We start from the raw sequence: 57,124 nt of genomic DNA, 5'->3' as shown, positions 1-57,124 counted from the left end.
CCGCGACGGCGAAGGCCACGGCGGCCGGGGCGTCCTGCGTGCCCGAGCGCACCTGCCGCTGCTGCCCGCCGCCGTGGATGAGGGGCACGACCGTCGCCGACCGCGACAGCACGAGGGCTCCGATGCCGATGGGCCCGCCGATCTTGTGCGCGCTGACGCTGAGCGCCGCGAGCCCGGACGACGCGAAGTCGATCGGCACCTGGCCGTACGCCGCCACGGCGTCGGAGTGCACGGGCACGCCGTGGGCCGCGGCGAGCGCGACGACCTCGTCGACCGGCTGCAGGGTGCCGACCTCGTTGTTGGCCCAGAGCAGGCTGACGAGGGCGACGTCGTCGTGCTCGTCGAGGGCCGCGGCGAGCGCGTCGACGCGCAGGCGGCCCCGCTCGTCGAGCGGCAGCCAGGTGACGACGGCGCCCTCGTACCGTTCGAGCCACTCGACGGTGTCGACGGTCGCGTGGTGCTCGCCGGCCGGGACGAGGAGGCGCGGGCGCGGTCGGTCGGACTGCCTCGCCCACCAGAGTCCCTTGATCGCGAGGTTGACCGCCTCAGTGCCGCCCGAGGTGAAGACGACCTCGATGGGGTCGCAGCCGAGGGTCGCGGCGACGCGTTCGCGTGCCTCTTCGAGGACCCGCTTGGCGTTCTGCCCGGCCGAGTGGATCGACGACGGGTTGCCGACGGTGCCGAGCGCCTCGGCGTAGGCGGCGATGGCCGCCGGGTGCATCGGGGTGGTGGCCGCGTGGTCGAGGTAGACGCTCATGGAAGGGTCCTCAGGCTGGGGTGGGGCGGGTGCGCCGGTGACGTCAGGTGATTTCGGGGCCGACACGCGCCTCCTCTACTGTAAGTGCCGTGACCGACCTCGACCCCCTGCGCGACCTCGGCGTCCGCACCGGCCCCGACGGGCCGACGCTGCGGGTCTGGTCGTCGGCCGCGACGAGGGTCGACCTGGTGATCGACGACGCGCCCCACGACCGCGTCGTGCCGATGGTGCGCGACGAGCACGACGTCTGGAGCGCCAGCGACGGGGCGCTCACCCCCGGCCGCCGGTACTGGCTCCGGGCCGACGGCCCGTCAGGCCCGGGCACCGCGTTCGACCCGTCGCTCGAGCTGCTCGACCCGTACTCGCGGGGGCTCGGCCGCACCGGTCGCGGCACCTGGCGCTCGGCGGTCGTCGACGAGGCGTTCGACTGGGGCGGGGTCGAGAAGCCGCGCACCCCGCTCGACCGGGTCGTGGTCTACGAGGCCCACGTCAGGGGCCTCACCCGGCTGGCACCGTTCGTCCCCGAAGAGCTGCGGGGCAGCTACGCGGGCCTCGCCGCCGAGTCGACCATCGCCTACCTCAAGGGGCTCGGCGTCACGGCCGTCCAGCTGCTGCCGGTGCACCAGCACGTCGACGAGCAGCGCCTCGTCGCGCAGGGCATCGAGAACTACTGGGGCTACAACACCCTGAACTACTTCGCGCCGCACGCCGCCTACGCGAGCCGCGACGCCCAGCTCGCCGGGGCGTCGGCGATCGTGCGCGAGTTCAAGGGCATGGTCCGCCTGCTGCACGAGGCCGGCATCGAGGTCTACCTCGACGTCGTCTACAACCACACCGCCGAAGAGGGCGAGGTCGGCGGCCCGGTGACGAGCCTCCGCGGTCTCGACGGGGCGGCCTACTACCGCCACGACGCCGAGGGCCGGCCCGTCGACGTGACCGGGTGCGGCAACTCGCTCGACACCAGCACGCCCGCCGCGTCGCGGCTCGTGCTCGACTCGCTGCGCTACTGGGCGAACGAGGTGCAGATCGACGGGTTCCGGTTCGACCTGGCGGCCACCCTCGGGCGCGGCGCCGACCACGTCTTCGACCCCGAGCACCCGCTGCTCTCGGCGATCGTCACCGACCCGGCCCTCGAGGGCGTGAAGATGATCGCCGAACCGTGGGACGTCGGTCTCGGCGGCTGGCAGACCGGCGCCTTCCCCGAGGGCTGGATCGAGTGGAACGACCGGTTCCGCAACCGGGCCCGCGACTTCTGGCTCACCGACATCGCCGCCGCGCGGTCGCAGGGCACTCCCCCGTCGGGGCTCGGCAGCTTCGCGTCGAAGCTCAGCGGGTCGAGCAACGTCTACGCGCACGAGCGCGGACCGCTGTCGGGCGTCAACTTCGTGACCGCGCACGACGGGTTCACGCTGCTCGACCTCGTCTCGTACGACGGCAAGCACAACCTCAGCAACGGCGAGGGCAACCGCGACGGCACCGACGACAACCGCTCGTTCAACCACGGCGTCGAGGGCGACAGCGTCAACCCGTGGATCTCGGACGCCCGACGCCGCTCGATGCGCAACCTCCTCGCCACCCTGTTCGTCTCGGCCGGCATCCCGATGCTGACGGCCGGCGACGAACGCGGGCGCACCCAGCACGGCAACAACAACGCCTACTGCACCGACAGCGAGCTCACCTGGGTCGACTGGACCGACGAACCCTGGCACCGCGACCTGCACGACGACGTCGCGACGCTCGCCCGGCTGCGCGCCGAGAACCCCGCGCTGCGCCCGTCGCGCTTCGGCGTCGACGGCGCCTGCACGCTGAGCGCCAACGAGATGACGTGGCACTCGGCCTCGGGCCGCGAGATGCGGCCCGACGAGTGGAACGACCCGGGCGTCCGCACCCTCCAGTACCTGGCCGTCTCGACGCCCGAGCACGAGGCGCCGAACACCGTGCTCGTCGTGGTGCACGGTGCCGAGACGACCGTCACGGTGACGCTGCCCCGGCACGAGGGCGTCACGTCGTACGACGCCCTGTGGTCGAGCGACGACCGCAGCCTGCCCCACGAGACGGCCCCCGGCGACGAGCTGCTCGTCTCGGGGCCCACCGTCGTGCTGTTCCGTGCCGTGACCCTCGACGCCGACACGACCGACGAGGCCGCGGCCACCGGCGGGGCGGACGAGGCCGGCGCGTGACGAAACCCACCGCAGGAGGCGCGCGCGGCCCGTCGACGCCGGCCACCGTCGCGCTCACCGCGGCCGGCATCCCCTTCACCCCGCACACCTACGAGCACCACGACACGGCGACGAACTTCGGAGAAGAGGCGGCCGCCGAGCTCGGCCTGTCGGAAGAACGCGTGTTCAAGACCCTCGTGGCCGACGCCGACGGCGCCCTCGTCGTGGGCGTCGTCCCCGTCTCGGGTCGACTCGACCTCAAGGCCCTGGCCGCGGCCGTCGGGGCGAAGAAGGCCTCGCTCGCCGACCCCGCCCTGGTCGAACGCCGCACGGGCTACGTCGTCGGCGGCATCAGCCCGCTCGGCCAGAAGACCGCCGCGACGACCGTGGTCGACGCGAGCGCCGCCTCCTTCCCGTCGATCTTCGTCAGCGGTGGGAGGCGCGGGTTCGACATCGAGATCGCCCCCGACGACCTCGTGCGCGCCACCGGCGGCAGCTACGGGGCGATCCGCCGCGACTGACGGGCACCGCGCCTCCCGACGTCAGTCGTCGGAGCCCGTGCCGCCACGAAGTGGACACCGCGCCACGTCTCTGCGTGGTGCGGTGTCCACATCGTGGCGGCAGGGGAAACGGACGAGAGCGGGCTAGGGTCGGGCGCATGTCCGGCAGTCCGGCCCGGATCGAGGGCACGCTCACCTCGTGGGACGACGACCGCGGGTTCGGGTTCCTCACACCGGCCTCGGGGCGCGGCCGCGCGTTCGTGCACATCACGGCGTTCAGCCGCGGATCGGCCCGGCCGCGCGTGGGCGACGCGTATTCGTACGAGGTCGACCGGCACGGTGACCGAGGCCCGGCGGCGGTCCGCGTCGCGCCCGTCGGGGGCCGGTGGTCGGCACCGCGGGCCCGGGCACCGCGCCCGACCCGGAGCGGTCGGGTCGCCCTCGTCGTGGGTCTCGTGCTCGTCGTGGCGGTCGCGGTCGCCGTGGGCACACCCGCCACGACCGGTGCCCGGGCGACGGTCGTCGGCGACGCCCTGCCCTGGCTGATCGGCGGGGCCCTCGCGCTCAGCGCCGCGACGGCCCTGGTCTACGCCGTCGACAAGTCCGCCGCACGTCACGGACGACGCCGCGTGCCGGAACGCGTCCTGCTGCTGCTCGGACTGGTCGGCGGCTGGCCCGGTGCCCTCGTCGCGCAGCACCTGCTGCGCCACAAGACGAGCAAGCGGCCGTTCCAGGTCGCCTTCTGGGCCACGGTGGCCGTCGACGTGCTCGTCGTCGCCGCCGCCCTCGCCCTCGCCCGTTGACCTCGGAGTCCCGGCGCCGCGAGACCCCGGGTTCTCGCCGAGACCCTCGTGCGCGCGGGAGGGTCTCGGCGAGTCCCGGGGGTTCCGGCCACCGGCCGCTCAGACCAGCTGCTTCTCGCGGGCGAAGTGGCAGGCGGCCGTGTGGTCGGCGCCGTCGCGGCCGTGCGGCAGCATGGTCGGCACCTCGTCCTCGCACCGGGAGCGCTGGGCCTCGGGCAGCATCGCGTACAACGGGCACCGGCTGCGGAACCGGCAGCCCGTCTGCTTCACGGTCGGCGTCGGCGGGTCGCCCGGCAGCACGATGTGCTCGCGGGCGCGCTCCTTGGCCGGGTCGGGCACCGGCACCGCCGAGAGCAGCGCCTGCGTGTAGGGATGCAGCGGGTGCTCGAACACCTCGTCGACCGGGCCCGTCTCGACCGTGCGGCCGAGGTACATCACCGTGACCCGGTCGGCGACGTGCCGGATGACCGAGAGGTCGTGCGACACGAACAGGTACGACAGGCCGAGCTCCGCCTTGAGCTCGGCGAGCAGGTTGAGCACGCCGGCCTGGATCGACACGTCGAGCGCCGACACCGGTTCGTCGAGCACGATCAGCTTCGGGTCGGCGGCCAGCGCCCGGGCGATCGAGATGCGCTGCCGCTGCCCGCCCGAGAACTCGTGAGGGTACCGGGTCGCGGCGGCCGCCTCGAGGCCGACGAGCCGCATCAGCTCGGGCACGCGGCGCGACACCTCGTCGCGGGGTCGCCCGATCGCCAGCAGCGGTTCGGCGATGATGTCGCTGACCGGCTGCCGGGGGTCGAGGCTCGCCATGGGGTCCTGGAAGACCATCGAGACGGCGCCGCGCAACCGCTTGACCGTCGACCCGTCGAGCTTGCGGTCGAGCGCCGTGCCGAGCAGTTCGATCGTGCCGGCCTCGGGCACCCGCAGGTCCATGATCTCGTGCAGGGTCGTGCTCTTGCCCGATCCCGACTCGCCCACGAGCCCGAGCGTCTCGCCCTCGCGCACGTCGAGGTCGACGCCGTCGACGGCCCAGACGCTGCCGACCCGGCGCTTGAACACCGAGCCCTTGGTCAGGGGGAAGGTCTTGACCAGTCCGTCGACGTGCAGCACGCGGTCTCGAGAAGCTCGGGGCACCGCGGCCAGGGCCGAGGTCGGGGCGGGTGGCAGGTCGTAGACGTCCTCCGGGTCGGTGCCCTCGCCGACGAGCCGGTCGGCGTGCAGGCACGCGGCGCGGTGGCCCGGCTCGACCGCGGGGGCCTGGACGAGGGCCGGCTCGTCGACCCGGCACTCGGCGGTCACCAGCGGGCAACGCGCCGCGAACGGGCAGCCGGGAGCGAGCGACAGCAGCGACGGCGGCGTGCCCGGGATCGGCACGAGCGGCTGGTCCGAGCGCTGGTCGAGCCGGGGCAACGCCCCGATCAGGCCGACCGTGTAGGGCATGCGGGGGTGGGCGAACAGGTCGTCCGCGGTGGCGGTCTCGACGACGCGCCCTGCGTACATCACGGCGATGCGGTCGGCGAAGCCGGCGATGACGCCGAGGTCGTGACTGACGAAGACCAGGGCGGCCCCGGTCTCGCGCTGGGCCGTCCGCAGCACCGAGATGACCTGGGCCTGGATCGTGACGTCGAGGGCCGTGGTCGGCTCGTCCGCCAGGATGACGTCGGGGTCGTTGGCGATCGCCATGGCGATCATCGCCCGCTGCCGCATGCCGCCCGAGAACTCGTGCGGGAACGAGTCGACCCGGCGCTCGGGCTCGGGGATGCCGACGAGGCCCAGCAGCTCGATGGCCCGGTCGCGGGCCTGCGCCTTCGAGCCGCCCCGGTGGATGAGCACCGTCTCGGCGATCTGCTGGCCGACCGTGTACACCGGCGTGAAGGCCGACAGGGGGTCCTGGAAGACCATCGCGATGCGCTTGCCGCGGATGGCCGACATCGCCTTGTCACCGCGACCGAGCAGCTCGTCGCCGTCGAGCCTGATCGACCCCGTGACCTTGGCGGTGGAGGGCAGCAGGCCGAGCACGGCCAGGCTCGTGACCGACTTGCCCGAGCCCGACTCGCCCACGATGCCGAGCACCTCGCCGCGACGCAGGGTCAGGTCGACGCCGCGCACGGCACGCACGTCGCCGTCGGGGGTCGGGAAGGTCACGGTCAGGTCGCGCACCTCGAGCACCGGAGCCGAGGAGGCGCGGGTGCGGTCGACCGGTTCGGTGAGCGTCATGCGCGCTCCCCCTTCTCGTCGTTCGTGCGGGGCGGGGCGGACGTCGGGCGGGCGTCGGACGCCGGGGAGGTGCGGGTCGGCGCCGGTGAGCCGACGTCGGCCCCGGGGGCGGGGCTCGCAGCCTCGGAGACGCCGCCGGTCCGACCGAGGGGCGCCGCGCCTCCCGAGCTCTCGGCCGTCCGGCCGCGCGTGCGGCGGCGCCGGCCGGTGCGACCGGCCGTCGAGGTCGGGTCGAGCGCGTCGCGCAGACCGTCGCCGAGGAGGTTGCTCGCGAGGGCGAAGACGATGAGGGCGCCGGCCGCGAAGAAGAACAACCAGGGCTTGGTCGTGGCCGCGCTCTGGTTCTGGGCGATGAGCGTGCCGAGCGACACGTCGGGCGGTTGCACGCCGAACCCGAAGTACGACAGCCCCGACTCGGTCAGCACGGCGGCGCCGATCGCGATCGTGGCGTCGATGACGAGGAACGAGGCGACGTTCGGCAGGATGTGCCGCACGATGATCGTGAAGTGGCCGATGCCCATGTAGCGCGCCGCCCGGATGAACTCCCGCTCCTTGATGCTGAGGGTCAACGAGCGCACGACGCGGGCCGTGATCATCCAGCCGAACAGCGCGAGCAGGGCGACGAGGATGAGCCAGCCGTACTGCTTCAGGCGCGGCGAGAGGATCGCGATGATCAAGAACGACGGCAGCACGAGCAGCAGGTCGACGAAGACCATGACGGCCCGGTCGACCCAGCCGCCGAAGTAGCCGGCCATCGCGCCGAGCATGCCGGCGATGACGGTCGAGAACAGGGCGACGAGCAGGCCGATCAGCAACGACTTCTGCAGGCCCCTGGCGGTCTGGGCGAAGACGTCCTGGCCGATGTTGTTCGTGCCGAACCAGTGGGCACCGCTCGGCGGGGACGACAGGGCCGTGTAGTCGATGTAGTTGTAGGCGTACGGGGACACGAGCGGACCGACGAAGGCGAACACGAACAGCAGCACGATCACCACGAGGCCGACGGTGGCGCCGCGGTTGGCGAACAGGCGGCGGAAGGTCAGCACGAGGCGGTTCGGCGTCGTCGCCACCGCCTCCTCGCGCGACTCGGGCGCGACGGCGTCGGACGGCCCCTCGAGCAGGTCGGGTGTGAACCGGGTCATGGGGCGGCCCTACTTCTGCGCTCGGACGCGCGGGTCGAGCACCGCGTTCAGCACGTCCGACACGAAGCCGGCGAGCAGCACGACGATGGCGCTGTAGAGGGTGTACGCGACGACGATGTTGATGTCGTTGGTCTGGACGGCGTCGATGAACCAGGCGCCGAGGCCGTTCCAGGCGAAGATCTTCTCGGTGAACGTTGCCCCGGTCAGCACCCCGAGGAACGCGAAGGCGAACAGCGTCGTCATCGGGATGAGGGCGGTCCGCAACCCGTGCTTGAAGATGGCCGGCCTACGGCGCAGCCCCTTGGCCCGGGCGGTGCGGATGTAGTCGGCCTGCAGCACGTCGAGCATCGTGGCCCTCTGGTAGCGGCTGTAGACCGCGACGAGCCCGATGCCGATCGAGATGGTCGGCAGCAGCAGGTGGGCGATGCGGTCCCAGGCGATCGTGCCGAAGCCGCCCGTCAGGTTGGGCGTCGCCTCGCCGGTGAAGGTGATCACCTGGTAGCCGAGCACGTCGTTGAGCTTCGTCGCTCCGATCTTCAGCAGCACCGCCGTGAGGAACACCGGCGTCGAGATCAGGACGAACGCGAGCACCGACGAGACCCGGTCCGAGAACGCGTACTGCCTGATCGCGTTCCACGTCCCGACGACGACGGCCAGCACGATGCCGAGCACCGACCCGACCAGCAGGAGGCGCAGGCTGACCCCCAGCCGCGGCCCGAACTCCTGCGTGACCGGCTTGTCCTGGATCGTCTGGCCGAGGTCGCCCGTGACGGCACCGCCGAGCCAGTGGACGTACCGCTCGCCGAGCGGGTCCTTGTCGTTGACCCCGATCGAGCTGAGCTTCGCGTCGACGACCTCGGACGACGGACGCGGGTTGCGGTCGGCGTAGACGGAGCGCGGGTTGAGGGTCGCCGAGGCGAGGAAGTAGGTGAGCGACGTCGCGATGAAGACCAGGGCGACGTAGTACACCAGCCGGCGGGCGAGGAAACGAGCCATGGCAGTTCACACTAGACGTACCCCGAGCCCCGACCAGCTGGCCAGGTTTCGAGCATGTAACGAATTCACATGAAAGTTTGCGTGGATTCAGGGCGTCCGTACATTTGTGCACACGCTGTCAGATGTCGCGACGCGTCGCGCCTCGTGCCATCACGAGCCGCGACACGATGTCCTGCGATTCTGATCAGCATTTTTCACCACGATTCGGTTCGGAGTGCCATGAAGATCACGAAGAAGGCCGGCCTCGCGGCCGGCCTCGTCAGCATCGCCCTCGTCGTCACGGCGTGCAGCGGTGGCGGGGGGAACGACGGCGACGGTGCCGCGAAGAACGGCCAGCTGTCCCCCGACGGCGACATCAACGCCACCGCGGCGGCCGACGTCCAGCAGGGCGGCACGCTGACGCTGCCGCTCAGCCAGCTGCCCTCGCAGTGGAACTACGCACAGCTCGACGGCGCCCTCGGCGACGCGTCCCTCGTCGAGAGCGCCGTGCTACCGCAGCCCTTCCGCATCGACGAGAAGGGCGTGCCCCAGATCGACGAGGACCTCGTCACGAGCGCCGAGGCGACGAGCGACGACCCGCTCGTCGTGACCTACGACATCAACCCCGACGCGGTGTGGAACGACGGCACCCCGATCACGGTCGCCGACTTCCAGGCCTGGAAGACCGCCCTCGACGGCTCGAACCCGGCCTACCAGGTCGGCAGCACGCTCGGCCCCGACCGCATGGCCTCGGTCGAGGCGGGCTCGAGCGACAAGCAGGTCGTCGTGACCTACTCCGAGCCGTTCTCGGACTGGAAGAGCATGTTCGCCCCGCTCTACCCGGCGAGCCTCTACAACGACCCGAACGCGTTCAACACGGCCTACGTCGACGCGCTGCCCGCGTCCGCCGGGCCGTACAAGGTCGACAAGATCGACACGACGGCCCAGACGGTCACCATCGTCCCGAACGAGATGTGGTGGGGCGACGCCCCCAAGCTCGACTCGATCGTCTTCCGCGCCCTCGACAGCGACGCCGACGTCGACGCCTACCTGAACGGCGAGATCGACTACGTCACCGGCAACTCGTCCGAGCGGTACGACCGCCTGAAGGACGCCAAGGACACCGACATCCGGGCGGCACCGTCCGCCCGGTACACCCACGTCGACTTCAGCACCAAGGGCATCCTGGCCGACGAGAAGATCCGCCAGGCGATCCAGCACGCGGTCGACCGCGAGGCCCTCGGGAAGGTCATCACGGGCACGCTGCCCTACGAGCTGACCACGCTGAACAACCACCTCTTCCTCAGCACCGACGGCGCCTACCAGGACAACGCGAAGGAGACCGGCGACTACGACGTCGACGAGGCCAAGAAGATCCTCGCCGACGACGGGTGGGAGCTGAACGGCGACGTGCTCGAGAAGGACGGCGAGAAGCTCGAGATCGCCGTCACCATCCCCTCGGGCACGCCGATCTCGCAGCAGCTGTCCGAGGTCATGCAGAGCCAGCTCGCCGCCGTCGGCATCACGCTGACGATCAACGCGGTGGCCGTCGACGCCTTCTTCGAGGACAACGTCACGCCCGGCAACTACGACATGACGATCTTCGTCTGGCAGGGCACCGGCTACCAGGCGTCCAGCGTCAGCATCTACAACTCGGACGAGCAGGGCCAGAACTACGGCCGCGTCTCGAGCCCCGAGATCGACGACCTGCTCGACCAGGCCGTCGCCGAGGGCGACCCCGAGAAGGCCGCCGACCTCTACAACCAGGCCGACGAGAAGATCTGGGAGATCGGGCACTCGATGCCGATCATCCAGGCACCGTTCATCTCGTTCCAGAGCCCGAAGCTCGCGAACTACGGCGCCCGCGCCGGGGCGAGCGACGTCGACTGGACGATCGTCGGCTTCACGAAGTAGACCGCACCACCCCGGGGCCCGTCCGGCCTCCCGCTCAGCGGGGGGCCGGGCGGGCCCTCCGCGTCCGACGGCGGTGCGCCTCGAGCATCCCGGTCGCCAGGGCGTAGCCCGCGTAGCCGAGCAACGCCACCGCCAGCAGCGGCACGATCCACGACCGGGCGTCGCCGTTCACGACCTGGTTGACGAAGCCGAGCCAGGGCACGGAGTACCACAGGGTGCCCCGCACCTGCTCGGGCAGCACGAGGGCGGCGTCGGGTTCGGAGTTCGCGTCGCCCTTCGTGACGAACGCCGTCCCGCCGTCCGAGGACGACACGATCTCGGTCACCCGGTGGCTGACCACTTCGGGCCGTCCGCTCTCGATCTGGTAGGTCACGACGTCTCCGATGCGGATCTCGTCGACCGGCGTCGGCTTCACGACGATCAGGGTGCCCGGGGGCAGCCGCGGCTCCATCGAACCGGTCAGCACGGTGAGCGGCGTGGCCCCGGCGACCTTCGGCACGACGATCAGCACCACCGCGAGCCCGAGCACCATGGCGAGCAGACCCGCGCTGAGACCGAGGCCGAGGGCGTGCCGCAGGCCCCGCGGCCGCACGGCGGCCCGTCGGCCGGTCACGGCTGCTCCCCCGCGTCGTGGTCGACGCCCGCCCGACGTCGCCCGACCGCCACGAAGGCGCCCGACAGCACGGCGATCGCCGCGATCAGCAGCGGCAGCCAGCTGCCCCGCAGGGGTCGGGGCACGAAGTCGTCCGGCACCCCGAGGGCGTGCACGGGCAGGTCCGTGCCGTCGCGAGGGCCGACGTCAGCGTCGGCGGGCTCGCCCGACCCGACCGCGCCGCCCGATCGACGCGCGCCGTCGACGGAGGTCGCCGCCCCGTCGGCCTCGTCAGCCGAGGAGGCGCGGCCCGCCACCGCCTCGACGGTCGCGCTCGAGACGCGGTCGCCCCCCGCGCCTCCTGCGCTCGCGTCGTCGCCGGGGTCCGCGGTCCCGGCCGCCGAGCAGCCCGCGGGCCGGGCGCCCCCGGCGAGACCGGTGAGGGTGACGAGGACGCCGAAGTCGAGCGTCTGACCGCCCGTGCCGGCCCCCGCCGACTCGTCGAGTGCGACCGACACGGTGACCGGTGCCTCCTGCCCGGCGGCGAGCCGGAGCGGGGCCAGGACGAGGGTGCACCCGTCGTCGGCCAGCGTGACGGGTGGCAGGTCGCCGAGGTCGAGGTCGGAGTGCGAGCTGACCGTGACCCGCTCGGCGAACGCGGCCGACGAGGTGGTGACGTCGACGAGCCGGGCGGCGAGCGTCGCCGGCCCGGTCGAGACGTTCTTCACCCAGAAGGTGCCGGTCGTGTCGGCTCCCGGCACGAGCAGCAGGTCGTCGCCGAACAGGGCGGAGTCGAGCCGACCCTGCCAGTGCCGACCGTCGTCGCTCACCATCAGGCGGGGTGCGTCCGGGGCGACCGCCGTGGCCCCGGACGCCGAGGACGCCAGGGCACCGCCGACCGCCGTGACGAGGGCCACGACGGCGACCGTGGCGACGGCCGCCCGACCACGCGTCACGGACACTGGATGTTCCTCGTGCCGTACTGGTCGTAGACCACGGCGAGCCTGCCGACGGCCATCAGGTCGGTCGGCTGGCCGTCGACCACGACGCGGATGTCGACGCTGATCGTGCCGTCGCCGAAGGGGTCCTTCGGCAGGTTGTCGCGGGTGAAGGCGAAGTGCGGGTAGTCGCCCGTCTGCTCGGTGTTCGAGACGCGGGTGCTGCCGACGTAGGTCGCGTAGCGGGTCGCGGTCTCGCGCGACGACGGGTCGAAGTCGAGCCAGGCGTAGGCCTCGCCGTCCGGTCGGCAGACCGCGGTCTGGACCGGGGCGATCGTGTTGTTCTGCACGATGCGGCGGTCCAGCGGACTCGCCGTCCACGACCCGGCGGCGAGCGAGACCGTGAGCGTCGGGTTGATCCGTCCGGTCGGCGAGGACGTCGCGATGGAGGTCCGCAGGCACCAGACGACGGACGCCCCGCTCGCGAGCGTCCCGGTGAGGTTCGGCACGGCGGCCCAGGTGCCCTCGACGCGGTCGGGACCCACGGAGGCCGAGGCGGTGCAGGCCGAGGCGGCGGTCACGGGCCAGGCCACGAGCGCGATCGACCGGGCGAGCTCGGTCGAGCTGCCCGAGCTGAGGACGCCGCTGGTCGAGTAGGTGGCCGCGACCGTGCCCGAGTTCGTGAAGGTCCACGGTGCGGTCAGCGACCTCGTCGAGCCGGCGTAGTCGGCCTGCAGGCCGTCCACCGTCCCGGCCGAGAGGGAGACGGCGCCGGTCCTGACCTGCTCGGTGAGGGTCGCGGACGCCGTCCAGAGCGCCGCGGCCGCGCCTCCGGAGGCCAGGACGACGCCCACGACCACGCCGACGACGACGGCGGCCGTCAGCCGACGGGCCGAGGCGCGCACCCGACGGCCCGTCACGGCGCCACCTGCGTGCCCGACAGGACGAGCCCGATCGACGAGGTCTGGTTCTGCAGGGCCGCGGGGGCGTCCGAGTCGAGGGTGACGACCACGCACCCCGTGACGGTGATCCCCGCCGGCAACGTGAAGTAGCCGCTGCCGGTGTCGAAGGCCGAGGGGCGGGCCGAGTAGCCGCCGACGCCGGTGGTGCAGTCCGCCGCCTTCGCCACGGCCGCGAGCCGCACCGTCAGTTCGCCGACGAGCGACGACGTCGAGGCGGTGGTGGTGCCGGCGGCGACCCGCATCGCGAGGGCCACCGACCCCGTGTTGGTCGCGGTGAACGTGCCGGCGGTCGACCCGCCGGGGCCGAGCACGGTCGTGTCGAGGGCCTTGACGTCGCCGACGGACAGACCGGCCGTGCCCGAGGCGATCGTGACGGACGTGGGAGCCACCGAACCGTTCCAGAGCGCGTAGGTGCCCCCGGTCGCCACGAGGGCGACGGCGACGGCCCCGGCCACGACCGCCGTCCAGGCCCAGAGCGACCGCAGCGGACGGCGAGGCGAGGAGGCGCGCTCGGCCGAGCGGTGACGCGCGCGTCCCCTGGGTGACGGTCTCGACATCGGCTCACCCCCTGGTGGTCGGTCGTGCTGGCGGTCGGTCGTGCGGTGGTCCTGCCCGGCGGCCGACCGGCCCGGACGAGGAGGTGGCGACCGGACCGCGTCGGGTGCGGTCCGGTCGCCGATCGGTGGAGCGGGGTGCGGGGCCGACGGGCGGCCCGCAGCCGCTACGCGATGGCGCGCTGCTTCAGCGTGAAGGTCAGCTTGCTCAGGTCGAGGGTGCCGCCCTGGCTGGCGGCGTCGGTGACGGTCGAGGGCAGCTCGACGACGAACGTGACGACGGCCGAGGTGCTGCCGGCCGCGACGGGGGCGACGACGTAGCTGCCGGGGGTGCTGCCCGCGGTCACGCCAGAGGGGAGCGTCGAGCTGCCGGCGGCGGTCGAGACGGTGAGCGCGTTCGTCACGTACGGCTTGAGGCTGCCGGTGACCGACGTCGCGTCGTAGGTGAGGTCGGCGCGCAGGTCGGTGCCCGACGCGGCGATGGTGATCGGCTGCGTGAACTGCAGCTTGCTGCCGGGGACCACCTTGTAGGCCGCCACCTGGGCGGTCGTGAGGGCCGCGTTGCGGCCGTTCGTGACGTCCGTCCAGCTGCCGGTCGACGACGGGGTGAGCGAGAGGGTGCCCGAGGCCACGCTCGCGGCGTTCACCTCGGTGCTGGCGTTCCAGAGGGCGAAGGTGCCCGCACCGCCGAGGAGGAGGGCGATGCCGGCGGCACCGGCGACGGCACCCGTGACGAGCTTGTTCATGGTCGATCCTGTTCCGCGCGCCGGGGCGCGCTCGAGCACCGCCGTGCACCGTCGGTCGGGTCGACGTCGGGTGTGCACGGCGCTGCGGGGCTGTCGGCTCCGGGTCGGGCAGCCGATCGGTGTCGTCGGGCGCCGGGCTCTCGCCGGGTTCGGGTCCGACGGGCGGGCAGGCCGCGACGACACGATCGACACTACGCGGTCCCCCGAAGTGCGGACAGAATTTTGATGCATCCGCATGCACCCAGTTGGGGGGACAAAACGGACGAGGGTGTCTGTCGGTGACAGGGGGGACGCCGCCCCGTACCCCGATCCGGCCGTCGGGCAGCCCGTTCGGTCGCCGACCGCCCGGGGACGACCCGGCCCGGCACCGGCCGGGCCAGACCGGGTACGGTCGACAGCGTGGCGACAGCATACGAACCCAGAGTCGGGCGGATCCCCATCACGGGACTCACCCCGACGACCCCCGACCGCGCGTTCCCGACGAAGGCCTTCTCCGGCGAGGTGGTCACCTTCGGGGCGACCGTCTTCCGCGAGGGTCACGACCTGATCGGAGCGGACCTCGTCACGACCGATCCCGAGGGGGTCGAGTCCCGGCACCGCATGGTCGCGGGCATCCCCGGCACCGACCGGTGGACCGCCCAGGTCCAACTCGAGGCCGAGGGCGACTGGACCTGGCAGGTCGAGGCCTACACCGACGACTGGGCCACGTGGTTGCACGCCGCCGAGATCAAGGTGCCCGCCGGCCTCGACGTCGAGGTCACGTTCGCGATCGGCAGCCGCCTGCTGACCGACGCCGTGCCCGACCACCCCGACACGACCCTCATCCGCGACGCGGCCAAGGCACTCGCGAACGTCGCCCTCTCCCCCGCCGCGCGCCTCCGGGTCGCCACCGACCCACGCCTCGCCGCGGTCCTGCAGGTGACTCCCCTCGCCAGCCTGGTCACGCGCAGCGCCCCCGAAGCCCTGCGCGTCGAGCGCAGCCGCGCCGGCCTCGGCAGCTGGTACGAGTTCTTCCCGCGCAGCGAGGGTGCCCGCAAGCAGCCCGACGGCTCGTGGAAGAGCGGCACGTTCCGCACCGCCGCCCGCCGCCTGCCCTCGATCGCCCGCATGGGCTTCGACGTCGTGTACATCCCGCCGGTGCACCCCATCGGCACGACGTTCCGCAAGGGGCCGAACAACACGTTGACCGCCGGGCCAGAAGACCCCGGGTCGCCGTACGCCATCGGCTCGCCCGACGGCGGGCACGACGCCGTCCACCCCGACCTCGGCACGGTCGCCGACTTCCGGTGGTTCGTCGACGCCGCCAAGAACGCCGGCCTCGAGCTCGCCCTCGACCTGGCCCTGCAGTGCTCGCCCGACCACCCCTGGGTCACCGAGCACCCCGAGTGGTTCACGACGCTGCCCGACGGCACCATCGCCTACGCCGAGAACCCCCCGAAGAAGTACCAGGACATCTACCCCCTGAACTTCGACAACGACTACGAGGGCGTCAGCCGCGAGGTGCTGCGCATCGTGCGGCACTGGATCGAGCTCGGCGTGACGATCTTCCGCGTGGACAACCCCCACACGAAGCCCGTGCGCTTCTGGGAGTGGCTGCTGCACGAGATCCGCCGGACGAACCCCGAGGTGGTCTTCCTCTCGGAGGCGTTCACCAAGCCGGCCATGATGCAGGCGCTCGCCCAGGTCGGGTTCCACCAGTCGTACACGTACTTCACCTGGCGCAACGAGAAGTGGGAGCTCGAGGAGTACCTCCACGAGCTGTCGAAGGAGACGAGCGCCTGGCTGCGCCCGAACCTCTTCGTCAACACCCACGACATCCTCACGCCCTACCTCCAGTTCGGCGGTCCGGCGGCCTACAAGATCCGCGCCGCCATCGCCGCGACGGCCTCGCCGACCTGGGGCGTCTACTCGGGGTACGAGCTCTTCGAGGACGTCGCCCGGCCCGGCAGCGAAGAGAACATCGACAACGAGAAGTACGAGTACAAGCCCCGCGACTGGGCCGCCGCCGAAGAGGCCGGGGCGTCGCTGGCGCCGTACCTGACGCAGCTCAACCGCATCCGCGCCTCCCACCCGGCCCTGCGCCAGCTGCGCAACCTCGAGATCCACTCGAGCGACGACGAGTCCATCCTCGTCTTCTCGAAGTACCTGTCGAGGGCCCACACCCGCAGCGGACGCGCCGACGGCATCATCGTCGTCGCCAACGTCGACCCGCACTCGGCGCGCGAGACCACCGTCCACCTCGACGTCACGAAGTTCGGCCTGCAGCCCGGTGGCACCTACACCGTGCGCGACCTCGTCACCGGTCAGTCGTGGACCTGGGGCGACGACAACTACGTCCGCCTGGACGCGTTCGTCGAACCGGTGCACATCCTCTCCGTCGACCTCAACCGAGCCCCGTAGGAGCGACCCGATGACCACCACTCCCCCGACCGAGCCCGACACGACCCCGGCGGTCGAGCCCGACACGACCTCGACCGTCGAGCCCGACACGACCCCGACGGTCGAGTCCGCGGCCCCGACCGGACCCGACACGACCTTCGCCCTGGGCGACGACGAGGTCCTCGCCGCCGCGATCGGCACGCACGGCCACCCGCACGCCGTCCTCGGCGCGCACCGCCGTGGCGGTCGGACCGCCGTCCGCGTCGTCCGACCGTTGGCCGACACGGTCACGGTGACCGGCGCCTCCGGGGCGTCGTTCGCCCTCGAGCACGTGGCGCACGGCCTCTGGCAGGGCGTCACGAGCGAGCCCCTCGACGCGTACACGGTCGAGGCGACCTACCAGGGAGGCGCGGCGTGGGTCTCCGACGACCCCTACCGCTTCGCGCCCACCGTCACCGAGTTCGACCTCTACCTCTTCGGCGAGGGCCGCCACGAGCAGCTCTGGAAGATGCTCGGCAGCCACGTGCGCGAGCACGAGGGCGTCACCGGCACGTCGTTCGCCGTCTGGGCGCCGCACGCCCGGGCCGTCCGCGTGAAGGGCGACCTCAACGGCTGGAACGGCGAACGGCACGCCCTGCGCCGCCTCGACGGCAACGGCGTGTGGGAGATCTTCGTGCCCGGCGTCACCGACGGCATCTACAAGTACGAGATCCTCACCTCCGACGACGTCTGGGTCGAGCGGGCCGACCCGATGGCCCGCACCTCCGAGGTGCCGCCGCTCACCGGCTCGGTCGTCACGAAGGCCGCCCACGCCTGGTCCGACGAGGCCTGGATGACCTCCCGCGCCGAGAACGACGTCCACGCCGGACCGATGAGCGTCTACGAGCTGCACGTCGGCTCGTGGCGCCCCGGGCTCGGCTACCGCGAGCTCGCCGACCAGCTGATCGAGTACGTCGGCGAGCTGGGGTTCACGCACGTCGAGTTCATGCCGCTCGCCGAGCACCCGTTCGGTGGCTCGTGGGGTTACCAGGTCACCGGCTACTACGCCGTCACCAGCCGTTTCGGCAGCCCCGACGACCTGAGGTACCTGATCGACCGGCTCCACCAGGCCGGCATCGGCGTCATCATGGACTGGGTGCCCGGGCACTTCCCGAAGGACGAGTGGGCCCTCGCGAAGTTCGACGGGCACGCCGTCTACGAGCACTCCGACCCGCGTCGCGGCGAACAGCCCGACTGGGGCACGCTGGTGTTCAACTTCGGCGACTCGCAGGTGCGCAACTTCCTGGTGGCTAACGCCCTGTACTGGCTCGAGGAGTTCCACATCGACGGGCTCCGCGTCGACGCCGTCGCCTCGATGCTCTACCTCGACTACAGCCGCAACGAGGGCGAGTGGCTGCCCAACGAACACGGCGGACGCGAGAACCTCGAGGCGATCAGCTTCTTGCAGGAGGCCAACGCGACGGCCTACAAGCGCCACCCGGGCATCGTCATGATCGCCGAGGAGAGCACCAGCTGGCCCGGCGTCACCCGCCCGACCAGCGAGGGCGGCCTCGGCTTCGGCCTGAAGTGGAACATGGGCTGGATGCACGACACCCTCGACTACGTCGAGAAGGACCCGCTCTACCGCGCGTACCACCACGGCGAGATCACGTTCTCGTTCGTCTACGCGTTCAGCGAGAACTTCATGCTGCCGATCAGCCACGACGAGGTCGTGCACGGCAAGGGATCGCTGCTGAACAAGATGCCGGGCGACCAGTGGCAGAAGCTCGCGAACCTGCGGGCCTATCTCGCCTACATGTGGGGACACCCCGGCAAACAGCTGCTGTTCATGGGCAGCGAGTTCGGTCAGCCCGGCGAGTGGAGCGAAGAGCGGGGGCTCGACTGGTGGATCCTCGACCAGCCCGTGCACCAGGGGCTGCACGGCCTCGTCGCACGCCTCAACGAGGTCTACCGCGACGAACCGGCGCTCTGGGCCCACGACTTCGACACCGAGGGGTTCGAGTGGATCGAGGGCGGCGCCGCCGAGCACAGCGTCGTGGCGTTCCTCCGCAAGTCGGGTTCGGGTGACTCGGTCGCCGTCCTGGCGAACTTCTCGGGCCAGCCCGTGCGCATGCGCTTCGGCCTGCCCGAGGCGGGTCGGTGGGACGAGATCCTCAACACCGACGCCGAGGTCTACGGCGGTTCGGGCGTGGGCAACTTCGGCAGCGTGACCGCCACCGACGAGCCGTGGGCGGGTCGCCCCGCGGCGGCCGACGTGCAGCTGCCCCCGCTCGGCGTCGTCTGGCTCAAGCTGAGCCGCTGAGCCGTTCCGGCGGCACACGACGACGGAACCCCCGCCACCCTCTCGGGCTGCGGGGGTTCCGTCGTCGTCAGGAGGCGCGGGTCAGTACAGCAGCATCGCCAACCGCCGCCGGGCGGTCGCCACCCGAGGGTCGTCCACCCCGACGATCTCGAAGTACTCGAGGAGGCGGGCCCTGGCCGTGTCGCGCCCCTGCGGGTCGAGCGACGGGAAGACGGTCAGCACCCGGTCGAACGCGTCGTCGATGTGTCCGCCGCTGAGGTCGAGGTCGGCGACGTCGAGCTGGGCGTCGAGGTCGGTCGGCGCCGAGGCGGCCGCCGCCCGCACGTCGGCGAGGGAGGCACCCTGCAGGCGCTCGAGCAACGACACCTGCGCGAGGCCGGCGACAGCCAGCTGGTCGCGCGGGTCTTGGGCGATCGCCGTCTTGTAGGCGGTGATCGCCGCGGCGTAGTCGCCCCGGTCGATCGCGTCGTAGGCGTCCTGGTGGTGCGGCGGCAACGGCTCGGGCTCGGGCTCGACGTCGTCGGCCTCGCCGACCGGGGCGCCGTCGACGACGGCGGTGCCCGTGACGCCGTTCTGGGCCGCGAGCTCGAGCACCTGCTCGAAGACGTCGCGGACCTGGGCCTCGGGCAAGGCGCCGACGAAGAGCTGCACGGGACGGCCCCCGATCACGGCGGCGACCGCCGGGATCGACTGCGCCTGGAAGGCCTGGGTCAGCTGCGGGTTGGCGTCGACGTCGACCTTGACGAGCAGCAGGCGACCGGCGTACTCGCCCACCAGCTTGTCGAGCACCGGCGAGAGCTGCTTGCACGGGCCGCACCACTCGGCCCAGAGGTCGACGATCACCGGGACGGTGTTGCTGATCTCGAGCACCTGCGTGAAGGTGGCGTCGGTCGCGTCGAGCACGAGACCCGGCACCGCGACCTGACCGGCGGCCGGGGCCGGGACGCCACCCGCGCCTCCTGCGGTCGAGGCCTCGGCTGGGGCGCCGGAGGGCGCGGCCGGTGCCGGCGGGCGGTTGACGAGCGACGACAGGTCGACGGCGCCTCGGAGGCCGGCGGGGACGGGTGGGAGGTTGGTCATGGCAGCTCCTTGGCAGAGATGAGGGCCTGGCTGAAGCCGAGCAGGACGATCGGGTCGTCGCTGCCCACGGGCGGGACGGAGAACAGCAGCTCGACGCCGTAGGTGGCCTCGATGCCCTTCGAGGACTCGTCGAGGCCGAGCAGGGTCTTGACCGTGCCCTCGGGGTTGACCTTGGCACCGGTGGCCGTCGGCTTGACGGTCTCGATCTCGTTCAGGGCCACCGAGACGATCGCGCCGGCGTCGTTCGTGGCGAACGCGACCGGCGTCTCGTCGTCGGGCTGAGAGGTGTAGTCGATCGACGCGGTGGTGGGCAGGGCCGCCCGCTTGGCGTCCTTGTAGGCCTTGCCGATCTTCTCGCGCAGGGTGTCGCCGTCGCCCTGGAACTGCGCGGCGTACTGGCTCTCGTCACCGTTGCGCAGGATGTCGCCGTACGCCTCGGCGAGCTGGTCGGGCTGCAGCGCGAGCAGCTTGACGTCGGGCGACAGCCGCGCGGCGCCGATCGAGGCGGGCGCCACGGTGAGCGGGGTCTGCGTCTGCAGGCTGACGGCGTACTCGACCTTGTACGGGTCACGGGCCGTGGCCTGCTCGAGGGTCAACGCGACGGGCGCGACGCTCGCGTCGGCGTCCTGGACGACGACGAACGCCGACCGGGGCCACGAGTCGGCCTGTTGCGGCAGCGTCAGCGTGACGGTGCCGGACGGGATGGCCAGCGGCGCGGCGGCTGCCGCGTCCTTCGAGCGGATCACGTAGTTGGCCTGACGCTGCTCGAGGGCGGGGCCCGTGAAGCGGGTGGCGGCGAGGTCGCCGTTCAGCGAGGCGTCGGCCTCGGTGGCCGTCGCCGAGATGCGCTCGACGATGCGCTTCGCCTGGGCCACGCTGATGACCGGCGGTTGCAGGGCCGTGCCCTGGTCGCCGCTGCCCGTGCCGTCCGTCGACGTGGGCGTCGGGGTCGGGGTGGACGAGTCGGAGCCCGCGGCGGGCGCCTGCTGCGGCCAGTAGTCCGCCGTGCACGCCGACAGGGCCAGGGACGACACGAGCACGATCGGTGCGACGGCGACGAGGCGTCGGATGCTGCGGGCGCGGCCCCGCACGGGTGCGATCGTCTCGGAACCCTGCGCGTCGAGGGCCTTGACGGCCTTGCGACCCGCCCGACGCGACAGCCGGGGCCGCTTGCCGTCGCCCGACCGACGACGCGGACCGCGGGTGCGACGGTGGTGGAGGATCGCCCAGACGTAGAGTCCGATGCCGATCAGCAGCACGACGAGCCCGCCGACGATCAGCGGGCCCGCGAGGGGCGTCGCGGTCGAGAGCGGCCAGGTGACGCGGATGTCGGAAGGCGCGGGCTGCGTGCCGTCCGAGACGACGACGAGGGAGACGTCGTCGGGGGCGTCGAGCGAGAACGTGAGGTCGGAGCCCGAGAACTGGTCGAACCAGAGGTCGGAGTCGGTCGGGTCGGGGACGTCGGTGCTGTCACCCGTGACCGTCCGGCTGACGAGGCCGCCCGTGGCCTGGTCGTACCCGACCTCGTTGTACGTGGCGTCGCCGACCCAGCCCAGCACGTCGGACGTGCGGCCGTAGGCCGCGAAGGCCGTGTCGCCGCCCGAGACCGACACCGTCTGGCGCCCGTCGTGGCCGTGCAGCGCCGAGGCCGGGACGACCGTGACGGTCGCGTCGGAGTCGGAGGTGTCGACCTGGGACGACACGCTCGGCGGGGGTGCGAAGACGGTGCGCTGGGCGAAGCCCAACGCGACCATCACCGCCGCCAGGACGACGACGACGACTGCCACGATGAAACGCACGTTTCTCTCCCTCCGAGCCACCATCCCGGTCGGGGCGCCAGGAACCGTCGTGGTCGACGACGGGCCTCGCACGAGCCTGGCCAGGGGGCCGGGCGCGGCAGCAGAATTTAAGACGGCTCAGCGTATCCGACGAGGCTGAGAAGCGCCTGCCCCGCGGGCCGACGTCCGTCGAGGGGCTCGCACTAGCATCGTCACTCGGACCGAGCACCGGTCCGACCCCTGCATCGAAGGAGACACCGTGGCCGCTGACGAAGCCGATTTCGGCATCGAACTCCGGGGCTACCGCAAGGACGAGGTCGACCGGGTCCTCGGCGACCTGCGTCGCGAGCTCATCAAGGCCAACGCCGACCGGGCCGACCGGGCGAGCGAGGTCGCGTTCCTGCAGCAACGCGTCGACGAGATCCGGGCCGAGCTCGAGGAGGCCGGCACGCCCACCTACTCGGGCCTCGGCAGCAAGCTCGAGCAGACCCTGCGACTGGCCGAGCAGCAGTCCACGCTGCTGATCAGCCAGGCCGACATCGACGCCGAGGCCCTCCGCTCGTCGTCCACGGCCGAGGCGAAGCGCGTGGTCGACGACGCGACCGAGCGGGCGACGGCCCTGCTGGACGACGCGAGGGGTCGTGCCGCGGCACAGGTCGCCGAGTCGACCGCCGACGCTGACCGTCTCGTCGCCCGCGCCAAGGCCGAGGCCCGCGACCTGCTGCAGGAGGCCCAGCGCGACGCCATCTCGATCCGGGGGTCCGCCGCCACCGAGGCGGCGCAGAACGTGTCGACCGCCCGACGCGAGGCGGCCGCCCTCCGGGCCGAGGTCGAGCACGAGGTCGCCGAGCAGCGGGCCGCCGTCGCGAGGGACCTCGCCGGAGCCCGCGACGAGGCCGAGACCCTCGCCGCCGACACGCGTGAGGCCCGGGCGGTGTTCGAGGGCGACTCCGAACGACAGCGGCTCGACCTCGACCGCGAGGGCGTCACCGTCCGGGCCGAGCTCGCCCGCCTCGACGAGACGACCCGCGCCGACCTCGACGCCGAGGTGGTCGCACGTCGCGACGATCTCGACCGCGAGATCGCCGCCGCCCGGGCCGACCTCGCCGACGACGTCGCCACGCAACGGGCCGAGCTCGAACGCGACGTCGCCGCCGCTCGCGCCGAGCTGGCGCACGAGGTGTCCGAGACCCGGGCCCTGCTCGCGCGGGACGTCGACGCCACCCGTGCCGACCTCACCGACGAGGTCGAGTCGACCCGCGTCGAGCTCGAGCGGGAGATCACCACCGGTCGGGACCGTCTCGCCGCCGAGGTCGCCCGGGTCCGGGCCGAGCTAGAGAAAGAGGTGGGCGACGCCCGGACCGAGCTCGACCGCGAGACCCGGCGTCGCCGTGACGACCTCGACCTGGCCGAGACGACGTCGCGCGAACGCATCGAACGCGTCACGATCGAGACCGACGAGCGCCTCACGCGCGAGAGCGACGCCCAGGCCGATCGCCTGGCCCGCGAGGACGCCGACCGTCGGGCCGAGCTCGCGGCCGAGCTCGACCGGGTCCGAGCCGAGGTGGCGGCCGAGACCGCCGAGGTCCGGGCGACGCTGGCGGACGAGACCGAGGCCCAGCGCGCACGCCTGGTCGCCGACGACGTCCGGGTGCGGGCCGGGCTCGAGGCCGATCGCGAGCGCGCGACGGCCGACCTGCGCCGCGACCTCGAACGGGCTCGCGCCGATCTCGAGGTCGAGTTGCTCTCGCGCCGCGACGAGGCCGAGGCCGAGCTGACCCGACGCCACCGCGAGGCCGTCGCCGAGACCCAGGACCTGCTCGACGCGGCCGCCGGGCAGCTGGCCGACGCGACCCGCCGAGCCGCGGAGGTCCGGCGCGAGGCCGACGAGCTCGAACGCGGTGCGAGCGAGCACGCCCGCACGACGCGGGCGGAGGCCGACGCGACGGCCCACGAGGTGCTGACGAACGCCGACGAGCGGGCGCGATCGCTCGTCGCCGACGCCCAGCAGCGGGCCGACGACCTCCTCGGCGACGCCGAAGAACGCCTCGCCGACATCACCCGCGAGCGGGACGCGGTCGCCGACTACTTCGAGAACCTGCGTGGCATGATCGGACAAGTCGGCGGCGGTACGACAGAGTAGGACGACAGGCCGTGCCGGGCGACCGGTGCGGCTGCGGCCACGATCGGCCCGTGCCGTCGACAGGAGCCCGCCCGTGAAGATCCACAACCCGTTCCGCATCGGGCTGCTCGCCGGTCTCGGCGTGCTCGTCGCGCTCGTGATCGGTGGGGCCGTCGGGCAGCTGTCGACGATCCTGACCTACGTCGGTGCGGCGCTCTTCATCTCGCTGGGCCTCGATCCGATCGTCTCGTGGCTCGAGAAGCGACGCGTGCCCCGTGGCATCGCCATCGTCATCGTCCTCGTGGCGGTCGTCGGCGCCTTCGTCGGGGTCGTCTTCGCCATCGTCCCCGTCATCGTGCAGCAGACGACGAGCCTGATCCAGGCGCTGACCTCGTACCTGCAGAGCGTCACCACGCAGCAGTTCGTCGACAACCTGCAAGAACTCGTGCCGCAGAACGTCTTCGACGTGCAGAACGCCCTCGACTCGATCGTCGACTTCCTCACCAACCCCGACAACGTCGTCACCATCGGCGGCGGCGTGCTCGCGGTCGGCGTGGCCATCGGCAACGGCCTGTTCGGCACCGTCGTCGTGGTGATCCTGACGATCTACTTCACCTCGTCGATCAACAGCGTCAAGCGCGCGCTCTACCAGCTCGTACCCGCGTCGAAGAGGGCGACCTTCGTCGACATCTCCGAGCAGATCAGCCAGTCGGTCGGTCGGTACGTCATCGGCCAGTTCACCCTCGCCGCCACCAACGGCATCCTCAGCTTCGTGTTCCTCACCATCATCGGCGCCCAGCAGCCGGCGGTGTTCGCGTTCATCGCCTTCCTCGGCTCGATCATCCCGCTGGTCGGCACGATCAGCGGTTCGGCGATCATCGTCCTGGCGCAGATCGCCCTGCTGCCGCAGTCACCCGCCACCTGGGTCACGGCAGCCGTGTACTACCTCGTCTACATGCAGGTCGAGGCCTACCTGCTGAGCCCGCGCATCATGCGTCGCGCGGTGCGCGTCCCCGGGGTCATCGTCGTCATCGCCGCCCTGGTCGGGGGCACCCTGCTGGGCGTCCTCGGGGCCCTGATCGCCATCCCCGTCGCCGCGTCGGTGTTGCTGATCATCCGCGAGGTCTACGTGCCCCGGCAGAACCAGCTCTGAGGGCCGAGACCGCCACCGACGCCGGTGCGGAGCCGCTCGGAAGCGGGACGGACACGCGTCGCCGCGGCGCCTCGGCGCCGACGCCCGCGTCAGCAACTCAGGAGGCGCGGGGCGGCCAGGTGGATGGCAGGGGCAGCGCCGCGGGGGCGACGTGACGGACGACCTCGGTCAGCACGTGGCTCGTCTGCTTCTCGCCGACCCACAGGTGCTTCCCGCCTTCGACGGCGACGACCTCGGCCTCGGGCACGAGGGCGAAACGGCGACGCGCCTCGTCGGGACGCAGGTAGTCGTCGAACTCGGGCACGACGGCGACGACGGGTCGGCCCGCACCGTGCCAGGCCTCGAGTTCGGCGTCCGTGGTGCGGTGCAGCGGCGGGGACAGCAGGACCACACCCGCCACGTCGACCTCGAGACCGTGTTTCAGGGCGACCTCGGTGCCGAACGACCACCCCACGAGCCAGGGCGTGGGCAGGCCGCGGTCACGCACGAAGGCGACGGCGGCCGCGAGGTCCGCCGCCTCCGCCACGCCCTCGCCGAACTCGCCCTCCGAGCGTCCGCGAGGCGACGACACCCCCCGGAAGTTGAACCGCAGCACGGCGAGGTCGGCCAGCGCGGGCAGGCGTGCGGCGGCCTTGCGGATGACGTGCGAGTCCATGAAGCCGCCCGCCGTCGGCAGCGGATGGAGGGCGACGATCGTGCCGACCGGTTCGCGGTCGGCGGGCAGGCTGAGCTCGCCCACCAGCGTGAGACCGTCTCCGGTGCGGAGCTCGACGTCTTCGCGCCGCGCGGGGAGCAGGACTCCCCCGCGGATGTCGACGACGGGGGTGTCGGGGCTCGTCACGAGATCCTCCAGCAGTGGGTGTGCCAATGGCGGCGGGCCGCCAGGTCGTCTTCCGCCCCGAAGAGCCCGTCGGCCCGCCAGGCCACCACGTGCGGGGTGGCCGGAGCGATGCCCAGCGAGCACCCGGGGCAGACGTAGTCCTTGACCGCCGACGTCGCCGAGACCGACTGGACGTTGAACGAGCGACCGTGCTTCGTCTCGACCGTCAGGCCACCGAAGGACGCGCGGGTGACGTCGTACGCCTCGTCGGCCTCACGCCGGTCGCGCGAGCGACGGGAGCGGTTGCTGCGGGGCATGACGACCAGCGTAGCAACGGCCTCGAGGTCGAGGACGTCACCAGCGGCGGGCCCGGTGGATCAGTACCAGTTGTTCGCGACCGAGTGGCCCCAGGCGCCGCACGGCGTGCCGTACCGACCACCGATGTAGTTGAGTCCCCAGGTGATCTGCGTCGCGGGGTTGGTCTGCCAGTCGGCTCCGACCGACGCCATCTTGCTGCCGGGCAGGGCCTGCGGGATGCCGTACGCGCCGCTGGACCGGTTCGAGGCGTAGACGTTCCAGCTGGACTCCTTCTGCCACAGCGACACGAGGCAGTCGTACTGGTCGGAACCCCACCCACGCGAGGCGACGATCTCGGCCGCGATCGCCTTGGCGCTGCCCGGGTCGGGCAAGCCGGCGACGGGCGCTGCGGACGACTTCTTGGCCGTGCCGGAGGACGAGCCGGACGTCGTCGCGGGGGCCGCAGTCTCTTCGACCACGACGGGGGGCGGCGGCGGGACGTACTCGGTGACTCCGTAGGCGTCACGGTCGGCGACCGTGACCGCGGCGTCCGCCACCGTGAGGGTCTGGCCGGGTGCGGTCAGCACCGCTGCGGCACTCGGGGCGCTCGTGGCGGCCTCGGCCCCGGCCAGCGGGTTGACGAGAGAGGCCGAGACGAAGGCGAAGGAGGCGCAGAAGCCGATGAGGGGCAGGACGAGACGGCGAGGTGCGCCGGCACGACGAGGTGCTGCGGTGGACCCTCGACCGGGACCCGTGAACGCGACGGCACCGGGAACCGGTCGGCGGACCACGCTCTGCGACGCCGGGATGCGGACCCGACGTCGGGTCGAGGGTCGTTCGACGGCCGCCGGGTGCTCTCGTCGAGAGGGACCGGGTGTCGGATTCGCTGCGTGCCTGCCCATGAGTCCGATAAGCGTAACCGAAACGAGGCGTCGCGACCAGGGTCGACAGGTCCGCGTGTCGGCGGCGGCGGGGCGGCCCCACGGGGGTCGATCGCCCTCCGGGTCAGCGGACGGCGAGCATGACGTCGACGACCGTGTCGAGCAGCAGGTCGACCTGGCTCTCGCGGTACCCCCCGCGTCGGGGCCGGAAGACCGACGAGCGCACGTCGTCGATGCTGAGCGGGCGCCCGTCGGTGAAGTAGCCGTGCAGGCGGCGGGCCAGCCGGTCCACGTCGCGGGGGTGGTAGCCGGTCGTCAGGATGCCGACGCGGTCGAAGCGGTGCCCCTCGGGACGCTCGAGGCGCGCGACGACGTCCGCCGCCCCCGAGCGAGCGTCCGAGAACCACGTCGATTCGCGTCCGGACGACACCGCGCGTTCGCGCTCCCGACTCGCGAAGGCGTCCTCGAGCCGTTCGAGGGCGGCGTCGACGTGGGCCGTCGAGTAGCCGCCCTTCGTCAGCCCGAAGGCGGTGCGACGGATGCGGGCCGAGTCGATGCCGGCGTTCGCGTCGCCGGCGTAGGCCTTGCGCGCCTCGGCCAGGAACGAGTCGACCTCGTCGACGACGTAGCCCCGCTTGCCCTTGGGAACGATGGGGAATGTGCTGCTCACGGCCACCATCATGCCGCATGGCCCGATGTCGACCAGCGGGACGCGCGGCCCTGCCGACTTCGACCGGTCGCGGCTAGGCGAAGAGCAGGTAGAGCCCGTACGCTGCCGCGGCGGACGGCAGCGTGCTGTCGAGCCGGTCGAGGAACCCCCCGTGGCCCGGAAGCCAGGTGCTGATGTCCTTGATGCCCAGGTCGCGCTTGATCAGCGACTCGGACAGGTCTCCGATGGTCGCGGTGACGATGATGACGCCGCCGAAGACGAACCCGAACCACCACGGCTCGTCGAGGAGGAAGACCGAGAGCAGCACGGCCGCGACGAGGCTGGCGGCCACCGAGCCGGCGAACCCCTCCCAGGTCTTCTTCGGGCTGATGCGAGGAGCCATCGGGTGCTTGCCGAAGTTGAGGCCGGTCGCGTAGGCGCCCGTGTCGACGGCGATCACGACGATCAGGGCCGACAGCGTCCACCACTGCCCGTCGGGGCGAGCCGCCATGAGCACCATGAAGCTTCCGAGGAAGGCGCAGTAGATCTGGACGAAGGCCCCCGCCCCGAGATCGCGGCCGAGCGAGGAGGCGCTGCTGCGGTGGGACGGACGCGCCAACTCGACGAGGCGCCACGCCGACACGACGACGATGCCGCCGAGCAGCGCCAGCCAGTGGCCGGCCGCGCCGCCGTAGAAGGCGGCGGGGACGACCGCCACGCCCGCGAGCACGCTCGGCAGACGCGGGACGTCACGACCGGCGAACCGCAGGGCACTGGCGAGTTCGAAGCACAAGGACCCGATCAGGGCCGCGGCGACGATCATGAAGAACGCCTTGACGAAGATCAGGCTGAGCAGCACGGCGGCCCCGAGCAGCACGCCCACCGCGATGGCCGCCGGCAGGTTGCGCCCGGTGCGTGCCGTGAGCTTCTCGTTGCGGGAGTCGAGACGGGCCTTGCCGGCCCTCAGCTGGGACTCGATGTCGTGCCGCGCGGCCTGCGCACGGGCGTCGAAGTCGGCCCGGCGACTGCCGAGGGTGCTCTTCTGAGCCGGTGACGATTCGTCGGAGCCGGCGCCGTCGGGTCGATCTCTCATCAGACCTCGAGCAGCTCCGCTTCTTTCTTCTTGAGGGCGTCGTCGATCGAGTCGATGTAACCCTTGGTGATCGACTCGAGCTCTTTCTCGGCCCGGGCGACCTCGTCGTCGCCGACCTCGGTCTTCTGGGCGTCGAGCGCCTCTTTCGACTTGCGGCGGACGTTGCGCACCTGCACCTTGGCGTCCTCGCCCTTGCTGCGCACGATCTTCACGAACTCCTTGCGGCGCTCCTGCGTCAGCTCGGGGATCGTGACGCGGACGATGGTGCCGTCGTTCGTCGGGTTGGCCCCCAGGTTCGGGAAGGTCGCGATGGCCTTCTCGATCTCTTTCAGGGCCGTCTTGTCGTACGGGGTGACGATCATGGTGCGGGCCTCGGGCACCTGCAGGGAGGCCAACTGTGCCAGGGGCGTCGGCGTGCCGTAGTAGTCGACCGGGATCTTCTGGAAGAGAGCCGGGTTGATCCGGCCGGTGCGCACCGTGCCGAAATCGTTCTTCGCGGCGTCGAGCGCCTTGTCCATCTTCTCGCGCGTCTCGGTGAGTACGTCGTTGATCGCCACTGGTGCTCCTTGTTCGGTTCGCGGTCGAGCTTAGTCGTCTAGTTGCTGACGATCGTGCCGATGCGTTCGCCACGGATGGCGCGGGCGATGTTGCCCTCGCCTTCCATGCCGAACACGTGCATGGGCATGCCGTTGTCCATGCAGAGGCTGAAGGCGGTCGAGTCGACGACCTTGAGCCCCTGCATCAGGGCCTCTTGGTAGGTGAGGCGGTCGAGCTTGACGGCCGAGGGGTCGTGGCGGGGGTCCGCCGAGTAGACGCCGTCGACGCCGTTCTTGGCCACCAGCACCTCGGTCGCCCCGATCTCGAGGGCACGCTGGGCCGAGACGGTGTCGGTCGAGAAGTAGGGCAGGCCGGCTCCGGCACCGAAGATGACGACGCGCCCCTTCTCGAGGTGTCGCTCCGCCCGCCGGGGGATGTACGGCTCGGCGACCTGGGTCATGGCGATGGCGGACTGGACGCGCGTGGCGGCACCGGCCTGCTCGAGGAAGTCCTGCAGGGCGAGGGCGTTCATGACGGTGCCCAGCATGCCCATGTAGTCGGCACGACCACGGTCCATGCCGCGTTGGCTGAGCTCGGCGCCTCGGAAGAAGTTGCCGCCGCCCACCACGATGGCGATCTCGACGTCGCTCGCCGCGTCGGCGATCTCGCGGGCGATCGCGCCGACCACGTCGGGGTTCACGCCGAGCTGGCCGCCGCCGAAGGCCTCGCCCGAGAGCTTCAGCAGGACGCGTCGGCGTCCGGTGGTTTCCGATGTCATGCGAGTCTCCCTCTCGTCGTGGCCGTAGCCAGGTTAGCGAGTTCGGGCTGGTCGCCGTCCGTCGCCGGTGGTGCGCCCGACGTCGACACGTCGGCCGGGCATGGCAACGGGGTCCGAGACACGTTCGTCTCGGACCCCGTCACGGTGCGTGCTAGGCGCCGACCTTGATGCGGGCGAAGCCCGTGATCGACAGCCCGGCCTCGTCGACGACCTTGGCGACCGACAACTTGTTGTCCTTCGCGTAGGCCTGGTCGAGCAGGGCGATCTCCTTGAAGAAGCCGGTGAGGCGACCCTCGATGATCTTGGGCAGCGCCGCTTCCGGCTTGCCCTCGTTCTTCGCGGTCTCTTCGACGATGGCGCGCTCCTTGTCGACCTGCTCGGCGGGCACGTCGTCGCGCGACAGGTACGTCGGTGCGGCGAAGGCGATGTGCTGGGCGATCGAACGGGCGGTCTCCGCGTCGTCACCGGTGTACCCCACGACCACGCCGACCTGCGGGGGCAGGTCCTTCGAGGTCTTGTGCAGGTAGATGGCGAACTGCTCGCCCTCGATGCGCGAGACGGTGCGCAGTTCGACCTTCTCGCCCATGAGCGCGGCCTCGTCGTTGACGAAGGCCTCGACGGTCTGGCCGCCGATCGCGGCGGCGTTGCCCTCGGTGGCGCTGGAGGCGCCGGCCGCGTGCACGGCCTCGAGGACCTGGTCGGCCAGGGCGACGAACTTCTCGTTCTTCGCCACGAAGTCGGTCTCGCTGGCGAGCTCGATCAGGGTGGCGTAGCCCGAGCCGGGCTTGGCGGCGACGAGACCGGCGGTGGTCTGACGGCCCTCGCGCTTGGCGACGCCCTTCAGTCCCTTGACCCGCAGGATCTCGACGGCCTTCTCGATGTCGCCGTCGGCTTCTTCGAGGGCGTTCTTGCTGTCGACCATGCCCGCGCCGAGGCGGTCACGGAGGATCTTGACGTCAGCGATGGTGTAGTTGGCCATGTGTCTGACTTCCTTTCGTGGAGTCGGAAGGTGAAGAGGGGGCTACTTCGAGTCGGCGTCGGCCGGCTCGGCGGCGGTCGCCTCGGTGGCCTCGGCGACGGGCTCGACGACCGGCTCGCCCAGGGGCTTCGCGGCGACCTGTGCGTCGGCGTCGTTCTCCTCGACGGGGACCTCGGCGGCGGGCGCCTCGGCAGCGGCGTCGGCGGCCTTGGCCTCGCCCTGCGCGAGCAGCTCGGCCTCCCATTCGGCCATGGGCTCGACGGGCTGGTCGGCGTCCTCGGGCTTCTGGTGACGCTGCACCAGGCCCTCGGCGGCGGCGTCGGCGACGATGCGGGTCAGCAGGCCGACCGATCGGATCGCGTCGTCGTTGCCCGGGATCGGGAAGTTGATCTCGTCGGGGTCGCAGTTCGTGTCGAGGATGCCGATGACCGGGATGCCGAGCTTCTTGGCCTCGTCGATGGCGAGGTGCTCTTTCTTGGTGTCGACGACCCAGAGGGCGGACGGCGTCTTGGTCAGGTTGCGGATGCCGCCGAGCGTCTTGTGCAGCTTGTCGAGCTCGCGCTTCTTGATCAGCAGTTCTTTCTTGGTGAAGCCCTGCGTGGTGTCGTCGAAGTCGATGTCCTCGAGCTCCTTCATGCGGGCGAGGCGCTTCGAGACCGTCTGGAAGTTGGTCAGGAGGCCACCGAGCCAGCGCTGGTTCACGAAGGGCTGGCCCACGCGGTTGGCCTGCTCGGCGATGGAGCCCTGGGCCTGCTTCTTGGTGCCGACGAAGAGGATGGTGCCGCCGTGGGCGACGGTCTCCTTGACGAAGTCGTACGCCTTGTCGATGTACCCGAGCGACTGCTGCAGGTCGATGATGTGGATGCCCGAGCGCTCGGCGAGGATGAAGCGCTTCACCTTCGGGTTCCAGCGGCGGGTCTGGTGTCCGAAGTGGACGCCGCTGTCGAGCAGCTGGCGGATGGTGACGACGGCCATGGTCGTTCTCCTTGTTTCCGGGCACACCCGCGGGTGTGCCTGCTTGTCGGTTGTCGGGCGACCGGTCGGTCGCCGCTGCCTGGTGCCCGGGCACACGTCCGCCGACCGCACCGTGGGGCACGTTCGGACCGAATGGACGCGGAGGCCGGGAGCGGCGCGAGACGACGGGGTCGTCTCGACGTCGGTGTGTCCGAGGACGCACAGGGCACGCGAAGTCAGCCTGCTGAGCAGACTGCAACGCTCATGTTAGCACCACCGACACGCCCGAGGAGGCGGTGGTCGCCACCCGAGGACGGCGACCACCCGGCACCCGCACCTCGGCTAGGGGCGGCGTCGACCGAGGCCGAGCAGCCCGCGCTTCGGGGCCCGCGCCTCCTCGAGTCCGTAGTGGTCGCCGAAGTCGTCACGCAGCTGCGTGCGCTGGGCGCGCAGGAAGCGTCGGTGTTCGGAGTCGAAGGCCCGGAAGGTCGCCACGCAGATGCCGATCATGACGACGCTGAACGGCAACGCCGTGATGATGGCCGCCGTCTTCAGGGCGTCGAGCCCGCCCGTGACGAGCAACGCGATGGCCACGAGGGCCGTGACGACCGCCCAGAAGATGCGGACCCACGGCCTCGGTTCGGTGTCGCCGCCGGTCGAGATCATGCCGAGCACGAGGGAGCCCGAGTCGGACGACGTGATGAAGAAGAGCCCGATCAGCAGGATGGCGCCGAACACGGCGATCGAGCCGCCGGGCAGCCCCTGCAGCATCTCGAACAGCGCACCCTCGGTGTCGACCGAGCCGTCGGCCGCCACCAGTCCCCCGGAGCCGAAGACCTCGCGGTAGAGCGCGGCACCGCCCATGACGCTGAACCAGAGGAAGGTCAGCAGGGTGGGGACGACCAGGACGCCGACGACGAACTCGCGGACCGTCCGCCCCTTCGAGATGCGGGCGATGAAGATGCCGACGAACGGGGCCCACGACATCCACCACCCCCAGTAGAAGGTCGTCCAGGCGCCCTGCCAGGCCTCGCCCTCGGCGCCGGAGAAGGCGCTGACGGTGAAGGTGAGCCCGACGACGTTCTGCAGGTAGTTGCCGAGCGACTGGACGAAGTCGCGCAGCAGGAACAGCGACGGTCCGCTGACCAGCACGAAGACGAGCAGCAGGGCGGCCAGCACGATGTTGGTGTTCGAGAGCCACTTCATGCCCTTGGTGACGCCGCTGACCAGGGAGAAGATGGTGACGCCGGTGATGCCGGCGATCAGGAGCACCTGGACGAGCAGCGTGGGTTCGGCGATGCCCGCGGCCGAGAGGCCGGCCGAGATCTGCAGGACGCCGAGTCCGAGCGACGTCGCAACGCCGAACAACGTGCCGACGACCGAGACGACGTCGATGACGTTGCCCCAGAGGCCGTGGACGTGCTTGCCGAGCAGCGGCTCGAGCGCGTACCGGATCGAGACCGGACGCCCACGCCGGTGGATCGCGTACGCCATGCCGAGCCCGACGACGATGTAGATGGCCCAGGCGTGCACGCCCCAGTGCAGGTACGTCTGGCTGAGGGCCTGTCCGGCGAGCTGGTTGGCGTCGCCGGTGACCCCGGGCCGCGGGCTCGCGTAATGGCTGAGCGGCTCGGCCACCCCGTAGAAGACCAGGCCGATGCCCATGCCGGCGGCGAAGAGCATGGACAGCCACGACAGCCGGGAGAACTCGGGTTCGTCGTCGTCCTTGCCGAGCTTGATGTCGCCGTAGCGGCTGACGCCCATCCAGAGCGCGAAGACCACGAAGACGGCGGCGAGCAGGACGTAGTACCAACCGAAGGCCCCGACGATGCCGCTCTGGATCGCCCCGAAGAGGCTCTCGGCCACGGCCGGGAAGGCCATGGCGAACGCGACGAACCCCAGGATGACGGCCGCCGCGGGCCAGAAGACCCACGGGGCGAAGGCCCTCCTGCGGGGCGTGACCGGCGCCTCCCGGGTCTGGTCGGGGGCGGCGCTCGTGGCGTCGCCGGGTGTCTCGTCGGCGTGCGCGACCGGTGTCGCGTCGTCGGCGTGGCTCATCGGAAGTCCTCTCGGAAGGCGAACGCCCCGCCCAGGATCTGGACGGGGCGTTCGACGATCATGCCAGGCTCAGGCCTTCGCGGCCCGACCCGAGCCGGCCTCGACGGCCGAGACGCCCATCTCTTCGAGCGACCGCCCCTTGGTCTCGGGGATCTTCGCCAGGACGAAGAAGAACGAGACGAGGGCGAAGAACGCGAAGATGCCGTACGACAACGACAGGCTCAGGGCGGCGAGGCTCGGGAACGACACCGTGACGACGAAGTTCGCGATCCAGTTCGCCATGCTGCCCACGCCGAGGGCGGTGGCGCGGATGCTGTTCGGGAACATCTCGCCGAGCAGCACCCACATGAGCGGTCCCCACGTCGCACCGAACGAGACGACGAACAGGTTGGCCGCGACGAGCGCGACCGGGCCCCAGGCACCGGGCAGCGACGGGTCGCCGCTCGCCGTGGTGGTCGCCTGGCTGAAGGCGAGGGCGGTCACGGCGAGGCTGACGAACATGCCGACCGAACCGGCCAGCAGCATGGGCCGACGTCCGACCTTGTCGACCAGGCCGATCGCGACGAAGGTCACGGCGACGTTGACCACCGCGGTGATCGTCGAGATGAGGAAGGAGTCCTCTTCCTGGAAGCCGACGGCCTGCCAGAGGGTGGTCGAGTAGTAGAAGATCACGTTGATGCCGACGAACTGCTGCAGCACGGCGAGGATGATGCCGACCCAGACGATGGGCTGCAGGCCGAAGCGGCTGCCCCGAATGGACGACTTCTTCTCGAGTTCGGCCTCGGTGCGGATCGAGTCGGTGATCTCTTTCAGGCTCGTGTCGACGGTCTCGGCGGGGACGATCGACTGCAGGACCTTCTTGGCCTCGTCCTCGCGGCCGTCACCGGCCAGGTAGCGGGGTGACTCGGGCAGGCGCCAGGCGAGGACCCCGTAGACGACAGAGGGCACGATGCCGACCAGGAACATCCAGCGCCACGCCGCGAGACCGAAGAGCGACGGCTCGGACGCGCCACCCGCCGTGGTCGCGAAGAGCTGGTCGGACAGCAGGGCGGCGAAGATGCCGAGCGTGATGGCGAGCTGCTGGAACGACGCCAGGCGACCACGGATCGCCTTCGGCGACACCTCGCTGATGTAGGCAGGGGCGATGACCGACGCGATGCCGATGCCCAGGCCGCCGACGACGCGCCAGAGCACGAGGTCCCAGACGGCGAAGGCCGCGGCCGCCCCGATCGAACTGATCAGGAACAGACCGGCACCGATGATCATCACCTTGATGCGGCCCATCTTGTCGGCCAGTCGGCCGGCCACGTAGGCGCCGATCGCGCAACCGATCAGGGCCGAGGCGACCGCGAAGCCCGACGCGAACTCGGTCAGGCCGAACTCGTCGGTGATCGACTGGACGGCCCCGTTGATGACCGACGAGTCGAAGCCGAACAAGAACCCGCCGATGGCCGCCGCCACGGCCAGCGCGGTCACCCGCCTGTTCAAGCTCTTCGTCGTTGCAGTGGTGTTCGACACCTGTACTCCTTCACGGCTCGAGGAGCAGGGCTCGTGGCCACGACTCCCCCACAAACGGCGTGCACGGGGTGTTCTTGCACGGATGAACCTTACGCCTCGCCGAGAAAGCTTGCGCATCCGGCATCGTGCCGGTATGCGTGCTCAGCTTCGGACGTCGCCCCGCTCGTCGGCCCTCGCCGGCGTCGTGACGGTCGTCGCCTGCCTGCTCGTGGCGCTGCCGTCGGCGACGGCGACGGCGACGGCGACGGCGACGGCAGCGGCTACGTTGGCGGCAGCCGGCTCGGGGGCGTCCGCCGCGCGAGGCGCGGTGTGGTCGTGGCCCGTCGCCGCGCCGCACCCGGTGGTCAGACCCTTCGTCGGCCCGCCGCACCCGTGGTCGCCCGGCCACCGCGGCATCGACGTCGAGGCGACACCGGGCGCGGTCGTCCTGGCGCCCGACGACGGTGTGGTGCACTTCGCCGGGGTCGTCGTCGACCGCCCCGTCCTCTCGATCGAGCACGCCGACGGGGTGCTCAGCAGCGTCGAGCCCGTCACCGCCGTCGTCGCGACGGGCGACGTCGTGACCCGGGGGCAGACCGTGGGGGTGCTCGAGCCGGGGCACTGCGCCGACCAGGGCTGCCTGCACCTCGGAGCCCGCGTCGACGGCGAGTACGTCTCACCGCTGTTGTTCTTGGGAGGCGTCGAGCCGTCGGTGCTGCTGCCGACCCGGCCCGGGTGATCTCGGCAGGGCGTCAGGCGCGCGGGTGCGCCGAGCGGTAGCTGTCGCGGAGGCGATCGGTCGACACGTGCGTGTAGATCTGGGTCGTCCCGAGGCTCGCGTGGCCGAGCAGCTCTTGGACGGCCCGGAGGTCGGCTCCCCCGTCGAGCAGGTGGGTGGCCGCCGTGTGCCTGAGGGCGTGCGGCCCGGCCGGTCCGCCACCGGGCAGGTCGGCCAGCAGTCCGGCCACGAGGCGGTAGACCGCCCGGGTGCCGAGACGACCGCCGGTCGCACCGACGAAGAACGCGTCACCGGTCTCGGCCGTGACCAGGGTCGGACGGGCCAGGTCGAGGTACCGGCCCAGGGCGTCCGCCGCGGGCACCCCGAACGGCACGACCCGCTGCTTGGCCCCCTTGCCGGTCACCCGGACGGTCAGCCGCTCGAGGTCGACGTCGGCCAGGTCGGTGCCGACGACCTCGGACACGCGCAGGCCCGCCCCGTAGAGCAGCTCGACGACGGCGAGGTCTCGACGCGCGCCCGGGTCGTCGGTGTCGGCGCGCAGGGCGAGCGAGGCCAGCAGGCCGTCGACCTGTGCGCGGGTGAGCACCCGGGGCAGGCGGCTCTCGGCTTTCGGCGCACGCAGCCGGACCCCCACGTCGACCGGCGTCCGGTCGGTCTCGTCGAGCCACCGGGTGAACGCCCGGACGCTCGCCGACCGCCGGGCGAGGGTAGCCCGGGCGAGGCCGGCCTGCGTGCCCTGCCAGAGCCAGTCGCGCAGCAGGTCGAGGTCGAGGTCGGCCACCTCACCGGGCCGACCGAGGCGGTTCTCCGCGAAGACGACGAGCGAGTCGAGGTCGGCGCCGTACGATCGCACCGTGTGGTCGCTGAGCCCGCGGCCGTCGTGCAGGTGGTCCGCGAACCGCTCGACCTCGCCCAGGAGGCGCGTCACGGCAGCGCCCACCCCTCGCGTCTCGACCCCGGCTCGTGCATGCGGCCAGGCTAGCCATCTCGCCGCCCCCTCACCCGTCGCCACCCCGACCCGTGCCGCCGGGCCGCGCCGGAGAGGTCGAGCTCGGCGAGCACGTCGCGGACGGTCTCGAGCGACAGTCCGCTCGCGACGGCCAGCTCGTCGGTCTCGCGGGTCGCCGTCGTGCTGAGCGCGTCGAGCACCCGCATCGTCTCGGGATCGAGCCGACGCCCCTGGTACGACGCGGCGACCAGGTCGGTCGACGCCCCGGCGAGTTCGAGCACGTCGTCGACGCTCGTCACGCACTCGGCCAGGCCGGAGCGGATGAGGGCGTGGCAGCCCACGGACGACGGCGAGGTCACCGGGCCGGGCACGGCTCCGACCGGGCGACCGAGCGACTGGGCGTGGGCGGCCGTGTTCAGCGACCCCGAACGCCCGCCGGCCTCGACGACGACCGTCGCAGCCGTCAGGGCCGCGATCAGCCTGTTGCGTTGCAGGAACCGCCAGCGTGACGGCTTGCCGCCGCAGGGGGCCTCGGAGATCATGAGGCCCGTCTCGATGATGCGTCTCAGCAGGCCGTCGTGACCGGCCGGGTAGAGGTGGTCGACTCCCCCGGCCATGACCGCCACCGTCGTCGCCGACGCGGCCAGAGCCGCCCTGTGGGCGGCCCCGTCCACGCCGTAGGCGGCACCCGAGACGACCGCGAGGCCGCGGTCGGCCACGCCGCCGGCGAGCTCGGCCGACACCTGCTCGCCGTAGCTCGTCGCCGCCCGCGAGCCGACGATCGCGATGCTCGACGCCGGTGCCGGGACGGACGCCGGGCCTCGTGCCCAGAGGGCCACGGGCGCGTGATCGCCGAGCTCGTCGAGGGCCGTGGGCCAGAGAGCGACACCCGGCACGAGGAGCCTCGACCCGAGGGCCGTCGCCGTCCGGAACGACCGCAGGATCACCGGCGTCTCGAGCCGAGGCCGCCACCTCTCGAGGGCCCGGGCGAGATCGAGGCGCCCGACGTCGTCACGGGTGGCGCCCGCGTCGAGCAACCGGCCCGCGAGGAGTCCCGGCCGGGGGTCGTCGCGCCCGACGGCCGCCTCGAGCACGGCCCGGAGCCCGACCGCGGGGCCCAGCACGGACCGGACGACGCCGCCCACCGCGTCGCCCGGCTCGACGACTCCCGTCCACGCACCGAGGGCGAAGGCGCGCACGACCTCACCGTCGGTGAGGTCACCCGCGTCGGGAAGCACCGGCAGGACGAGGTCGGCCAGTTCGCCGGGGGTCGCCCGGAGCAGGGCGCTCACAGCGACTGCCGAATGCTCAGTGCCCTGACCACGTGTCGCCGGACGGGCACGGGGTCGTCGTCGAGGTCGGCGAGGGTCCACGCGACCCGCAGCACGCGGTCGTAGCCGCGCATGGTCAGGGCACCGGTCTCGAGGGCCCGGTCTATCGGCTGGGAGTCGGCCGGGGGCAGGCGGTTCGCAGGGTCGCGGAGCCACGTGCCCGGCATCTCGGAGGACGAGCGCCACGGCGTCGCGGCGAGCCGCTGCGAGGCACGTCGCCGCGCCCGTTCGACCCGCACCCGCGCCTGCTCGGTCGTCGTCGGGACGACGTCCGCCGAGGCCCGGAACTGTGACGAGCTGATCCGCGCGACCCTCAGCTGGAGGTCGATCCGGTCGACGAGCGGCCCGGAGAGCTTGCCGAGGTATCGACGGCGCTGGTGCGGAGAACAGCTGCAGTCGGAGTCGCGCGAGCCGTACTGCCCGCAGGGGCACGGGTTGGCCGCCGCCACGAGTTGGAACCTCGCCGGGAAACGGGCCACCGACCGCGACCGGTGGACCACGGTCTCGCCCGATTCGAGAGGCTGGCGGAGGCAGTCGAGGACCGTCTGCTGGAACTCGGGCGCCTCGTCGAGGAAGAGCACGCCCCGGGTGGCCCTCGATGCGGCACCGGGCCGGATGACCCCGCTGCCACCGCCGACCAGGGCCGCCGCGCTGCACGTGTGGTGGGGCGCCTCGAACGGCGGCCGAAGGTCGAGGTCGCCCGTGACGGCGACCCCGGCCAACGAGCGGATCGACGCCACCTCGAGGGCCGAGTCGGCGTCGAGGTCGGGCAGCAGACCCGGCAGGCGGGCCGCGAGCATGCTCTTGCCCGCTCCGGGCGGGCCCACCATGAGGAGGTGGTGGCCGCCGGCCGCTGCGACGACGAGCGCCTCGACGGCGTCGACGTTGCCGATGACATCGGCGAGGTCGCGTTCGGCGGGCACCGGCGGTTCGGACCGCGATCTCGTGATGGCCTCGACCGGTTCGGACTCGAGACCTGCGCCGTGCCAGATCGCGGCCTCGCGGAGGCTCGGCACGGCCACCACGCGGATGCCGGGGACGAGCGACGCCTCGTCGGCGTTGTCGGTCGGCACCATGACCGTGCCCGCCCCGGCCCGACGCGCACCCAGCACGGCGGGCAGGACGCCGTCGACCGGCCGGAGCCGGCCGTCGAGACCGAGCTCGCCGAGGTGGACGACCCGCTCGACGGATGCCGCGGGCACGAGTTCGGCCGCCGCCAGTGCGGCGATGGCGATGCCCAGGTCGAACGACGACCCCTGCTTCGGCAACGAGGCCGGCGACAGGTTGACCGTCAGCTTGCGGGCCGGCAACGCGCACCCCGAGTTGGTCGCGGCCGACCGGACCCGGTCGCGCGCCTCGCCGAGGGAGGTGTCGGGCAAGCCGATGATGACGAAGGCCGGCAGCCCGGCCCCCATGTCGGCCTCGATCTCGACGAGGGCGCCGTCGACGCCGAGCAGGGCGACGGCCCGCGTCCGCGCGACGCTCACGCGCCGACCCCTCGGACGTGGTCGATGCGCTCGTGCCCGGCGCACCGCTCGACCGTGATGCCGACGACGTCGATGCGGAGACCGCGCGCGACGGCCGACGGATGCGCCTGGCACCAGGCCACGGCCAGGCGCCGCAGTCGGGCCAGCTTGGTCGGCGTCACCGCCTCGAGGGCGTGGCCGAAGCCGGTGCCCGTCCGCGTCTTCACCTCGACGACGACCAACTCGTCGCCGTCCAGGGCGACCACGTCGATCTCGCCTTCGCGACAGCGCCAGTTGCGCTCGACGACGCGCATGCCCTGCGCCTCGACGTACTCGGCCGCGACGTCTTCGCCGCGCCGACCCAATTCGTCCTTCTTCGCCATGTGGACCTCCTGTCAGGAGGCTGGCGGACACCCACCGGACACGGGGCGGCCCGACCGACCACTGGGGAGCGAGGGCCTGGAGCGACGACTGGGGACGAGGCGTCGCGCCGACGCGCCCGGCCGCCGACGCGACGTCAGGGCGTCACTCGTCGAGCGCGAGTTCTTTCGGCAGTTCGAGGTCGCGGCTGGTCAGCTCTTCGACGTTCACGTCCTTGAAGGTGAGCACGCGGACGGACTTCACGAAACGGTCGGAGCGGTAGACGTCCCAGACCCAGACGTCGGTCATCGACAGTTCGAAGTAGAAGTCGTGCTCGGTGTCGCGCCGCACCAGGTCGACCTCGTTGGCCAGGTAGAAGCGCCGCTCGGTCTCGACCACGTAGCGGAACTGCGACACCACGTCGCGGTACTCGCGGTACAGCGCGAGCTCGACCTCGCGGTCGTAGTCTTCGAAATCGTCCTCGTCCATCGGGGGATCATCTTACGCGGCCTCGGGCGAGCGGGACGCCGGGTGGTCGTCGGCCCCGGGGTGGCTCAGTGCAGCCAGGTGAGCCGGTGCAGCGGCGACGGGCCGAGTTCGGACAGGGCCCCGTAGTGCGCCGACGAGCCGTAGCCCTTGTTGCCCGACCAGCCGTAGCCGGGGTGCACGCCGTCGGCCTCGATCATCAGCCGGTCACGCTCGACCTTGGCGATGACCGACGCCGCCGCGACCGAGGCGCAGTCGCGGTCGGCCTTCACCCGGGTCGTGATTCGGGGCGGGGTGCTCAACTGCGGCGACAGGTAGTCGTGGTTGCCGTCGAGGACGACGACGGACTGCATGATGCCGACGCCGGCGTGGTGCAGGGCGGTCAGGGCACGCTTGCCGGCCAGACCCAGGGCGACGACGATGCCGAGCCGGTCGACCTCGTGCGCCTCGGCGAAGCCCACCGCGTGGTGGGACACCCACGACGTCGCGAGCGGGTAGAGCGCCTCACGGCGTTTCTCGGACAGGAGCTTCGAGTCGCGCAGCCCCGGGGGGACGTCCAGGCACTCGACGTGCACCGCCCCGAGCCCCACCGCCACGGGGCCGGCGATGGCACCCCGACCGACCTCGTCGCAGCCGATCACCCAGGTGGCCCCGGACGCGTGCAGCTCGCGCTCGAACTCGAGCGTCGGGTCGACGACGGGCGTCATCCGCCCTCTCGCTCGGTCCCGCGGAAGACCTCGGGGTAGTCGCCGAGCCACGTCCAGCGGTCGCTGGGCCAGCTGATGACGAAGGCGCGCCCGACGACGTCGCTCATGGGCACGAACCCCTTGCTCGGGGTCGAACCGTTGTACCGGCTGTCCTTCGAGTTGTAGCGGTTGTCGCCCATGACCCACAGCGAGTCGGGCGGCACGGTCACCGAGAAGTCGATCGCCGAGGCACGGGTCTCGCCCGGGGGGTAGTTGACGTACGGCTCGTCGAGCGGCACGCCGTTCACCGACATCTGCCCGAAGTCGTTGCAGCACTCGACGGTGTCACCCGGCAGGCCGATGACCCGCTTGATCAGGTGGTCGTTGCTGTCTTGCGCGCCGAGCCCCACCTGCGTGAGGAACCACGAGACGCCGTCGGACACCGGGTTGCCCGTGGTGGTGCTGATGGGCGCCGTGCCGTCGAGCCAACCACCGGGATCGGTGAAGACGACGACGTCGCCCCGCTTGACGTCGACCACGTCGGGCACGAGCTCGTTGACGATGATGCGGTCGTTGATCTGCAGGGTCTGTTCCATCGAACCCGAGGGGATGTAGAACGACCGGATCAAGAACGTCTTGATCAAGAACGAGATCAGGAGCGCCGCCAAGAAGATGACGAGAACGTCGCGCACGAACGTGCCGATGCCGCGCTTCCTGCCGTCGTCGCGTCGAGGACGCAGGGCGCGCCTCACTGTGTCATTCGTCATTTAACCACCCGAGCTCCCAGCCATCTTAGACGGCGGGGAGCTCGGAGGATGTCGCGGGAGCGCGTGACTAGTTGTCGCGCTTCTCCTTGATCTTGGCCTTCTTGCCACGCAGTTCGCGCAGGTAGTAGAGCTTGGCGCGACGCACGGCGCCACGGCTGACGACCTCGATGTGGTCGATGACCGGGGAGTGCACGGGGAAGGTGCGCTCGACGCCGACCTGGAAGCTCACCTTGCGGACCGTGAAGGTCTCGCGGATGCCCTCGTTCTGCTTGCCGATGACGACACCCTGGAAGACCTGGACGCGCGAGCGCGTGCCTTCGATGATGTTGACGTGCACCTTGACGGTGTCGCCGGCGCGGAAGTCGGGGACGTCCGTGCGGAGGTTGGCGGAGTCAACCGCGTCGAGGATGTGCATTGTCGTTCGCTCTCTGCAACCGCCACAGGTCGACTGCGTGTCTGGGGCGCGTCACGCGCCCGTCATGATGAAGAAGGTGTGCTCTGGATCGGCAGACTCCCCTGTGGCAGAGTCGTGCGCAGGCACAAGCGTCAATTGTGCCACAGCGCGGGCACCCCTGTCAGCCCCGCGGCGTGATGGTGATGACGGGGGCGTCGTGATCGTGGCGGGGCACACGCCCGGCGGCGGCCCCGGTGCCCGACGCGGCCCTCTCGAGGTCGGCGAGCGACGAGGCCATGCGGGCCCGCGCCTCCCGGGCGAACTCCAACAGGGCGCAGGCGAACAGACCGACGCCCGCCGCGATCGTCACGACGGCGCACAGCGCGAACAGTGCGGTCGACAGGTCGAGCGACGAGGCCCCGCCGGCGACCTGCGCGAACGCCGAGGCGGAGGTGGAGCCAGCAGAACCGTCGACGATGAAGAACCCGAGGCCGAGCTGCCCGAGCCACGAGAGCGTGAGCAACCCGGCGTCGGGCCACGACACCGCCCGTGACCGGCGCACGCTGCGACGCCCGACGACGACACCCGTCGCGATCGCCTGCCCGACGAAGAGCAGGGGCACGAGCAGCAGTTGCCCGACGAACTGCAGTCCCAGCGGCACGCCGAAGAAGGCCCGGCCGAGCAGGACCCAGAGAGGCAACGCGAACACGGCGACCCAGAGGAGGCGGTAGAAGACCCTGCGCATCGTCATGCGTCCGAGGCTACGAGACGATCGTGGGGAACGGCTGCACGATCGGATCGCGGTGGTCGAGCCGGACGGATGGGTCGTTCAGTCGAGCAGGTCGGGACGCACGCGACGCGTGCGCTCGAGCTGCTGCTCGCGACGCCAGGCCGCGATGGCCCCGTGGTTGCCGCTGAGCAGCACCGGAGGCACGTCGAGGCCCCGCCAGGAGGCCGGCTTGGTGTAGCTCGGGTACTCGAGGAGCCCGTCCTCGTGGCTCTCTTCGGTGAGGCTCTCAGGATTGCCCACGACGCCGGGGACGAGCCGCCCGATCGCCTCGATCATCGCCGTGACCGCGACCTCGCCACCGTTCAGGACGTAGTCGCCGAGACTGATCTCGCGGACCGTGGCCCGGGTCGCGGCGTGCTCGACCACGCGCTGGTCGATGCCCTCGTAGCGACCGCAGGCGAAGACCAGGTGCGGTGCGAACGCGAGCTCGCGGGCCGTGGCCTGCGTGAAGGGCGTGCCGGCCGGCGACGGGACGATCATGACCGTGTCGTCGGGTGTCGAGGTGTCACCGAAGACGTGGTCGAGCGCCTCACCCCAGGGCTCGGGACGCATGACCATGCCGGCACCGCCCCCGTAGGGCGTGTCGTCCACGGTGCGGTGCCGGTCGTGCGTGAAGTCGCGCAGGTCGTGGACCTCGACCTCGAGCAGCTTCTGCTGCCGGGCCTTGCCGAGCAGCGAGATGTCGAGCACCCCGAAGAACTCGGGGAAGATCGACACGATGTCGATGCGCACGCGTCAGCGCTCGTCGTCGGACGAGGACCTGGCCTCGGGGGCGGACCCGCCGTCGGCCGCGCGCCCGTCGGGCCCCGACTCGTCGGAATCGTCGGCCAGCTCTTCGAACAGGCCCTGCGGCGGGGTCACGACGACCACGCCGGCCTCGACGTCGACCTTCGGCACGATGGCCGAGACGAACGGGACGAGCACCTCGCCCGTCTCGGTGTCGACGGCCAGCAGGTCTTGTGCCGGCAGGTGGTCGACGCGAGCGACCGTGCCGACGACGACACCGTCACGCTCGACGCGGAGACCCACCAACTGGTGGTCGTACCAGGCGTCGTCCTCGTGCGGCAGTTCGTCGGTGTCCTGGTCGACCCAGAGGATCGCCTTGACGAGCGACTCGGCGGCCGTCCGGTCGTCGACGCCCTCGAAGAAGCCCACCGGGTGGCTGTTGTACCAGCGCAACTCGGTCAGGGTGAGGGTCTTGTCGTGCCAGGCGCTCTCGGCGGGCACCTGCAACCGGAACACGGCACCCGGCACGAACCGCTGCTCGGGGGTGTCGGTGAAGAGCTCGAGCTTGAGGGCGCCCTTGAGGCCGTGGGCCTTGGTGAGTCGCCCCACCCGGAGTTCGGTCTTGCGGTCGGACGGCACGGCTCTAGAGGTCGCCGTCGACGACGTCGACCCGGACGCGCTTGCCGTCGGCCAGCGCGGTGACCAGGGTGCGGAGGGCCTTGGCCGTACGACCGGCACGGCCGATCACGCGACCGAGGTCGTCAGCGTGGACGTGCACCTCGAGGACGTCGCCACGAGGAGAGTTCTTCTCCACGACCTGCACCTCGTCCGGGTGATCGACGATCCCCCGGACGAGGTGTTCGAGTGCAGGTGCGAGCACCGACTACGCCTCGGTGGTCTCGGCGTCGTCGCTGGACTCGGCAGGAGCCTCGGCCTTGGCCGCGGGCTTCTCGGTCTTGGGGACGAGGACCGGCTTCTTCTTCTCGTCGGCGACGAAGGCCTCTTTCGGGGCCTTGGTCTTGACGGTGCTGACGGCGTCGGCGTCGCCCTTGAACTTGCCCCAGTCGCCCGTGAGCTTCAACAGCGCGGCGACCTGCTCGGTCGGCTGGGCGCCGACGCCGAGCCAGTACTGGGCACGCTCGGACTCGACCTCGATGAGCGAGGGCTCTTCGGTCGGGTGGTACTTGCCGATCTCTTCGATGACGCGACCGTCGCGCTTGGTGCGCGAGTCGGCGACGACGATGCGGTAGTAGGGGGCGCGGATCTTGCCCATGCGCTTGAGACGGATCTTGACAGCCACAATTCTCCTGTGTGATGTGATGTGGGCGAGTTGCCAGCCGTGAGCGTGGGGGCACACTCGGCTCGAAAGCTCTGATGGGAGTCGAACGTCGTCTGATTAGAGGGTCGGACGACAGAAGACTCGACCTCCCATTGTTGCAGACGATCGGCCATCTGAACGAATTGCGTGCCCTCGTGTCCGACAGCGCACCTGCCGACGGTCACCTCGTGCCGCCCGGGTCGCCGACCGGCGGCGCGGACGGCCCGGGCCGGCACCCGGCTGGCAGGATGGACCAGCCCTGACGCCCACGGGAAGGCCACGCGGATGCGCATCGATTTCACGACCTCAGAGCGGTCGACCCTCGGCGTCGAGTGGGAGCTCGCCCTCGTCGACCACGAGACGGGCGAGCTCGCACCTCATGCCCCGGCGATCCTCGCCGACCTGGCCCACCTCAACGAGGGCGGACCCGAGCGGTTGACCACAGAACTGCTCACCAACACCGTCGAGGTCGTCACGGGCGTGCACCACCGCGTGTCCGACGCCGTCGACGACCTGAGGGGCACCATCGACCAGGTGCGCGGCCCGGCCTCGGTGCTCGGCGCCGACCTGATCTGCGCCGGGACGCACCCCTACAGCCGCTACGCCGACCAGGAGGTCACGCCGGGCAAGGAGCGCTACGCGACGTTGATCGACCGCACACGCTGGTGGGGGCGGCAGATGATGATCTGGGGCGTGCACGTCCACGTCGGGATCGACGACCGCGCGAAGGTGCTGCCCGTGCTGAACGGCATGCTGACCTACCTGCCGCACTTCCAGGCGCTGACGGCGTCGAGCCCGTTCTGGGTGGGCGAGGAGACCGGGTACGCCTCGAACCGGGCCCTCATGTTCCAGCAGTTGCCGACGGCGGGCCTGCCTCCGCAGTTCGACACGTGGGCCGAGTACGAGGCCCTGGTCGCCGACCTCACCCACACCGGCGTCATCGACGACCACAGCGAGCTGCGCTGGGACCTCCGTCCGTCACCGAAATGGGGGACCCTCGAGACGCGCGTCTTCGACGGCATCGCCACCACCGAGGAGCTCGCGTCCGTGACGGCCCTCGTCCAGTGCCTGGTCGACGACATGTCCGAGCGGCTCGACCGCGGCGAGACGCTGCCGAGCATGCAGCCGTGGTTCGTCCGCGAGAACAAGTGGCGGGCCGCACGGTACGGCATGGACGCCATCGTCATCCAGAACGCGGCGGGCGACGAGCGGCTCGTGACGGACGACCTGCGCGAGCTCGTCACGACGCTCGAGCCGGCCGCGGAGCGCCTCGGCTGCCTCGACGAGCTGCACTCGCTCGCCACCATCACCGACCGTGGCGCGAGCTACCAGCGTCAACTCGCCGTGGCCGCGACACACGGGGGCGAGCTGCGCCCGGTGGTCGCGTCGTTGGTCCGCGAGTTCGACGAGGGGCTGTCGGCCGCCGAGTGAACCGGGCCGCCCCGCCACGGGGCGTCCGGGCGGGGCGGCACACGACGACGCCCGCCCCGCATCGTGCGGGGCGGGCGTCGTCGACGTCAGGAGGCGCGGGTCGGCTCAGCCGCGTCCGAGCATCTTCTGCAGCGACGCGAGGTCTTCGGGCGAGGGCGCCCCACCGCCGGCGGCACCCGCGCCGCCGCCCAGGCCGAACCCGGAACCGCCCGGGGCCGACGACGTCGGCTTGGCTCCCGTGGCGAGGGCCGCGTTCTGTGCCGCGCGCTTGGCCGGGTTGCCGGCCTTCGAGCCCTTCTTCTTGGGCTGTGCCTTCTTGCCTGCGTAGGAGGCGCCGGGGATCGGGCCCATGCCGGGCACCTGGGGCACGCCACCCTTGGCGACGGTCTTCATCATCTTCGACGCCTGCTCGAAGCGCTGGACGAGCTGGTTCACGTCGGTGACGGTCATGCCCGAACCGCGGGCGATGCGCAGGCGACGTGAACCGTTGAGCAGCTTGGGCATCGCCCGCTCCTGCCTGGTCATCGACTGGATGATCGCCTCGGTGCGGACGATCTCGCGTTCGTCGAAGTTGTCGAGCTGCTCGCGCATGCCCTTGGCGCCCGGCAGCATGCCGAGCATGCCCTTGATCGAGCCCATCTTGCGCAGCTGCTGCATCTGCGTGAGGAAGTCGTCGAGGGTGAACGAGTCGGTCGCGATCTTCTGCGCGACCGCCATCGCCTCTTCTTCGTCGAAGGCCTGCTGGGCCTGCTCGATGAGGGAGAGGATGTCACCGAGGTCGAGGATGCGACTCGCCATGCGGTCGGGGTGGAACGGCTCGAAGTCGTCGAGCGACTCGCCCGTCGAGGCGAACATGATGGGGCGGCCGGTGACCGACGCGACGCTGAGCGCCGCACCACCGCGGGCGTCGCCGTCGAGCTTCGACAGGACGACGCCGGTGAAGTCCACGCCGTCCTGGAACGCCTTCGCGGTCGCGACGGCGTCCTGACCGATCATGGCGTCGATGACGAAGAGCACCTCGTCGGGGTCGACCGCCTTGCGGATGTTCGCCGCCTGCTTCATGAGCTCGGCGTCGACGCCGAGACGACCGGCCGTGTCGACGATGACCGTGTCGTACTGCTTGTCACGGGCGTACTTGATCGCCTGCTTGGCGACCTTGACCGGGTCGCCGACGCCGTTGCCCGGCTCAGGCGCGAAGACGTGCGCCCCGGCCTGCTCGCCGACGACCTGCAGCTGCGTGACGGCGTTGGGCCGCTGGAGGTCGGCCGCGACCAGCATCGGCGTGTGGCCGTCCTTCGCGAGCCACTTGGCCAGCTTGCCCGCGAGGGTCGTCTTGCCGGCACCCTGGAGGCCGGCGAGCATGATGACGGTCGGGGGGTTCTTGGCGAACTCGAGCCGACGCTGCCGACCGCCGAGGATCTGCACCAGTTCTTCGTTGACGATCTGGACGACCTGCTGCGCCGGGTTGAGCGCCTTGCTGACCTCGTCGCCCAGGGCGCGGTCGCGCACCGTGTTCGTGAACGCCTTGACGACGTCGAACGCGACGTCCGCGTCGAGCAGGGCGCGACGGATCTCGCGCACGGTGCCGTCGACGTCGGCGGGGCTCAGCTTGCCCTTGTTGCGGAGGTTCTTGAACGTTTCCGCGAGGCGGTCGGAGAGGGTTCCAAAAGTGGCCATGGTGCGCCCATCTTAACCGACCCCCGGCCTCCTGCGCTGCCGAGCCGCGCCTCCTCGCCGTGGCTTTGTTGTACCGAGTGCATCAATGAGGTTACCCTCGGGGCATGACCACGACCCGACGCCTGGGCGTCACGGGCCCACCGCTCGAGTACGGCGAAGGCTGGCGCCTGCAACGCGAGCTCCACGCCGAGGTCGTGGCCGGTCGACTCGACTCGGCCCTCGTCCTCTGTCAGCACCCGTCGGTCTACACGGCCGGCACGCGCACGCGACCGGAGGACCTGCCCCGCGACGGCTCCCCCGTCGTCCCGGTCGACCGCGGCGGACGCATCACCTGGCACGGCCCCGGCCAGTTGGTGGCGTACCCGATCGTGCGCCTGCCCGAGCCGCTCGACGTCGTCGCGCACGTCCGGGCGCTCGAGTCCTGCCTGATCGACGTGTGCGCGGGCGTGGGCGTGCCGGCGGTCCGCGTCGCCGGGCGCAGCGGCGCCTGGGTGCGGGGCCCGCTCGCGGACGAGAAGGTCGGCGCGGTCGGCGTGCGGGTCGCCGAGGGGGTCACGATGCACGGCGTCGCCCTCACCTGCGACGCCGACCTCGCGGCCTTCGACCAGATCGTGCCCTGCGGCATCACCGACGCCGGCGTGACGAGCCTCAGCCGCGCCTCCGGGAGGCACGTGGCCGTCACCGACGTCGCGGACGCCCTCGAGACCGCCCTGACCGCCTACCTGACCAGCATCGAGACCGCCGGTCGCACGCCGGCCCGACCCGACCCCGTGGGAGCCCACCGATGACGACGACCGCACCCGAGGGCCGACGCCTGCTGCGCGTCGAGGCCCGCAACGCCGAGACCCCGATCGAGAAGAAGCCGACCTGGATCAAGACGACCGCACGGCAGGGCCCCGAGTACCGCGCCCTGACCGACCTCGTCGTCGGCAAGAAGCTGCACACCGTGTGCCAGGAGGCCGGCTGCCCGAACATCTTCGAGTGCTGGGAGGACCGCGAGGCCACCTTCTTGATCGGCGGCTCGCAGTGCACCCGCCGGTGCGACTTCTGCCAGATCGACACCGGCCGGCCGAGCCCGGTCGACCGTCGCGAGCCGCTCTCGGTCGCCGAATCGGTGCGTGAGATGGGGCTTCGCTACGCGACCGTCACGGGCGTCGCACGCGACGACCTCGACGACGGAGGCGCGTGGCTGTACGCCGAGACCATCCGCCGCATCCACGAGCTCAACCCGGGCACCGGCGTCGAGATCCTCGTGCCCGACTTCAACGGCGTCTCCGAGAGACTGGGGCAGGTGTTCGCCGCCCGCCCCGAGGTGTTCGCCCACAACGTCGAGACCGTGCCGCGCATCTTCAAGCGCATCCGCCCCGCGTTCACCTTCGAGCGGTCGCTCGACGTCATCACGCAGGGGCACGACGCCGGCCTCGTGACGAAGTCGAACCTCATCCTCGGCATGGGCGAGGAGCGCGACGAGGTGATCGACGCCCTCGAACGCCTCCGGGAGGCGCACACCGACGTCGTCACGCTGACCCAGTACCTACGCCCCAGCCCCCGGCACCTGCCGGTCGCACGGTGGGTGCACCCCGACGAGTTCGTCGACTTCCGCGAGATCGCCGAGGACATGGGCTTCAGCGGCGTGCTCGCCGGGCCGCTCGTCCGGTCGTCGTACCGGGCGGGCCGGCTGTGGGCACGGGCGACCGAGGCTCGCGGCGGCGTCGTGCCCGAGGCGCTGCGACACCTGCTCGAGGCGGGAGCCGGGCGCCAGGCCGTGTGACACGACCCCGGTCGCTACGCGATCAGGTTCTGCACGAACACGTGCGGCGTGAAACCGGTGAGGTCGCCGATGCCCTCGCCTTGCCCGACGAGCTTGATCGGGATGCCGGTCTGCTCTTGCACGGCGAGGACGAACCCGCCACGGGCCGATCCGTCGAGCTTCGTGAGGACGAGTCCGGTGACCCCCGCGTGCTCGATGAAGGCCTGGGCCTGGGCCAGGCCGTTCTGGCCGGTGGTCGCGTCGAGCACGAGCAGCACCTCGGCGATCTCGGTCTGCTTCTCGACGACGCGCTTGATCTTGCCGAGCTCGTCCATCAGGCCCGACTTGGTCTGCAGGCGCCCGGCCGTGTCGATCAGGACGATCTCGATGCCCTCGCGCATGGCGAGCTCGACCGTCTGGAACGCCACCGACGCGGGGTCCTGCCCCTGCTGCTGCGGGCGGACGATGCGCGCCCCGGCACGGTCGGCCCAGGTCGCGACCTGCTCGACGGCCGCCGCGCGGAAGGTGTCGGCCGCCCCCACGACCACCGAGCGGTCGTAGTTGCGCAGGAACTTCGCGAACTTGCCGATCGTCGTCGTCTTGCCGACGCCGTTGACGCCGACCATCAGGACCACGGCGGGACGGGCGCTGAGCTTGAGGGTCGAGTCGAGCTTCGACAGGCGCTCTTCGAGGGTCTCGCGCAGCATGCGCTTGAGGTCGGCCGGGTCGGTGGTCGAGTAGCGCTGCACCTTCGCCTGCAGGTCGTCGATGATCTGCTCGGTGACGTCGGGGCCGAAGTCGGCGCCGATCAGGGCCGCCTCGAGGTCGTCCCACGTCGTCTCGTCGATCGTCTTCTTGGCGAACATGCCACGGAGGGCACCGGAGAGGGACCAGGGGGAAGCCATGCGCGCCAGCTTATTCGGCCCCGCGCGAGACCGCGGACGTGCAGAGGCTGTAAGCTCGCCGGGTTGAAGGGGAGTACTCCCGCGCGGTGGCGTCGTCAATACGGAAGAGACCGATCTCGACCCGGTGCACCGGTTCGCAGCCGTCCTGATCAGGACGCGACGCGAGTGGAGGAGACCTTCGGTACCCGTTGCGTACTGGAGGTACACACATGGACGTCCATTTCCTGACCTGGGCGATCACCATCGCCGGCATCATCGGCCTGCTGTTCTTCGACTTCTTCAGCCACGTGCGCACGCCCCACGAGCCGACGATCCGCGAGTCGGCGATCTGGTCGTGCGTCTACATCGGCATCGCCATCCTGTTCGGCGTCGGCGTCGGCGTCTTCTCGAACTGGACCTTCGGCGGTGAGTACTTCGCCGGCTACATCACCGAGAAGGCCCTCTCGGTCGACAACCTGTTCGTCTTCCTGATCATCATGACCAGCTTCGCGGTGCCCCGCATCTACCAGCAGAAGGTGCTGCTGGTCGGCATCGCCATCGCCCTGCTGTCGCGTGGTCTCTTCATCGCCGCGGGCGTCGTCATCATCGAGAACTTCTCGTGGGTCTTCTACCTGTTCGGCATCCTGCTGTTCTGGCTCGCCTACAGCCAGGTCAAGGGCGGCCACGGCGACGACGAGAAGGACGAGGCCGACAGCAAGCTCATCCGCGCCCTGCGCCGCGTCATCCCGACCTCGACGGACTACGACGGCCAGAAGCTGACGACGAAGGTCGACGGCAAGCGCCTCTTCACCCCGCTCTTCCTCGTCATGGTCGCCATCGGCCTGACCGACGTCCTCTTCGCCCTCGACTCGATCCCGGCGATCTTCGGCCTCACGCAAGAGGCGTACATCGTGTTCACGGCCAACGCGTTCTCGCTACTCGGCCTGCGCCAGCTCTACTTCTTGATCTCGGGCCTGCTCGAGCGCCTCGTCTACCTGGCCCAGGGCCTCGCGGTCATCCTCGCCTTCATCGGCGTCAAGCTGCTGTTCCACGCCCTGCACGTCAACGAGGTGCCGTTCATCAACGGCGGTGAGCCGATCACCTGGATTCCCGAGATCCCGATCTGGTTCTCGCTCGGCTTCATCGTGCTGGTGATCGCCGTCGCGACCGTCGCCAGCCTCGCCAAGACGCGCCGCGACGCGCGGGCGAAGGCCGGCGTCACGGAGACCACCGACCGCGACCACTGACCACCCCACGGGCGGCCCCACCCCGGGCCGCCCGTCGTCATCCCGCCCTCCACTCCCCCGCGGCACGCCCGCGACCGCACCACTGAACGGAACACCTCGATGCGCCTCGAACTCATCCGCCACGGCCAGACCGACTGGAACCGCGCCGACAAGCTGCAGGGCTCGTCCGACATCCCCCTCAACGACACGGGGCGCGGTCAGGCCCTCGAGGCGGCACGCCTGCTGGCCGGCGTCGAGTGGAGCGCCATCGTCTCGTCACCGCTCGGCCGGGCCCGCGAGACCGCAGAGATCATCGCGGGTGAGCTCGGCATCGAGCTGGGTGACGCCTACGACGAACTGATCGAGCGCGACTACGCCTCGCACGAGGGTCGCACCCCCGAGTCACCCATCCCCGACGAGCCCAACGCCGACTACCCCGACATCGAGCCCCGCGAGTCGGTCGCCGCCCGCGGCATCGGCGCGCTCGAGATGATCCGCGACACCCGACTGCCCCTCGACGGGGACGACGCCCACATCGTCGTCGTCTGCCACGGCACGATCATCCGCTTCACCCTCTCCGAGATCCTCGGCCGCGAGGTTCCGCACATCGAGAACGCCGCCGCGAACACCGTCGAATGGGACGGCAGCTCCTGGCGCGTGCTGAGCATCAACGGCGGGGTCGTCGACACGCCGATCGACTGACCCCACGGTGCCCCACGGGGCCCGGCGACGACGGAGGAGGCGCGGCCACGCAGGTCGCGCCTCCTTCGTCCGTACCGGGTCGGGCGGGCGGCCGGCGGGCCGGGCGGGGCCGGTCGGGCCGAGGCAGGGCCGGTCAGGCCGGGGCCGGGGCGGCGGTGCCGCGCTCGGCGACGACGCGCTGGCCGACGACGGCGCTGACGCCGTCCTGCCGCATCGAGACGCCGTAGAGGGCGTCGGCGATCTCCATCGTGCGTTTCTGGTGCGTGATGACGATGAGCTGGCTGGACTCGCGGAGGTCCTGGAAGATCGTCAGCAGGCGGCCGAGGTTCGCGTCGTCGAGCGCCGCCTCGACCTCGTCCATGATGTAGAACGGGCTCGGCCGGGCCTTGAAGATCGCGATGAGCAACGCGACGGCGGCCAGCGACCGCTCGCCGCCCGAGAGCAGCGAGAGCCGTTCGATCTTCTTGCCGGCCGGCCTCACGGTCACCTCGATGCCGGTCGCGAGCAGGTCGTCGGGGTCGGTCAGGTGCAACGAGCCGCTGCCGCCCGGGAAGAGGATCGGGAACACCCGGTCGAAGGCGGCCTGCGTGTCCGCGAAGGCACTGGCGAAGACGGTCTGCATCTTGTCGTCGATCTCGTCGATGATCGTCAGGAGGTCCCTCCGGGTGCTCGTCAGGTCGGTCAGCTGCTCGGTGAGGAAGAGGTGTCGCTGTTCGAGCGCCGCGAACTCTTCCAGGGCGAGCGGGTTGACCCGGCCGAGCTGCGCGAGCTTCTTCTCGGCCACGGCCAGGCGACGCTGCTGAGCCGTCCGGTCGAAGGGCACGCCCCGGGGAGGCGCGGCATCCGCCCCCGGGACGCGTGCGTCGTCGGGGTCGTCCCCCGCCTCGCCCGCACGGTCGGCGGGCTCCCCCGCCCCGTCCGCGTCGCCGGCCGCGTCGACGTCGACCAGGTCGACCTCGTCGTCGACGGACGGCCGGGCCACGACGTCGTCGTCGCTCGGCACGGGGACGTGCGGACCGTACTCGGCCACGAGGACGTCCTCGTCGAGACCGAGCTCGGAGCCTGCCCGCTCGAGCAGCCCAGACAGGTGCAACCTCGTCTCGTAGATCTCCATCTCGAGGCCGTGCACGCTCTCGGTCACGGTGCCGAGCCGGTCGCGCAGCTCGCGCTCGTCCCGACGCAGCGCCTGCAGCTCGGCGTTCTGCTCGGCCCGGGCGGCCTCGGCCTCGGCGAGCACCGCCCGGGCCTCGGCCACCGACCGCGCCACCGCGTCGAGGACGGGCGGCAGCGCCTCGAGCACCGACGACGTGGCGGCCATCTGCCGCTGCCGTTCGACCACCTGCCGGGCCTGGCGTTCGGCGGCCGCCCGTTGGTCGTCGAGCTGACGCTGGAGGGCCTCGGCACGGGCGATCTCGGCCCGGACCCGTTCGCGCACGGTCTCGAGGGCGATGCGGCGCTCGGTCTCGACCGCCCGCGCGGCCTCGACCTCGGCCAGCAGGCCGTCCCGCGCCGACGCGTCGAGCAGCGGGCGAGGACGGGCGGCGTGCTCGTCGTGGGCCGCCTCAGCCGCGTCGACGCCTCGGACCGCCGCGTCGACGGCCTCGGACGACGCGTCGAGCGCGGTCGAGAGACGGTCGACCTCGGCCTCGGCCGCCTCGACCCGGGCACGGAGGCGACCGAGCTGCTGCCCGTGGGCGGTGACCCGCGCCTCCTCGTCGCGGGCGGCGGCCGCCGCCTCCTTCGCGCGGGCACGCGTCGCGGCGAGTCGACCGCGGACGTCGGCGAGTTCGGGGGCGAGCCGCTCGATCTCGGTGGCGACCCCGGTCAGGCGCTCGGCGGCCGCGTCGCGCTCGGCGACGAGCTCGAGACGCGATCGTCCGGCACCGGACCCGCCCCGCAGCACGTAGTCGGTCAGCACCTCGCCGACGCGCGTGATGACGGTGACCGGCACGGGGTGGCCGGCGAGGGCGCGCCAGGCCGAGCGGGCGACCGCGAGGTCGTCGGCCACGACGGTGGCGGCCAACAGGCCGAGCACCCCGGGAGGCGCGGTGACGACGGTCGTGGCGGCGACGGCTCCGGTCGGGAGCTCGACGTCGAGCGTCGCCAGGGGGCGCTCGGGCTCGGCCACGACGACCTCGACCCGCCCGAGCCGGGCCTCGGTGGCGTGCGCGACGGCGCCGGCCGCGGCCTCGACGTCGTCGGCCAGCACCGAGTCGACGATGCTGCCGAGCGCCGCGGCGATCGCGGCCTCGTAGCCGGGCCGCACCTGGACGTGCTCGGCGACCAGGCCACGGATGCCCGGACGGCCCGCGGACGCGAGCGCGGCCGTGGCGTCGTCCTGGTCGAGGGCCAGCGACAGCGCGCTGCGTCGGGCCGCGAGGGCGTCGCGCTCGCGCTCGGCGACGTGCAACCGGTCGCGCCGCTCGTCGACGCTGGCCGAGAGGGCCGTCACCTCGGCCTCTGCCTCGGCCTGGACGGCCGCGTGGTCGACCCCGTCGCCCTCGACGCGCGGCGACCGCCGCTCGAGCTCGGCGTACTCGACGCGTCCGGCGTCGCGACGCGCCTCGGCGGCCTCGAGCGCGGCACGCTGCCGCAGCTGCTCACCACGCACGGCCGCGAGCCCCGAGCGCGCGGTGTCGAGCGCCCCCCGCAGCCTCGTCGCGTCGAGGTCGTGCTGCGAGACGAGGACGGCCTGCGCCTGGATCTCGACGTCGAGGGCGTCGAGCGAGGCACGGGCCGTCGCCAGCTCGGCGCCCGCCGCACCGACCGCGGACTCGGCCTGCGAGACGTCCCCGCGCAGACGCTCGGCCTCGTCGCGCGCGTCGGCGACCATGCCCGAGCTCACGGTCGTCGCCACCGCGGGCTGCTCCGCCTGCTGGGCGAGCAGCTGCAGTCGCTGCTGCGCCAGGCTCGACAGGCTGCGGAGGCGTTCGTGCACCGACTCGAGCCCGAAGGCCACCCGGCGGGCCTCGTCGACGGCGTCGCCGACCATGGCCTGCTCGAGTCGCTGCTCGCGCTGCTTGGCCTGGTCGAGCCGTTCGTGCAGGACGTCGCGTTCGCTCTTGCGCTCGGACTCGGTGCTCGTCCGAGCGGTCAGCGAGGCACGCAGGGCGACGACCTCGTCGGCCAGCAGGCGGGCCCGGGCGTCGCGGACGACCGCGGCGATGGTCTGCGCCTCGCGGGCGATCTCGGCCTGACGACCGAGGGGCTTGAGCTGGCGACGGATCTCGCCCGCGAGGTCGCTCAGGCGCGTGAGGTTGGTCTGCATCGCGTCGAGCTTGCGGAGGGTCTTCTCCTTGCGACGCCGGTGCTTGAGGATGCCCGCGGCCTCTTCGACGAAACCCCGGCGGTCCTCCGGGGTGGCGTGCAGCACCGCGTCGAGCTGCCCCTGGCCCACGATCACGTGCATCTCGCGGCCGAGACCGGAGTCGCTGAGCAGCTCTTGCACGTCGAGCAGACGACAGCCCTCGCCGTTGATGGCGTACTCGCTGCCCCCGTTGCGGAAGAGCGTGCGGCTGATCGTCACCTCGGCGTAGTCGATCGGCAGGGCCCCGTCGGAGTTGTCGATCGTGAGGACGACCTGCGCGCGGCCGAGCGGGCCGCGCGTCGAGGTGCCGGCGAAGATGACGTCCTCCATCTTGCCGCCGCGCAGGTTCTTCGCCCCCTGCTCGCCCATCACCCACGCCAGGGCGTCGACCACGTTGCTCTTGCCCGAGCCGTTGGGGCCCACCACGCAGGTGACGCCCGGCTCGAAGGCGAACGTGGTCGCCGAGGCGAACGACTTGAAGCCCTTGAGCGTGAGGCTCTTCAGGTGCATGCGCCGCGCCTC

52 protein-coding genes (1 of these 52 running past the window's edge) are annotated in these 57,124 nt (G+C 71.5%); 14 read left to right on the top strand and 38 right to left on the bottom strand.

Annotated elements, in window-relative coordinates; translation table 11 throughout:
• A protein-coding gene (locus tag AC3CCI_RS13145; protein ID WP_488627452.1) for a cysteine desulfurase family protein crosses the window boundary here: on the bottom strand, positions 1-757 show its 5' portion. The gene continues 410 nt to the left of window position 1, outside the view; only the first 757 of its 1,167 coding nucleotides appear in the window; its start codon is at positions 755-757; the stop codon falls past the left edge of the window.
• Between the two features lie 89 nt (positions 758-846).
• On the opposite strand from AC3CCI_RS13145, the gene glgX reads away from it, so the two are divergent.
• The 3 genes from glgX (at position 847) to AC3CCI_RS13130 (ending at position 4,219) form a co-directional block, all read left to right on the top strand.
• Positions 847-2,937 carry a glycogen debranching protein GlgX gene (glgX, locus tag AC3CCI_RS13140; RefSeq protein ID WP_488627451.1) on the top strand — a complete coding sequence of 697 codons (2,091 nt, stop codon included), beginning with the start codon at positions 847-849 and terminating at the stop codon, positions 2,935-2,937.
• Positions 2,934-3,437, top strand: a complete 504-nt coding sequence (gene ybaK / locus AC3CCI_RS13135; protein WP_488627450.1) for a Cys-tRNA(Pro) deacylase — start codon at positions 2,934-2,936, stop codon at positions 3,435-3,437. Before glgX ends, ybaK begins: the two co-directional genes overlap by 4 nt.
• A gap of 137 nt (positions 3,438-3,574) precedes the next feature.
• Positions 3,575-4,219, top strand: a complete 645-nt coding sequence (locus AC3CCI_RS13130; protein ID WP_488627449.1) for a DUF1294 domain-containing protein — start codon at positions 3,575-3,577, stop codon at positions 4,217-4,219.
• Between the two features lie 99 nt (positions 4,220-4,318).
• Here AC3CCI_RS13130 and AC3CCI_RS13125 read toward each other — a convergent pair whose 3' ends face one another.
• The 3 genes from AC3CCI_RS13125 to AC3CCI_RS13115 are packed head-to-tail and all read right to left on the bottom strand — an operon-like array spanning position 4,319 to position 8,571.
• Positions 4,319-6,436 (bottom strand): ABC transporter ATP-binding protein, encoded by a 2,118-nt coding sequence (locus AC3CCI_RS13125; RefSeq protein WP_488627448.1) that lies wholly within the window; start codon positions 6,434-6,436, stop codon positions 4,319-4,321.
• Positions 6,433-7,575, bottom strand: a complete 1,143-nt coding sequence (locus AC3CCI_RS13120) for an ABC transporter permease (protein WP_354592962.1) — start codon at positions 7,573-7,575, stop codon at positions 6,433-6,435. The genes AC3CCI_RS13125 and AC3CCI_RS13120 overlap by 4 nt, the downstream gene beginning before the upstream one ends.
• Before the next feature lie 9 nt (positions 7,576-7,584).
• On the bottom strand, positions 7,585-8,571 hold the full coding sequence (locus AC3CCI_RS13115; protein ID WP_488627447.1) for an ABC transporter permease: 987 nt from the start codon (positions 8,569-8,571) through the stop codon (positions 7,585-7,587).
• Positions 8,572-8,790: 219 nt separating this feature from the next.
• On the opposite strand from AC3CCI_RS13115, the gene AC3CCI_RS13110 reads away from it, so the two are divergent.
• The gene (locus tag AC3CCI_RS13110) at positions 8,791-10,464 is read left to right on the top strand and encodes an ABC transporter family substrate-binding protein (RefSeq protein ID WP_488627446.1); all 1,674 of its coding nucleotides are present in this window, start codon (positions 8,791-8,793) and stop codon (positions 10,462-10,464) included.
• A 34-nt stretch (positions 10,465-10,498) separates the two neighbouring features.
• Here AC3CCI_RS13110 and AC3CCI_RS13105 read toward each other — a convergent pair whose 3' ends face one another.
• The 5 genes from AC3CCI_RS13105 to AC3CCI_RS13085 all read right to left on the bottom strand — a co-directional run bounded on the left by AC3CCI_RS13105 (position 10,499) and on the right by AC3CCI_RS13085 (position 14,256).
• The gene (locus AC3CCI_RS13105; protein ID WP_488627445.1) at positions 10,499-11,077 is read right to left on the bottom strand and encodes a signal peptidase I; all 579 of its coding nucleotides are present in this window, start codon (positions 11,075-11,077) and stop codon (positions 10,499-10,501) included.
• On the bottom strand, positions 11,074-12,018 hold the full coding sequence (locus AC3CCI_RS13100; protein ID WP_488627444.1) for a hypothetical protein: 945 nt from the start codon (positions 12,016-12,018) through the stop codon (positions 11,074-11,076). The genes AC3CCI_RS13105 and AC3CCI_RS13100 overlap by 4 nt, the downstream gene beginning before the upstream one ends.
• Positions 12,009-12,914, bottom strand: a complete 906-nt coding sequence (locus AC3CCI_RS13095; RefSeq protein ID WP_488627443.1) for a hypothetical protein — start codon at positions 12,912-12,914, stop codon at positions 12,009-12,011. The genes AC3CCI_RS13100 and AC3CCI_RS13095 overlap by 10 nt, the downstream gene beginning before the upstream one ends.
• Positions 12,911-13,513: a TasA family protein gene (locus tag AC3CCI_RS13090; RefSeq protein ID WP_354592968.1), complete on the bottom strand. Its 603-nt coding sequence runs from the start codon at positions 13,511-13,513 to the stop codon at positions 12,911-12,913. Before AC3CCI_RS13090 ends, AC3CCI_RS13095 begins: the two co-directional genes overlap by 4 nt.
• A gap of 164 nt (positions 13,514-13,677) precedes the next feature.
• Positions 13,678-14,256: an alternate-type signal peptide domain-containing protein gene (locus tag AC3CCI_RS13085; RefSeq protein ID WP_488627442.1), complete on the bottom strand. Its 579-nt coding sequence runs from the start codon at positions 14,254-14,256 to the stop codon at positions 13,678-13,680.
• Between the two features lie 399 nt (positions 14,257-14,655).
• Here AC3CCI_RS13085 and AC3CCI_RS13080 point away from each other — a divergent pair, with 399 nt between their 5' ends.
• Both AC3CCI_RS13080 and glgB read left to right on the top strand, forming a co-directional pair.
• Positions 14,656-16,656 carry an alpha-1,4-glucan--maltose-1-phosphate maltosyltransferase gene (locus tag AC3CCI_RS13080; protein ID WP_488627441.1) on the top strand — a complete coding sequence of 667 codons (2,001 nt, stop codon included), beginning with the start codon at positions 14,656-14,658 and terminating at the stop codon, positions 16,654-16,656.
• A 10-nt stretch (positions 16,657-16,666) separates the two neighbouring features.
• On the top strand, positions 16,667-18,937 hold the full coding sequence (glgB, locus tag AC3CCI_RS13075) for a 1,4-alpha-glucan branching protein GlgB (RefSeq protein WP_354592970.1): 2,271 nt from the start codon (positions 16,667-16,669) through the stop codon (positions 18,935-18,937).
• A gap of 81 nt (positions 18,938-19,018) precedes the next feature.
• On the opposite strand, the gene AC3CCI_RS13070 is transcribed toward glgB, so the two are convergent.
• Positions 19,019-20,017, bottom strand: a complete 999-nt coding sequence (locus AC3CCI_RS13070) for a tetratricopeptide repeat protein (protein ID WP_488627440.1) — start codon at positions 20,015-20,017, stop codon at positions 19,019-19,021.
• Positions 20,014-21,816, bottom strand: a complete 1,803-nt coding sequence (locus AC3CCI_RS13065) for a DUF8094 domain-containing protein (protein ID WP_488627439.1) — start codon at positions 21,814-21,816, stop codon at positions 20,014-20,016. Before AC3CCI_RS13065 ends, AC3CCI_RS13070 begins: the two co-directional genes overlap by 4 nt.
• A 238-nt stretch (positions 21,817-22,054) precedes the next feature.
• Between AC3CCI_RS13065 and AC3CCI_RS13060 the strand changes: the two genes are divergently transcribed.
• Both AC3CCI_RS13060 and AC3CCI_RS13055 read left to right on the top strand, forming a co-directional pair.
• Positions 22,055-23,938, top strand: coding sequence for a coiled-coil domain-containing protein (locus tag AC3CCI_RS13060; protein ID WP_488627438.1), 1,884 nt, complete (start codon positions 22,055-22,057; stop codon positions 23,936-23,938).
• A 73-nt stretch (positions 23,939-24,011) separates the two neighbouring features.
• Positions 24,012-25,070, top strand: a complete 1,059-nt coding sequence (locus tag AC3CCI_RS13055; RefSeq protein WP_354592974.1) for an AI-2E family transporter — start codon at positions 24,012-24,014, stop codon at positions 25,068-25,070.
• Between the two features lie 97 nt (positions 25,071-25,167).
• Here the strand turns inward: AC3CCI_RS13055 and AC3CCI_RS13050 are convergent, their stop codons facing one another.
• From AC3CCI_RS13050 to AC3CCI_RS13000, 11 genes are all read right to left on the bottom strand, one after another.
• On the bottom strand, positions 25,168-25,911 hold the full coding sequence (locus AC3CCI_RS13050; RefSeq protein ID WP_488627437.1) for an alpha/beta hydrolase: 744 nt from the start codon (positions 25,909-25,911) through the stop codon (positions 25,168-25,170).
• Positions 25,908-26,207, bottom strand: a complete 300-nt coding sequence (locus AC3CCI_RS13045; protein WP_354592976.1) for a hypothetical protein — start codon at positions 26,205-26,207, stop codon at positions 25,908-25,910. The genes AC3CCI_RS13050 and AC3CCI_RS13045 overlap by 4 nt, the downstream gene beginning before the upstream one ends.
• A gap of 60 nt (positions 26,208-26,267) precedes the next feature.
• Positions 26,268-26,978 (bottom strand): aggregation-promoting factor C-terminal-like domain-containing protein, encoded by a 711-nt coding sequence (locus AC3CCI_RS13040; protein WP_488627436.1) that lies wholly within the window; start codon positions 26,976-26,978, stop codon positions 26,268-26,270.
• A 214-nt stretch (positions 26,979-27,192) separates the two neighbouring features.
• A complete protein-coding gene (locus AC3CCI_RS13035; RefSeq protein ID WP_354593308.1) occupies positions 27,193-27,747 on the bottom strand; it encodes a DivIVA domain-containing protein in 555 nt (184 codons plus the stop codon).
• Between the two features lie 64 nt (positions 27,748-27,811).
• Positions 27,812-28,810, bottom strand: a complete 999-nt coding sequence (locus tag AC3CCI_RS13030) for a phosphatidate cytidylyltransferase (RefSeq protein ID WP_354592978.1) — start codon at positions 28,808-28,810, stop codon at positions 27,812-27,814.
• Complete coding sequence (gene frr, locus AC3CCI_RS13025) at positions 28,810-29,328, bottom strand: ribosome recycling factor (protein WP_217270968.1); 519 nt, start codon at positions 29,326-29,328, stop codon at positions 28,810-28,812. Before frr ends, AC3CCI_RS13030 begins: the two co-directional genes overlap by 1 nt.
• Positions 29,329-29,405: 77 nt before the next feature.
• Entirely contained in the window at positions 29,406-30,125 is a 720-nt protein-coding gene (pyrH, locus tag AC3CCI_RS13020) for a UMP kinase (RefSeq protein ID WP_354592979.1), read from the bottom strand.
• Between the two features lie 151 nt (positions 30,126-30,276).
• Positions 30,277-31,104: a translation elongation factor Ts gene (gene tsf, locus AC3CCI_RS13015; protein ID WP_354592980.1), complete on the bottom strand. Its 828-nt coding sequence runs from the start codon at positions 31,102-31,104 to the stop codon at positions 30,277-30,279.
• A 42-nt stretch (positions 31,105-31,146) separates the two neighbouring features.
• Positions 31,147-32,079 carry a 30S ribosomal protein S2 gene (gene rpsB / locus AC3CCI_RS13010; protein ID WP_488627435.1) on the bottom strand — a complete coding sequence of 311 codons (933 nt, stop codon included), beginning with the start codon at positions 32,077-32,079 and terminating at the stop codon, positions 31,147-31,149.
• Between the two features lie 321 nt (positions 32,080-32,400).
• On the bottom strand, positions 32,401-34,116 hold the full coding sequence (locus tag AC3CCI_RS13005; RefSeq protein ID WP_488627434.1) for a BCCT family transporter: 1,716 nt from the start codon (positions 34,114-34,116) through the stop codon (positions 32,401-32,403).
• 69 nt (positions 34,117-34,185) lie between these two features.
• A complete protein-coding gene (locus AC3CCI_RS13000; protein WP_354592982.1) occupies positions 34,186-35,634 on the bottom strand; it encodes a sugar porter family MFS transporter in 1,449 nt (482 codons plus the stop codon).
• A 133-nt stretch (positions 35,635-35,767) separates the two neighbouring features.
• On the opposite strand from AC3CCI_RS13000, the gene AC3CCI_RS12995 reads away from it, so the two are divergent.
• Positions 35,768-36,352: a murein hydrolase activator EnvC family protein gene (locus AC3CCI_RS12995; RefSeq protein WP_488627433.1), complete on the top strand. Its 585-nt coding sequence runs from the start codon at positions 35,768-35,770 to the stop codon at positions 36,350-36,352.
• Between the two features lie 13 nt (positions 36,353-36,365).
• On the opposite strand, the gene AC3CCI_RS12990 is transcribed toward AC3CCI_RS12995, so the two are convergent.
• The 13 genes from AC3CCI_RS12990 to rpsP all read right to left on the bottom strand — a co-directional run bounded on the left by AC3CCI_RS12990 (position 36,366) and on the right by rpsP (position 45,607).
• A complete protein-coding gene (locus AC3CCI_RS12990) occupies positions 36,366-37,280 on the bottom strand; it encodes a tyrosine recombinase XerC (protein WP_488627432.1) in 915 nt (304 codons plus the stop codon).
• Between the two features lie 50 nt (positions 37,281-37,330).
• Positions 37,331-38,593 (bottom strand): DNA-processing protein DprA, encoded by a 1,263-nt coding sequence (gene dprA / locus AC3CCI_RS12985; RefSeq protein WP_488627431.1) that lies wholly within the window; start codon positions 38,591-38,593, stop codon positions 37,331-37,333.
• Positions 38,590-40,119 carry a YifB family Mg chelatase-like AAA ATPase gene (locus AC3CCI_RS12980; protein WP_488627430.1) on the bottom strand — a complete coding sequence of 510 codons (1,530 nt, stop codon included), beginning with the start codon at positions 40,117-40,119 and terminating at the stop codon, positions 38,590-38,592. The genes dprA and AC3CCI_RS12980 overlap by 4 nt, the downstream gene beginning before the upstream one ends.
• Positions 40,116-40,481, bottom strand: a complete 366-nt coding sequence (locus AC3CCI_RS12975) for a YraN family protein (protein WP_488627429.1) — start codon at positions 40,479-40,481, stop codon at positions 40,116-40,118. The genes AC3CCI_RS12980 and AC3CCI_RS12975 overlap by 4 nt, the downstream gene beginning before the upstream one ends.
• Positions 40,482-40,623: 142 nt before the next feature.
• Positions 40,624-40,947: a DUF2469 domain-containing protein gene (locus tag AC3CCI_RS12970; protein WP_056046179.1), complete on the bottom strand. Its 324-nt coding sequence runs from the start codon at positions 40,945-40,947 to the stop codon at positions 40,624-40,626.
• Positions 40,948-41,012: 65 nt separating this feature from the next.
• Positions 41,013-41,651, bottom strand: a complete 639-nt coding sequence (gene rnhB, locus AC3CCI_RS12965) for a ribonuclease HII (protein ID WP_194594171.1) — start codon at positions 41,649-41,651, stop codon at positions 41,013-41,015.
• Positions 41,648-42,397 (bottom strand): signal peptidase I, encoded by a 750-nt coding sequence (gene lepB, locus AC3CCI_RS12960; RefSeq protein ID WP_354592988.1) that lies wholly within the window; start codon positions 42,395-42,397, stop codon positions 41,648-41,650. Before lepB ends, rnhB begins: the two co-directional genes overlap by 4 nt.
• A 67-nt stretch (positions 42,398-42,464) precedes the next feature.
• Positions 42,465-42,812 carry a 50S ribosomal protein L19 gene (rplS, locus tag AC3CCI_RS12955; RefSeq protein ID WP_054145615.1) on the bottom strand — a complete coding sequence of 116 codons (348 nt, stop codon included), beginning with the start codon at positions 42,810-42,812 and terminating at the stop codon, positions 42,465-42,467.
• Between the two features lie 160 nt (positions 42,813-42,972).
• A complete protein-coding gene (locus tag AC3CCI_RS12950; RefSeq protein WP_488627428.1) occupies positions 42,973-43,542 on the bottom strand; it encodes a hypothetical protein in 570 nt (189 codons plus the stop codon).
• 78 nt (positions 43,543-43,620) lie between these two features.
• Positions 43,621-44,313 (bottom strand): tRNA (guanosine(37)-N1)-methyltransferase TrmD, encoded by a 693-nt coding sequence (trmD, locus tag AC3CCI_RS12945; protein ID WP_488627427.1) that lies wholly within the window; start codon positions 44,311-44,313, stop codon positions 43,621-43,623.
• A 3-nt stretch (positions 44,314-44,316) separates the two neighbouring features.
• Positions 44,317-44,946, bottom strand: a complete 630-nt coding sequence (rimM, locus tag AC3CCI_RS12940; protein ID WP_488627426.1) for a ribosome maturation factor RimM — start codon at positions 44,944-44,946, stop codon at positions 44,317-44,319.
• 4 nt (positions 44,947-44,950) lie between these two features.
• Positions 44,951-45,187: an RNA-binding protein gene (locus AC3CCI_RS12935; RefSeq protein ID WP_055971873.1), complete on the bottom strand. Its 237-nt coding sequence runs from the start codon at positions 45,185-45,187 to the stop codon at positions 44,951-44,953.
• A gap of 3 nt (positions 45,188-45,190) precedes the next feature.
• Complete coding sequence (rpsP, locus tag AC3CCI_RS12930; protein ID WP_354592992.1) at positions 45,191-45,607, bottom strand: 30S ribosomal protein S16; 417 nt, start codon at positions 45,605-45,607, stop codon at positions 45,191-45,193.
• Between the two features lie 303 nt (positions 45,608-45,910).
• Between rpsP and AC3CCI_RS12925 the strand changes: the two genes are divergently transcribed.
• The gene (locus AC3CCI_RS12925; RefSeq protein WP_488627425.1) at positions 45,911-47,056 is read left to right on the top strand and encodes a glutamate--cysteine ligase; all 1,146 of its coding nucleotides are present in this window, start codon (positions 45,911-45,913) and stop codon (positions 47,054-47,056) included.
• 105 nt (positions 47,057-47,161) lie between these two features.
• Here the strand turns inward: AC3CCI_RS12925 and ffh are convergent, their stop codons facing one another.
• On the bottom strand, positions 47,162-48,733 hold the full coding sequence (ffh, locus tag AC3CCI_RS12920; RefSeq protein ID WP_354592994.1) for a signal recognition particle protein: 1,572 nt from the start codon (positions 48,731-48,733) through the stop codon (positions 47,162-47,164).
• Positions 48,734-48,837: 104 nt separating this feature from the next.
• Between ffh and lipB the strand changes: the two genes are divergently transcribed.
• Positions 48,838-49,521: a lipoyl(octanoyl) transferase LipB gene (gene lipB, locus AC3CCI_RS12915; protein ID WP_354592995.1), complete on the top strand. Its 684-nt coding sequence runs from the start codon at positions 48,838-48,840 to the stop codon at positions 49,519-49,521.
• Entirely contained in the window at positions 49,518-50,504 is a 987-nt protein-coding gene (lipA, locus tag AC3CCI_RS12910; RefSeq protein ID WP_488627424.1) for a lipoyl synthase, read from the top strand. Before lipB ends, lipA begins: the two co-directional genes overlap by 4 nt.
• A 14-nt stretch (positions 50,505-50,518) precedes the next feature.
• Here lipA and ftsY read toward each other — a convergent pair whose 3' ends face one another.
• Positions 50,519-51,388 carry a signal recognition particle-docking protein FtsY gene (gene ftsY, locus AC3CCI_RS12905; RefSeq protein ID WP_056047659.1) on the bottom strand — a complete coding sequence of 290 codons (870 nt, stop codon included), beginning with the start codon at positions 51,386-51,388 and terminating at the stop codon, positions 50,519-50,521.
• A gap of 209 nt (positions 51,389-51,597) precedes the next feature.
• Between ftsY and AC3CCI_RS12900 the strand changes: the two genes are divergently transcribed.
• The gene (locus AC3CCI_RS12900; protein WP_354592998.1) at positions 51,598-52,614 is read left to right on the top strand and encodes a TerC family protein; all 1,017 of its coding nucleotides are present in this window, start codon (positions 51,598-51,600) and stop codon (positions 52,612-52,614) included.
• A gap of 99 nt (positions 52,615-52,713) precedes the next feature.
• Positions 52,714-53,295 (top strand): histidine phosphatase family protein, encoded by a 582-nt coding sequence (locus tag AC3CCI_RS12895; protein WP_354592999.1) that lies wholly within the window; start codon positions 52,714-52,716, stop codon positions 53,293-53,295.
• 133 nt (positions 53,296-53,428) lie between these two features.
• On the opposite strand, the gene smc is transcribed toward AC3CCI_RS12895, so the two are convergent.
• Complete coding sequence (smc, locus tag AC3CCI_RS12890; RefSeq protein ID WP_488627423.1) at positions 53,429-57,112, bottom strand: chromosome segregation protein SMC; 3,684 nt, start codon at positions 57,110-57,112, stop codon at positions 53,429-53,431.
• Positions 57,113-57,124: the final 12 nt, after the last annotated feature.

It is taken from the genome of Frigoribacterium sp. CF331 (genome assembly GCF_057787905.1).
This window is presented reverse-complemented; position numbering and strand designations above follow the sequence as displayed.

Coding starts and splice junctions, on each gene's coding strand:
- AC3CCI_RS13120 (WP_354592962.1), bottom strand. CDS start 7,575: ATGACCCGGTTCACACCCGACCTGCTCGAGGGGCCGTCCGACGCCGTC.
- rnhB (WP_194594171.1), bottom strand. CDS start 41,651: ATGACGCCCGTCGTCGACCCGACGCTCGAGTTCGAGCGCGAGCTGCAC.
- AC3CCI_RS12925 (WP_488627425.1), top strand. CDS start 45,911: ATGCGCATCGATTTCACGACCTCAGAGCGGTCGACCCTCGGCGTCGAG.
- frr (WP_217270968.1), bottom strand. CDS start 29,328: ATGGACAAGGCGCTCGACGCCGCGAAGAACGATTTCGGCACGGTGCGC.
- ffh (WP_354592994.1), bottom strand. CDS start 48,733: ATGGCCACTTTTGGAACCCTCTCCGACCGCCTCGCGGAAACGTTCAAG.
- lepB (WP_354592988.1), bottom strand. CDS start 42,397: ATGACGAATGACACAGTGAGGCGCGCCCTGCGTCCTCGACGCGACGAC.
- AC3CCI_RS13005 (WP_488627434.1), bottom strand. CDS start 34,116: ATGAGCCACGCCGACGACGCGACACCGGTCGCGCACGCCGACGAGACA.
- AC3CCI_RS12895 (WP_354592999.1), top strand. CDS start 52,714: ATGCGCCTCGAACTCATCCGCCACGGCCAGACCGACTGGAACCGCGCC.
- AC3CCI_RS13035 (WP_354593308.1), bottom strand. CDS start 27,747: ATGGTGGCCGTGAGCAGCACATTCCCCATCGTTCCCAAGGGCAAGCGG.
- AC3CCI_RS13045 (WP_354592976.1), bottom strand. CDS start 26,207: ATGCCCCGCAGCAACCGCTCCCGTCGCTCGCGCGACCGGCGTGAGGCC.
- pyrH (WP_354592979.1), bottom strand. CDS start 30,125: ATGACATCGGAAACCACCGGACGCCGACGCGTCCTGCTGAAGCTCTCG.
- tsf (WP_354592980.1), bottom strand. CDS start 31,104: ATGGCCAACTACACCATCGCTGACGTCAAGATCCTCCGTGACCGCCTC.
- AC3CCI_RS12975 (WP_488627429.1), bottom strand. CDS start 40,481: ATGGCGAAGAAGGACGAATTGGGTCGGCGCGGCGAAGACGTCGCGGCC.
- lipA (WP_488627424.1), top strand. CDS start 49,518: ATGACGACGACCGCACCCGAGGGCCGACGCCTGCTGCGCGTCGAGGCC.
- AC3CCI_RS12900 (WP_354592998.1), top strand. CDS start 51,598: ATGGACGTCCATTTCCTGACCTGGGCGATCACCATCGCCGGCATCATC.
- ftsY (WP_056047659.1), bottom strand. CDS start 51,388: ATGGCTTCCCCCTGGTCCCTCTCCGGTGCCCTCCGTGGCATGTTCGCC.
- AC3CCI_RS13070 (WP_488627440.1), bottom strand. CDS start 20,017: ATGACCAACCTCCCACCCGTCCCCGCCGGCCTCCGAGGCGCCGTCGAC.
- smc (WP_488627423.1), bottom strand. CDS start 57,112: ATGCACCTGAAGAGCCTCACGCTCAAGGGCTTCAAGTCGTTCGCCTCG.
- AC3CCI_RS12950 (WP_488627428.1), bottom strand. CDS start 43,542: ATGACGATGCGCAGGGTCTTCTACCGCCTCCTCTGGGTCGCCGTGTTC.
- AC3CCI_RS13090 (WP_354592968.1), bottom strand. CDS start 13,513: ATGTCGAGACCGTCACCCAGGGGACGCGCGCGTCACCGCTCGGCCGAG.
- glgB (WP_354592970.1), top strand. CDS start 16,667: ATGACCACCACTCCCCCGACCGAGCCCGACACGACCCCGGCGGTCGAG.
- AC3CCI_RS12970 (WP_056046179.1), bottom strand. CDS start 40,947: ATGGACGAGGACGATTTCGAAGACTACGACCGCGAGGTCGAGCTCGCG.
- AC3CCI_RS13030 (WP_354592978.1), bottom strand. CDS start 28,810: ATGAGAGATCGACCCGACGGCGCCGGCTCCGACGAATCGTCACCGGCT.
- AC3CCI_RS13110 (WP_488627446.1), top strand. CDS start 8,791: ATGAAGATCACGAAGAAGGCCGGCCTCGCGGCCGGCCTCGTCAGCATC.
- AC3CCI_RS13085 (WP_488627442.1), bottom strand. CDS start 14,256: ATGAACAAGCTCGTCACGGGTGCCGTCGCCGGTGCCGCCGGCATCGCC.
- AC3CCI_RS12995 (WP_488627433.1), top strand. CDS start 35,768: ATGCGTGCTCAGCTTCGGACGTCGCCCCGCTCGTCGGCCCTCGCCGGC.
- rpsB (WP_488627435.1), bottom strand. CDS start 32,079: ATGGCCGTCGTCACCATCCGCCAGCTGCTCGACAGCGGCGTCCACTTC.
- lipB (WP_354592995.1), top strand. CDS start 48,838: ATGACCACGACCCGACGCCTGGGCGTCACGGGCCCACCGCTCGAGTAC.
- AC3CCI_RS13125 (WP_488627448.1), bottom strand. CDS start 6,436: ATGACGCTCACCGAACCGGTCGACCGCACCCGCGCCTCCTCGGCTCCG.
- AC3CCI_RS13115 (WP_488627447.1), bottom strand. CDS start 8,571: ATGGCTCGTTTCCTCGCCCGCCGGCTGGTGTACTACGTCGCCCTGGTC.
- AC3CCI_RS13130 (WP_488627449.1), top strand. CDS start 3,575: ATGTCCGGCAGTCCGGCCCGGATCGAGGGCACGCTCACCTCGTGGGAC.
- rplS (WP_054145615.1), bottom strand. CDS start 42,812: ATGCACATCCTCGACGCGGTTGACTCCGCCAACCTCCGCACGGACGTC.